Origin of the sequence: Kitasatospora sp. NPDC089913 (genome assembly GCF_044748625.1) — a bacterium.
GTDB lineage: Bacteria > Actinomycetota > Actinomycetes > Streptomycetales > Streptomycetaceae > Kitasatospora.
This window is the reverse complement of the sequence record NZ_JBIVGI010000008.1, coordinates 171,089-224,289: the sequence shown is the minus strand read 5'-3', so window position 1 is coordinate 224,289 and position 53,201 is coordinate 171,089. Positions and strand designations below refer to the sequence as shown.

The 53,201-nt window shown below is 73.7% G+C and carries 46 protein-coding genes, 1 pseudogene and 1 riboswitch; of the genes and pseudogenes, 34 read left to right on the top strand and 13 right to left on the bottom strand.

Annotated features, from left to right (window positions below; translation table 11 throughout):
- The first annotated feature begins 160 nt into the window (after positions 1-160).
- The 9 genes from mltG (ACIPYS_RS15690) to ACIPYS_RS15650 all read left to right on the top strand — a co-directional run bounded on the left by mltG (ACIPYS_RS15690) (position 161) and on the right by ACIPYS_RS15650 (position 10,007).
- Entirely contained in the window at positions 161-1,435 is a 1,275-nt protein-coding gene (gene mltG / locus ACIPYS_RS15690; RefSeq protein WP_231977900.1) for an endolytic transglycosylase MltG, read from the top strand.
- Positions 1,436-1,591: 156 nt separating this feature from the next.
- Positions 1,592-3,625, top strand: coding sequence for an endolytic transglycosylase MltG (mltG, locus tag ACIPYS_RS15685; RefSeq protein ID WP_400746543.1), 2,034 nt, complete (start codon positions 1,592-1,594; stop codon positions 3,623-3,625).
- 34 nt (positions 3,626-3,659) lie between these two features.
- Positions 3,660-4,490 (top strand): shikimate dehydrogenase, encoded by an 831-nt coding sequence (locus tag ACIPYS_RS15680; protein ID WP_093862846.1) that lies wholly within the window; start codon positions 3,660-3,662, stop codon positions 4,488-4,490.
- 281 nt (positions 4,491-4,771) lie between these two features.
- On the top strand, positions 4,772-5,956 hold the full coding sequence (gene aroC, locus ACIPYS_RS15675; RefSeq protein ID WP_079008809.1) for a chorismate synthase: 1,185 nt from the start codon (positions 4,772-4,774) through the stop codon (positions 5,954-5,956).
- Positions 5,953-6,474: a shikimate kinase gene (locus ACIPYS_RS15670; protein ID WP_400746542.1), complete on the top strand. Its 522-nt coding sequence runs from the start codon at positions 5,953-5,955 to the stop codon at positions 6,472-6,474. The genes aroC and ACIPYS_RS15670 overlap by 4 nt, the downstream gene beginning before the upstream one ends.
- Positions 6,467-7,558 carry a 3-dehydroquinate synthase gene (gene aroB / locus ACIPYS_RS15665; protein WP_093862848.1) on the top strand — a complete coding sequence of 364 codons (1,092 nt, stop codon included), beginning with the start codon at positions 6,467-6,469 and terminating at the stop codon, positions 7,556-7,558. Before ACIPYS_RS15670 ends, aroB begins: the two co-directional genes overlap by 8 nt.
- 8 nt (positions 7,559-7,566) lie before the next feature.
- On the top strand, positions 7,567-7,995 hold the full coding sequence (gene aroQ, locus ACIPYS_RS15660; protein WP_030396059.1) for a type II 3-dehydroquinate dehydratase: 429 nt from the start codon (positions 7,567-7,569) through the stop codon (positions 7,993-7,995).
- A gap of 219 nt (positions 7,996-8,214) precedes the next feature.
- Complete coding sequence (locus ACIPYS_RS15655) at positions 8,215-9,090, top strand: AAA family ATPase (protein ID WP_400746540.1); 876 nt, start codon at positions 8,215-8,217, stop codon at positions 9,088-9,090.
- An 83-nt stretch (positions 9,091-9,173) separates the two neighbouring features.
- Positions 9,174-10,007, top strand: coding sequence for an Fpg/Nei family DNA glycosylase (locus ACIPYS_RS15650; RefSeq protein ID WP_400746537.1), 834 nt, complete (start codon positions 9,174-9,176; stop codon positions 10,005-10,007).
- 190 nt (positions 10,008-10,197) lie between these two features.
- Here the strand turns inward: ACIPYS_RS15650 and ACIPYS_RS15645 are convergent.
- Positions 10,198-10,533: pseudogene (locus ACIPYS_RS15645) on the bottom strand (ArsR/SmtB family transcription factor); the annotation flags it as partial.
- 83 nt (positions 10,534-10,616) lie between these two features.
- Positions 10,617-10,810, top strand: a riboswitch (cobalamin riboswitch).
- Positions 10,811-10,841: 31 nt separating this feature from the next.
- Here ACIPYS_RS15645 and ACIPYS_RS15640 point away from each other — a divergent pair.
- The 6 genes from ACIPYS_RS15640 (at position 10,842) to ACIPYS_RS15615 (ending at position 16,510) form a co-directional block, all read left to right on the top strand.
- Complete coding sequence (locus ACIPYS_RS15640) at positions 10,842-12,011, top strand: HoxN/HupN/NixA family nickel/cobalt transporter (protein WP_400746535.1); 1,170 nt, start codon at positions 10,842-10,844, stop codon at positions 12,009-12,011.
- A 66-nt stretch (positions 12,012-12,077) separates the two neighbouring features.
- The gene (locus tag ACIPYS_RS15635; protein ID WP_093862853.1) at positions 12,078-13,184 is read left to right on the top strand and encodes a Xaa-Pro peptidase family protein; all 1,107 of its coding nucleotides are present in this window, start codon (positions 12,078-12,080) and stop codon (positions 13,182-13,184) included.
- 65 nt (positions 13,185-13,249) lie between these two features.
- Complete coding sequence (gene efp / locus ACIPYS_RS15630) at positions 13,250-13,813, top strand: elongation factor P (protein ID WP_093862854.1); 564 nt, start codon at positions 13,250-13,252, stop codon at positions 13,811-13,813.
- 4 nt (positions 13,814-13,817) lie between these two features.
- Positions 13,818-14,255, top strand: coding sequence for a transcription antitermination factor NusB (nusB, locus tag ACIPYS_RS15625; protein WP_093862855.1), 438 nt, complete (start codon positions 13,818-13,820; stop codon positions 14,253-14,255).
- A gap of 159 nt (positions 14,256-14,414) precedes the next feature.
- Entirely contained in the window at positions 14,415-15,254 is an 840-nt protein-coding gene (locus ACIPYS_RS15620; RefSeq protein WP_400746530.1) for a thioesterase family protein, read from the top strand.
- A 335-nt stretch (positions 15,255-15,589) separates the two neighbouring features.
- Complete coding sequence (locus ACIPYS_RS15615; RefSeq protein ID WP_400746527.1) at positions 15,590-16,510, top strand: hypothetical protein; 921 nt, start codon at positions 15,590-15,592, stop codon at positions 16,508-16,510.
- A 202-nt stretch (positions 16,511-16,712) separates the two neighbouring features.
- On the opposite strand, the gene ACIPYS_RS15610 is transcribed toward ACIPYS_RS15615, so the two are convergent.
- The gene (locus ACIPYS_RS15610; RefSeq protein ID WP_030300254.1) at positions 16,713-17,216 is read right to left on the bottom strand and encodes a transcriptional regulator; all 504 of its coding nucleotides are present in this window, start codon (positions 17,214-17,216) and stop codon (positions 16,713-16,715) included.
- A gap of 330 nt (positions 17,217-17,546) precedes the next feature.
- Here ACIPYS_RS15610 and pyrR point away from each other — a divergent pair, with 330 nt between their 5' ends.
- The 14 genes from pyrR to ACIPYS_RS15540 all read left to right on the top strand — a co-directional run bounded on the left by pyrR (position 17,547) and on the right by ACIPYS_RS15540 (position 34,226).
- On the top strand, positions 17,547-18,170 hold the full coding sequence (pyrR, locus tag ACIPYS_RS15605) for a bifunctional pyr operon transcriptional regulator/uracil phosphoribosyltransferase PyrR (RefSeq protein ID WP_093862858.1): 624 nt from the start codon (positions 17,547-17,549) through the stop codon (positions 18,168-18,170).
- Between the two features lie 5 nt (positions 18,171-18,175).
- Positions 18,176-19,153, top strand: coding sequence for an aspartate carbamoyltransferase catalytic subunit (locus ACIPYS_RS15600; protein WP_093862859.1), 978 nt, complete (start codon positions 18,176-18,178; stop codon positions 19,151-19,153).
- A 26-nt stretch (positions 19,154-19,179) separates the two neighbouring features.
- Positions 19,180-20,484, top strand: coding sequence for a dihydroorotase (locus ACIPYS_RS15595; RefSeq protein ID WP_093862860.1), 1,305 nt, complete (start codon positions 19,180-19,182; stop codon positions 20,482-20,484).
- The gene (locus tag ACIPYS_RS15590) at positions 20,481-21,065 is read left to right on the top strand and encodes a hypothetical protein (RefSeq protein WP_231977908.1); all 585 of its coding nucleotides are present in this window, start codon (positions 20,481-20,483) and stop codon (positions 21,063-21,065) included. Before ACIPYS_RS15595 ends, ACIPYS_RS15590 begins: the two co-directional genes overlap by 4 nt.
- Entirely contained in the window at positions 21,062-22,219 is a 1,158-nt protein-coding gene (carA, locus tag ACIPYS_RS15585) for a glutamine-hydrolyzing carbamoyl-phosphate synthase small subunit (protein WP_093862861.1), read from the top strand. The genes ACIPYS_RS15590 and carA overlap by 4 nt, the downstream gene beginning before the upstream one ends.
- A complete protein-coding gene (gene carB, locus ACIPYS_RS15580; protein ID WP_093862862.1) occupies positions 22,212-25,523 on the top strand; it encodes a carbamoyl-phosphate synthase large subunit in 3,312 nt (1,103 codons plus the stop codon). Before carA ends, carB begins: the two co-directional genes overlap by 8 nt.
- Positions 25,524-25,589: 66 nt before the next feature.
- Positions 25,590-26,702, top strand: coding sequence for a quinone-dependent dihydroorotate dehydrogenase (locus tag ACIPYS_RS15575; RefSeq protein ID WP_093862863.1), 1,113 nt, complete (start codon positions 25,590-25,592; stop codon positions 26,700-26,702).
- 46 nt (positions 26,703-26,748) lie between these two features.
- Positions 26,749-27,582, top strand: coding sequence for an orotidine-5'-phosphate decarboxylase (gene pyrF / locus ACIPYS_RS15570; RefSeq protein WP_093862864.1), 834 nt, complete (start codon positions 26,749-26,751; stop codon positions 27,580-27,582).
- Between the two features lie 370 nt (positions 27,583-27,952).
- Entirely contained in the window at positions 27,953-28,279 is a 327-nt protein-coding gene (mihF, locus tag ACIPYS_RS15565) for an integration host factor, actinobacterial type (protein WP_030056187.1), read from the top strand.
- Positions 28,280-28,328: 49 nt separating this feature from the next.
- Positions 28,329-28,886, top strand: a complete 558-nt coding sequence (gmk, locus tag ACIPYS_RS15560) for a guanylate kinase (RefSeq protein WP_043471804.1) — start codon at positions 28,329-28,331, stop codon at positions 28,884-28,886.
- Between the two features lie 39 nt (positions 28,887-28,925).
- The gene (gene rpoZ, locus ACIPYS_RS15555; RefSeq protein ID WP_030240625.1) at positions 28,926-29,192 is read left to right on the top strand and encodes a DNA-directed RNA polymerase subunit omega; all 267 of its coding nucleotides are present in this window, start codon (positions 28,926-28,928) and stop codon (positions 29,190-29,192) included.
- A 164-nt stretch (positions 29,193-29,356) separates the two neighbouring features.
- Complete coding sequence (gene coaBC, locus ACIPYS_RS15550) at positions 29,357-30,592, top strand: bifunctional phosphopantothenoylcysteine decarboxylase/phosphopantothenate--cysteine ligase CoaBC (RefSeq protein WP_400746519.1); 1,236 nt, start codon at positions 29,357-29,359, stop codon at positions 30,590-30,592.
- A 152-nt stretch (positions 30,593-30,744) separates the two neighbouring features.
- Complete coding sequence (gene metK, locus ACIPYS_RS15545; RefSeq protein WP_093862866.1) at positions 30,745-31,953, top strand: methionine adenosyltransferase; 1,209 nt, start codon at positions 30,745-30,747, stop codon at positions 31,951-31,953.
- Between the two features lie 122 nt (positions 31,954-32,075).
- On the top strand, positions 32,076-34,226 hold the full coding sequence (locus ACIPYS_RS15540; protein WP_400746516.1) for a primosomal protein N': 2,151 nt from the start codon (positions 32,076-32,078) through the stop codon (positions 34,224-34,226).
- 146 nt (positions 34,227-34,372) lie between these two features.
- Here the strand turns inward: ACIPYS_RS15540 and ACIPYS_RS15535 are convergent, their stop codons facing one another.
- Positions 34,373-35,134, bottom strand: a complete 762-nt coding sequence (locus ACIPYS_RS15535; protein ID WP_400746513.1) for a hypothetical protein — start codon at positions 35,132-35,134, stop codon at positions 34,373-34,375.
- 240 nt (positions 35,135-35,374) lie between these two features.
- Here ACIPYS_RS15535 and def point away from each other — a divergent pair, with 240 nt between their 5' ends.
- The 3 genes from def (at position 35,375) to ACIPYS_RS15520 (ending at position 38,542) form a co-directional block, all read left to right on the top strand.
- On the top strand, positions 35,375-35,920 hold the full coding sequence (def, locus tag ACIPYS_RS15530; RefSeq protein ID WP_320443365.1) for a peptide deformylase: 546 nt from the start codon (positions 35,375-35,377) through the stop codon (positions 35,918-35,920).
- Positions 35,921-35,972: 52 nt separating this feature from the next.
- A complete protein-coding gene (gene fmt, locus ACIPYS_RS15525; protein ID WP_400746510.1) occupies positions 35,973-37,004 on the top strand; it encodes a methionyl-tRNA formyltransferase in 1,032 nt (343 codons plus the stop codon).
- Positions 37,005-37,075: 71 nt separating this feature from the next.
- Positions 37,076-38,542 carry an RsmB/NOP family class I SAM-dependent RNA methyltransferase gene (locus tag ACIPYS_RS15520; RefSeq protein WP_400746507.1) on the top strand — a complete coding sequence of 489 codons (1,467 nt, stop codon included), beginning with the start codon at positions 37,076-37,078 and terminating at the stop codon, positions 38,540-38,542.
- A gap of 290 nt (positions 38,543-38,832) precedes the next feature.
- On the opposite strand, the gene ACIPYS_RS15515 is transcribed toward ACIPYS_RS15520, so the two are convergent.
- On the bottom strand, positions 38,833-39,813 hold the full coding sequence (locus ACIPYS_RS15515) for a LysR family transcriptional regulator (RefSeq protein WP_093862871.1): 981 nt from the start codon (positions 39,811-39,813) through the stop codon (positions 38,833-38,835).
- A 551-nt stretch (positions 39,814-40,364) separates the two neighbouring features.
- On the opposite strand from ACIPYS_RS15515, the gene ACIPYS_RS15510 reads away from it, so the two are divergent.
- On the top strand, positions 40,365-41,252 hold the full coding sequence (locus tag ACIPYS_RS15510) for a DUF6597 domain-containing transcriptional factor (protein WP_400746503.1): 888 nt from the start codon (positions 40,365-40,367) through the stop codon (positions 41,250-41,252).
- On the opposite strand, the gene ACIPYS_RS15505 is transcribed toward ACIPYS_RS15510, so the two are convergent.
- From ACIPYS_RS15505 to ACIPYS_RS15470, 8 genes are all read right to left on the bottom strand, one after another.
- The gene (locus tag ACIPYS_RS15505; protein WP_400746501.1) at positions 41,228-42,232 is read right to left on the bottom strand and encodes a hypothetical protein; all 1,005 of its coding nucleotides are present in this window, start codon (positions 42,230-42,232) and stop codon (positions 41,228-41,230) included. The two genes, ACIPYS_RS15510 and ACIPYS_RS15505, sit on opposite strands and share 25 nt — an antisense overlap.
- A gap of 113 nt (positions 42,233-42,345) precedes the next feature.
- A complete protein-coding gene (locus tag ACIPYS_RS15500) occupies positions 42,346-42,702 on the bottom strand; it encodes a DUF6204 family protein (protein WP_400746499.1) in 357 nt (118 codons plus the stop codon).
- Positions 42,703-42,859: 157 nt separating this feature from the next.
- Positions 42,860-44,113, bottom strand: a complete 1,254-nt coding sequence (locus ACIPYS_RS15495; RefSeq protein ID WP_400746655.1) for an MFS transporter — start codon at positions 44,111-44,113, stop codon at positions 42,860-42,862.
- A gap of 97 nt (positions 44,114-44,210) precedes the next feature.
- Positions 44,211-44,879 (bottom strand): GNAT family N-acetyltransferase, encoded by a 669-nt coding sequence (locus ACIPYS_RS15490; RefSeq protein WP_400746497.1) that lies wholly within the window; start codon positions 44,877-44,879, stop codon positions 44,211-44,213.
- On the bottom strand, positions 44,879-46,087 hold the full coding sequence (locus ACIPYS_RS15485) for a type III PLP-dependent enzyme (protein WP_400746495.1): 1,209 nt from the start codon (positions 46,085-46,087) through the stop codon (positions 44,879-44,881). The genes ACIPYS_RS15490 and ACIPYS_RS15485 overlap by 1 nt, the downstream gene beginning before the upstream one ends.
- Positions 46,080-47,573: a DUF6271 family protein gene (locus ACIPYS_RS15480; RefSeq protein WP_400746493.1), complete on the bottom strand. Its 1,494-nt coding sequence runs from the start codon at positions 47,571-47,573 to the stop codon at positions 46,080-46,082. The genes ACIPYS_RS15485 and ACIPYS_RS15480 overlap by 8 nt, the downstream gene beginning before the upstream one ends.
- The gene (locus ACIPYS_RS15475) at positions 47,570-48,721 is read right to left on the bottom strand and encodes a phytanoyl-CoA dioxygenase family protein (protein WP_400746491.1); all 1,152 of its coding nucleotides are present in this window, start codon (positions 48,719-48,721) and stop codon (positions 47,570-47,572) included. Before ACIPYS_RS15475 ends, ACIPYS_RS15480 begins: the two co-directional genes overlap by 4 nt.
- Positions 48,722-49,489: 768 nt before the next feature.
- Positions 49,490-50,593 (bottom strand): hypothetical protein, encoded by a 1,104-nt coding sequence (locus ACIPYS_RS15470; RefSeq protein WP_400746488.1) that lies wholly within the window; start codon positions 50,591-50,593, stop codon positions 49,490-49,492.
- Positions 50,594-51,012: 419 nt separating this feature from the next.
- Between ACIPYS_RS15470 and ACIPYS_RS15465 the strand changes: the two genes are divergently transcribed.
- Positions 51,013-52,377 carry an FAD-dependent oxidoreductase gene (locus ACIPYS_RS15465; protein WP_400746485.1) on the top strand — a complete coding sequence of 455 codons (1,365 nt, stop codon included), beginning with the start codon at positions 51,013-51,015 and terminating at the stop codon, positions 52,375-52,377.
- A gap of 236 nt (positions 52,378-52,613) precedes the next feature.
- Here ACIPYS_RS15465 and ACIPYS_RS15460 read toward each other — a convergent pair whose 3' ends face one another.
- Positions 52,614-53,075 carry a hypothetical protein gene (locus tag ACIPYS_RS15460; protein ID WP_093862880.1) on the bottom strand — a complete coding sequence of 154 codons (462 nt, stop codon included), beginning with the start codon at positions 53,073-53,075 and terminating at the stop codon, positions 52,614-52,616.
- Positions 53,076-53,201: the final 126 nt, after the last annotated feature.

The following is a 53,201-nucleotide window of genomic DNA, read 5'->3' as shown; positions in this document are numbered from 1 at the left end:
GGGGGGGGGGGGGCCCGCGGGGGGGTTGGGGGGGGGGGGGGGGGGGCCGGCCCGCCCCCCCCGCGGGGGGGGGGGGGGGGGGGGGGCGCCCCCCCCCCCCCCCACCCCTCTGCCATTGCCGTCGTGCCGCACGCCGTGCGGACCGCCGAGGGGGCGTGCCGTGACCGATCTGGACCTCACACCCGGCCTGAGCCCCGGCCACCTCGGTGCGCCGGTGATCGAACCGGAGGGCCGTCCGCCGGGCCCGCCCGCCCCGCGCCCCGAACCGCCGGACCCGCACCGGCGGCGCAACGGGCTGGCCTGTCTGCTGACCGCGCTGTCGCTGGTGGTCGTGTTCGGCGGGATCGGGCTGGCGGGCTTCAGCTGGATCCAGGGGCAGCGCAAGCCGCCGGCCGCCGCCGACTTCGCGGGCGGCGGCTCCGGATCGGTGCAGGTCTCGGTGCCCGAAGGGGCTGGCCTCAGCCAGATCGCCTCCGCCCTGGTGCGCAACGGCGTGGTGGCCAGCTCGCTGGCCTTCACCCGGGCGGCGAAGGGCAGTGCGGCGGCGGCCGGGCGGATCCAGCCGGGCACGTACACCCTGCGGCAGCGGATGTCGGCGGCCGCGGCGCTCGCCGTCCTGGTCGACCCGGCGAACGCCAACGGTCTGACCATTCCCGAGGGCTGGCGCGGCAGCCAGATCTACGCGGCGATCGACAAGAAGCTGCGGCTGGCCGAGGGCACCACCGAGCAGACCGCCAAGGACCAGGCCGCCGAGCTGGGCCTGCCGGAGACCGCCAACGGCACCCCCGAGGGCTATCTGTTCCCCGCGACCTACAGCGTCACCGAGGACACCACCGCCGCCGAACTGCTGAAGCAGATGGTCGACCGGGCGGGGAAGGAGTTCGCCCGGGACGACGCGGAGGTCGTCGCGACCAATCTCGGGCAGAGCCTGTACGGACTGGTGACCATCGCCAGCATGGTCCAGGGCGAGGCCGACAACTCGGAGGACATGGCCAAGGTCGCGCGGGTGATCTACAACCGGCTGGCCAAGAACATGCCGCTCCAGCTGGACTCCACCATCAACTACGCGCTCGGACGCTCCACGCTGAACACCAGCGTCACGGACACCCGGCTGGACTCGCCCTACAACACCTACAAGCACGCCGGGCTGCCGCCGACCCCGATCTCCAACCCGGGGCGGCAGGCGATCATGGCGGCGGTGGACCCGGCGCCGGGGGACTGGCTCTACTTCGTGACCGTGAAGCCCGGGGACACCCGGTTCACCGACAGTTTCGAGGTGCAGCAGAAGAACGTCGCCGAGTTCAACGCGACCCGGGCCGCGAGCCCGTCCGCCACGGCCTCCGGCTCGGCCCCGGCGTCGGGGACGGGCTCCGGGTCGGCGCCCGCGTCGGCCTCCGCCGGGGCGGGGGCGTCCCCGGGGGCGGGCGGTCACTGAGCGCAGCGGCTGCGGCCCCGGCCGGACGGTCGACTGCGGTACGGTAGCGTCTCCGTCCAGGTGTTGCGCTAGCACGCCGGTTCGACAAGCAGCCGGGACGCCGTCCCGGGCGACCGGGCCGATCCTCCGGTCGTCTCCGTCGGTATAAGGGGATCAATGACCGATCTGGGTCGGGGCTACGGCCCCCAGGGCTCCGAGCCGTGGCAACCGGGAGACCCCGGGTACGGCGGTCAGCAGCCGGTCCCCGGTCAGCAGGACGGGCAGTGGCAGCAGAATCCCCAGCAGCAGCAGCAGTACGGCGACGGCGGCCAGGGCATGGGGCAGCAGGGCTATCCCCAGCAGCAGGGCGTTCAGGGGCAGCAGCAGTACGGCGCCGCTCAGCAGGGCTATCCGCAGCAGCAGGGTATGGGCGGTCAGCAGGGTTACCCCCAGCAGGGCATGGGCCAGCAGGGCTATCCCCAGCAGGGGATGGGCCAGCAGGGCATGGGCGGTCAGCAGGGTTACCCGCAGCAGGGGATGGGTCAGCAGGGCTATCCGCAGCAGCAGGGCGTTCAGGGGCAGCAGCAGCAGTACGGCGGCGGTCAGCAGGGTTACCCCCAGCAGGGGATGGGCCAGCAGGGGATGGGTCAGCAGGGCTATCCGCAGCAGCAGGGCGGCCAGGGGCAGCAGCAGTACGGCGGCGGTCAGCAGGGTTACCCCCAGCAGGGCACGGGCCAGCAGCAGATGCCCCAGCAGGGCGCCCCACAGCCGATGCCGCAGCAGCCCCAGCAGGGCGTGCCTCCGCAGCAGATGCCGCAGCAGGGTGCGCCGGGCGGCCCCGGCCGGGGCGCGCCGGCTGAGCAGAAGCAGCCGGCCGCGGCGCGGCCCGCGGGCCCCGGGCCGGACGGCATCGACTGGGAGGCGGAGGCCGCCGCGCTCGAGGCCGGGGCCGACCCGGTCGGCGCCGGCGAGGAGGCCGGGCACGCCGAGGACGAGTGGGACGGCCAGGAGGGCGAGTACGCCGAGGACGAGTACCGCGGCGACGGCTCCGACGAGGACGGGAGCGGCTTCCTCGGCGAGGAGGACCAGTCCCGCGAGGCCAAGAAGAAGCGCAAGGAGAACGGCAAGAAGTCGGGCCGGCGCAACGGTGGCGCCTGCCTGGTCGTCGCGCTGGTCCTGCTCGGCATCATGGGCGGCGCCGGCTGGTGGGGCTACGGCTTCTACAAGGACCACTTCGGCCCGCCGCCGGACTTCCCGGGCCCGGGCACCGGCTCGGTGAAGGTCGAGATCAAGCAGGGCGCGGCGGGCAGCCAGATGGGCCTGGCGCTGAAGCAGGCCGGTGTGGTCAAGAGCGTCGACGCCTTCAGCAAGGCCTGCGAGAAGAACGTCAAGTGCTCCACCATCCAGCCCGGCACCTACAGCATGCCGACGGAGATGTCCGCCGACGGCGCGGTGCAGTTCCTGGTGGACGCCAACGGCGGTGAGAAGCTGATCGTCCAGGAGGGCCTGACCGCCGCGGCCACCTACGTCAAGATCGACGACAAGCTGAAGCTGGCCAAGGGCACCACCGCGGCCGTCGCCAAGGAGCAGGTGGCCACGCTCGGGCTCCCGCCGTACGCCAACGGCAACATCGAGGGCTTCCTCTGGCCGACCCGCTACTCGATCACCGACGGCATGAAGCCCGAGGAACTGCTCAAGCAGATGGTGAAGAACGCCGTCGACCGCTACGCGAGCCTGGACGCGGAGGCGTCCAAGATCGGGCTGAAGACCGGCTACGAGGTGGTCATCGAGGCCAGCATCCTGCAGGCCGAGGGCAACAACCCCGAGGACTTCGCCAAGATGGCCCGGACCATCCAGAACCGCCTGGCGGACAAGGGCAAGGTCAACGGCAAGCTCGGCATGGACACCACGCTGCAGTACGCGCTGGGCCGCAAGACGCTGGACAAGAAGGACATCAACGACGCGTCCAACAAGTACAACACCTACTACAACGCCGGCCTGCCGCCGACCCCGATCTCCAACCCGGGCGACGCCGCGCTGAAGGCCACGCTGAACCCGGCGGACGGCAAGTGGCTGTACTTCATCGCGATGTCGCCGACCCAGACCCTCTTCGCGGAGACGGACGCGGAGCACGCCAAGAACGTCGAGTCCTACTGCCTGGCGGCGGGGCAGAAGTTCGACGCGGCCTCGGTCCACTGCACCACCAAGTGACGACCGCCGGCAGGCGGCGGAGGAAGTGACCAGCGTGACCAGCAAGCACCGGGCGGCCGTCCTCGGCTCGCCGATCGCCCACTCGCTCTCGCCCGCCCTGCACCGGGCCGCCTTCGCGGCGCTCGGACTGGACGGCTGGCGCTACGACCGGTTCGAGGTCGACGAGGCCGGCCTGCCCGGCTTCGTCGCCGGGCTGGACGAGGCCGAGTGGACCGGCTGCTCGCTGACCATGCCGCTCAAGCGGGCGGTGATCCCGCTGCTCGACGAGGTCAGCGACACCGCCCGGACGGTCGACGCGGTGAACACCCTGGTGTTCACCGCCGACGGCCGGCGCGAGGGCCACAACACGGACGTGCCCGGCCTGGTCAACGCGCTGCGCGAACGCGGCATCACCGAGGTGCCGGCGGCGGCGGTGCTCGGCGCCGGGGCGACCGCCTCCTCGGCGCTGGCCGCGCTGGCCCGGCTCGGCGCCCGCGAGGTGACCGTCTACGTCCGCACCCCCGAGCGGGCCCGGGAGATGGCCGCGCTGGGCGAACGGCTCGGCGTGGCGGTGCGCACCGCCGACTGGGAGCGCGGTGCCGGGGCGCTGGAGCACCCGCTCACGGTGGCCACCACCCCGGCCGGGGCGACCGACGCCTTCGCCGAGGGGCTGACCGCCGGGCCGGGCGCGCTCTTCGACGTGCTGTACCACCCGTGGCCGACCGCGCTGGCGGCCGCCTGCGCGGACCGCGGGGCGACCGTGCTGGGCGGCCTCGACCTGCTGGTGCACCAGGCGGTGCTGCAGAGCGAGCTCTTCACCGGGCGCACTCCCGGTCCGCTGGCGGCGGTCCGCGCGGCCGGCGAGGCGGCGCTCGCGGCGGGCTGACCGCCGCTCGCGCCGTGGGGTGGTGCACGGACGGTGTGCTTCCGCGGTGCGCCCGCCGTGCCCGTACCGTGCGCCCTTCGTGCCCGGGGTGCGGCGGTGTCCCGCCGGCGGGCCGACGGCCCCGCGGTGACCGGCCATTCGCGTCCGCCGGTCGGCCGAATGATGTCCGGTGATCGGACTCCAGGTCCGGTCGGTCGTCCGGCATGAAAGGATTCGGGCAGAGAAGGCACGCCCGGACGGGTGCGGCAGCCCCGCACCGGTCCGCTGATGAAGGAGCTCCGTTGGGTACGTTGCGCTGGCTGACGGCGGGGGAGTCGCACGGCCCCGCACTCGTCGCGACGCTGGAGGGCCTGCCGGCCGGTGTACCGGTCACCACCGCGGTGGTGGCCGACGCCCTGGCGCGCCGCCGGCTCGGTTACGGTCGCGGCGCACGGATGAAGTTCGAGCAGGACGAGGTGACCTTCCTCGGCGGTGTCCGGCACGGGCTCACCATGGGCAGCCCGGTGGCCGTCATGGTCGGCAACACCGAGTGGCCGAAGTGGGAGCAGGTCATGTCGGCCGACCCGGTCGACCCCGAGGTGCTGGCCGGTCTCGGCCGCAACGAGGCGCTGACCCGCCCGCGTCCCGGTCACGCGGACCTGGCCGGTATGCAGAAGTACTCGATCGACGAGGCCCGCCCGATCCTGGAGCGCGCCAGCGCCCGGGAGACCGCCGCCCGGGTCGCGCTCGGCGCCGTCGCCCGCTCCTACCTCAAGGAGACCTGCGGCATCGAGATCGTCAGCCACGTGGTCGAGCTGGCCGCCGCCAAGGCCCCGGCCGGGGTGCTGCCGCTGCCCTCCGACGAGGCGAAGCTGGACGCCGACCCGGTGCGCTGCCTGGACGCCGACGCGTCGAAGGCGATGGTCGCCGAGATCGACCAGGCCCACAAGGACGGCGACACGCTCGGCGGCGTCGTCGAGGTCCTCGCCTACGGCGTGCCGGTCGGCCTCGGCTCGCACGTGCACTGGGACCGCCGCCTGGACGCCCGGCTGGCCGCCGCGCTGATGGGCATCCAGGCGATCAAGGGCGTCGAGGTCGGCGACGGCTTCGACCTCGCCCGCGTCCCCGGCTCGCAGGCGCACGACGAGATCGTGCCGGGCCCCGACGGCGCCAAGCGCGTCTCCGGCCGCTCCGGCGGCACCGAGGGCGGTCTGTCCACCGGCGAGCTGCTGCGGGTCCGCGCCGCGATGAAGCCGATCGCGACCGTCCCGCGCGCGCTGCGCACCGTGGACGTGCGCACCGGCGAGCCCGCCAAGGCGCACCACCAGCGTTCCGACGTCTGCGCGGTGCCGGCGGCCGGCATCGTCGCCGAGGCGATGGTGGCCCTGGTGCTCGCGGACGCGGTGAACGAGAAGTTCGGTGGCGACCACGTGTCGGAGACCCGGCGCAACGTGCGGAGCTACCTCGACAACCTGATCGTCCGATGACCACTCCGGTCCTCGTGCTGGTCGGCCCGCCCGGCAGTGGCAAGTCCACCGTCGGGCGGGTCGTCGCCGAGCGCCTCGGCGTGGGCTTCCGGGACACCGACGCCGATGTCGAGGAGCGGGCCGGCAAGCCGATCCCGGACATCTTCGTGGACGAGGGCGAGCCGCACTTCCGTGAGCTGGAGCAGGCGGCCGTGCGCGCCGCGGTCGGGACCCACGCCGGGGTGCTGGCGCTCGGCGGCGGCGCGGTGATGGCCGGGCCGACCCGTGAGCTGCTGCGCGACCTGCCGGTGGTGTTCCTGGAGGTCCCGCTCGCCGACGCGGTCAAGCGGGTCGGCCTGGACGCCCCGCGCCCGCTGCTGGCCGTCAACCCGCGGGCCCGCTGGCGCGAGCTGATGGAGGCCCGCCGCCCCCTCTACCTGGAGGTGGCCACCGCCGTCGTCGACACCGCCGGCCGCACCCCCGAGCAGGTCGCGGACGCCGTACTGGAAGCACTGGAGCTGAAGACCCCCCATGACTGACACCACCGTCAGGATCCACGTCGGCGGCAGCGCCGGCCACGACCCGTACGACGTGCTGATCGGGCACCAGCTGCTCGGTGAGCTGTCCCCGCTGATCGGCGCCAGGGCCAAGCGGGTCGCGATCATCCACCCGGAGGCGCTGTCCGCCACCGCCGACGCGATCCGCGAGGACCTGGCCGGCGAGGGCTACGACGCGATCGCGCTGCAGGTGCCGAACGCCGAGGAGGCGAAGAGCGCCGAGGTGGCCGCGTACTGCTGGTCGGTGCTCGGCCAGACCGGCTTCACCCGCAGCGACGTCGTCGTCGGTCTCGGCGGCGGTGCCACCACCGACCTGGCGGGCTTCGTCGCCGCCACCTGGCTGCGCGGGGTGCGCTGGATCTCCATGCCCACCACGCTGCTCGGCATGGTCGACGCGGCGGTCGGCGGCAAGACCGGCATCAACATCGCCGAGGGCAAGAACATGGTCGGTGCCTTCCACCCGCCGGTGGGCGTGCTGGCCGACCTCGACACCCTGGAGACCGTGCCCAAGCACGACTACGTCTCCGGGCTCGCCGAGGTCGTCAAGTGCGGCTTCATCGCCGACCCGGTCATCCTCGACCTGATCGAGGCCGATCCCGAGGGAGCCAGGACCCCGGCCGGGCCGCACACCGTCGAGCTGATCCGCCGCGCGATCCAGGTCAAGGCCGACGTGGTCTCCGGGGACCTCAAGGAGTCCGGACAGCGCGAGATCCTCAACTACGGCCACACTCTCGGCCACGCCATCGAGCGCAACGAGCGCTACAAGTGGCGGCACGGCGCGGCGATCTCGATCGGCATGGTGTACGCCGCCGAGCTGGGCCGCCTGGCGGGCCGGCTGGACGACGCCACGGCCGACCGGCACCGCTCGGTGCTGGCCTCGGTCGGTCTGCCGCTGACCTACCGGGCGGACGCCTGGCCGAAGCTGCTGGACGCGATGAAGATCGACAAGAAGTCGCGCGGCGACCTGATCCGCTTCATCGTGCTGGACGGCCTCGGCAAGACCTCCGTGCTGGAGGGCCCCGACCCGTCGCTGCTGGTCGCCGCCTACGCGGAGGTGTCCGGGTGACCAGGGTGATGGTGCTCAACGGTCCCAACCTGGGCCGGCTGGGCAGCCGCGAGCCCGACGTCTACGGTGCCACCTCGTACGCCGGGCTGGTCGAGCGCTGCACCGCGCTCGGCAAGGAGTTCGGCTTCGAGGTCGAGGTGCACGAGACCAACTCCGAGCAGCAGATGGTGGAGTGGCTGCACGAGGCCGCCGACGGCCGGGTGCCGGTGGTGATCAACCCGGGTGCGTTCACCCACTACTCGTACGCGATGCGGGACGCGGCCGCGCAGCGCACCGCGCCGTTGGTCGAGGTGCACATCTCCAACCCGTACGCCCGGGAGACCTTCCGGCACACCTCGGTGATCGCCGCGGTGGCCTCCGGCACGATCGCCGGGTTCGGGATCGGCTCGTACGAGCTGGCCCTGCGGGCGCTGGCCGAGCAGCTCGCCGCGGGCTGACGCCGGGGCGCCCGTCGGGTGACCGGCCCGGTGCGGCGGTGGTGCGGTTGGTGGTGCGGCGGTGGGCTGTGTCCACCGCCGCACCGCCGTGTAGTGTCCCGCTGAAGGAAGTCGGGAGGTGCCGTGACGCAGTACGCCGGGGGTGGATCCGTCCCCCCACGTCCCGTCGCCCCGCCGGTGCCGGGGTATCCGGTGGCGGCCGGGACGGTGCCTGTTCCGATGGTCGTTCCGTTGCCGTTGCCGCTGCCTGTTCCGGCGGCTGTTCCGGCGCCTCTGCCGGTTCCGGTACCGGTGCCTGTTCCGGCGCCCCTGCCGGTGGGCGCCTCGACGGACTCCTCGGGGCCGCCGACCGTTCCGCTGCCGGTGCTGCCGTCGCCTCCGCCCGGACCGGTGCCGGCCCCGGCGCCGGCGCCCGCCCCGGCTCCGGCCTCGCCGCCCGCGCCCGCCCCGGTGCCCGCCGGGTCCACCGGGCACTTCCTGCTGCCCTCCGGCGCGCCCGTCCAGCTGCCCGCCCGGCCACCGCAGCAGCACGCCCCTGCCGGCCCGATCGCGGTGCTGCTGATCGGCCCCGCCGGCGCCGGCAAGACCACCGTCGCCCGGCACTGGGCCGAGCGCCGTCCCAGCCCGACCGCGCACATCAGCCTCGACGACGTCCGGGAGTGGGTGCAGTCCGGCTTCGCCAACCCGCAGTCCGGCTGGAACAACGCCTCCGAGGCGCAGTACCGGCTGGCCCGCCGGACCTGTGGCTTCGCCTGCCGCAACTACCTCGCCAACGGCATCTCCTGCATCATCGACGACGCGGTCTTCCCCGACCGCCCGGCGATCGGCCTCGGCGGCTGGAAGCGGCACATCGGACCCGGCATGATCCCGGTGGTGCTGCTGCCGAGCCTCGACTCGGTGCTCCACCGCAACGCCCGGCGCAGCGGGAACCGACGGCTCGGCGACGAGGAGGTGGCGCGGATCCACGGCCGGATGGCCGGCTGGTACAACTCCGGGCTGCCGATCATCGACAATTCCCACCTCGACGTGGCCGCCACCGCCGCCGAGCTCGACCGGGTGATCCTGGCCCGGCTGATGGGCATCCCGGTCCGCTGAGGGGCCCGTGCACCCGGCGGGTCTGTCGGTGCCGACTGCGATGATGGACGGGTCCTGAACGTTCCACCGGGGGAGCCGCGCCCGTGCCGGAAGGCCACATCATCCACCGCCTCGCCGCCGAGAACCACCGTGCCTTCGGTGGCCGGGCGGTCCGTGCCAGCAGCCCCCAGGGGCGGTTCGCGGACGCCGCCGAGCTGATCGACGGGCGGGAGCTGGAGGCCGCCGAGGCGGTCGGCAAGCACCTGTTCCTCGGCTTCGGCGAGGACGCCTGGGTGCACATCCACCTGGGCCTGTACGGCGGCTTCACCTTCGCCGCGATCGGCGACGGACCGGTGCCGCCCCCCGTCGGCCTGGTCCGGTTGCGGCTGGAGAACGACGAGCACGTCGCCGATCTGCGCGGCCCCAACACCTGCGAGCTGATCACCGGCGCCGAGAAGGCCGCGGTGGCGGCCCGGCTCGGCCCCGACCCGCTGCGCGCCGACGCCGACCCGGACGCCGCCTGGCGGCGGATGACGAGCAGCAGGACGACGGTCGCGGCCCTGCTGATGGACCAGAAGGTGCTGGCCGGGGTGGGGAACGTCTACCGCGCCGAGGTGCTGTTCCGGCACGGCATCGATCCGCACCGGACGGGGCGGGAGCTGCTCCGGGCCGAGTGGGACGCGATCTGGGCCGACCTGGTCGCGCTGATGCGCGAGGGCGTCGGCGCCGGCCGCATCGACACCGTGCGCCCCGAGCACACTCCCGAGGCGATGGGCCGCCCGCCGCGGGTCGACGACCACGGCGGCGAGGTGTACGTCTACCGGCGGGCCGGGATGCCGTGCCTGGTCTGCGCCACCGAGGTCCGGGCGGAGGAGCACGCCTCCCGCAATCTCTTCTGGTGCCCCTCCTGTCAGCCGGCGGGCGTCCCGGCCCGCTGACCGGGCCGTCGACCGGTCCGTAGACCGGGCCGCCGGTCGGCCGGGGTCAGCCGGTGGCCGCGTCGTGCTCGTCGTGCTCGTGCCGGCCGTGGTGCCCGGAACGCTCGTGCTGCTCGTGCTGCTCGTGCTGCTCGTGGGGCTCATGGGGCTCGTGGTGCGTGTGCCGCTCGGGAGTGTCGACGGCGCACGCGTCCAGCAGGGGGCGCAGGTCCGCGTCCACGAGCCGGTAGCGCACGACGCGTCCCTCCTTCTCGCCGATCACCGCCCCCGCCGTCCGCAGCAGCCGCAGGGCCTGGGACACGGCGGGGTCGCGCATGCCGGTGGCGACCGCCAGGTCGCTGACGGCGAGCGGCCCGGTGCGGTGCAGCGCCAGCAGCAGGGCGAGGCGGCCCGGGTCGGCGAGCAGCGAGAACCGCTCGGCCCAGGAGCGGACGTGGGCGGTGTCGCCGATCGCCGCGATGGCCTCGCAGACCCGGTGCCCGTCGATGGTGCGGTGGCCCGCGCGGTCGGCCGGAACGAGATGCATACGGGCCATTCTCGCAGGCCGGACGCTGTGATCCTGGACACCTGCGCAGGTGCGCAGCCTTGCAAGGGTCGTCGCCCGCCCCCTACGGTGTTGCCCGCCGTGGTGCTCGGGAAGACCGGTGACGGACCCTCAGGGGTTCCAGTCCGGAGCGGCCCTCGCCACTGTGATCGGGGGGAAGTGTCCGTACCCACGTCGCCACTGGGCGCCTCGCGCGTCCGGGAAGGCGGGTACGGGAGCCCCGTCAGCCAGGAGACCGGCCGCGGCATCTCACGAAGTGTTTCCACGAGGTGCTGGAGCGTGATCCCAGGATGACCCTGCCCGAAACCGTCGCCGCCCCGGCGGCGCCCACCGCCCTGCCCACCTTCCGATGGCGGCGGGAGGACACCGTGCGGACCGCCGGCCTGATGGGCGTGATCCTGGCCATGCACGTGGTGGCCTTCGGAACGCTGATCTTCCTGGTCGCGCCGGAGAAGTACGAGGTGGGCACGCAGGTCTTCGGGGTGGGCCTGGGGATCACCGCGTACACCCTCGGCATGCGGCACGCCTTCGACGCCGACCACATCGCGGTGATCGACAACACCACCCGGAAGCTGATGGCGGACGGCAAGCGGCCGGTCTCGGTCGGCTTCTGGTTCGCGCTCGGGCACTCCTCGATGGTGGTGCTGATGGCCGCCCTGGTGGCGGGCGGCGCGCAGCTGGCCAGCACTCTGATGGACGACGAGTCCAGCACCCACCAGTGGCTGGGCGTGGTCGGCACCTCGGCCTCCGGTGCCTTCCTCTACCTGATCGGCGCGCTCAACCTGGCCGCGCTGTTCGGCATCCTCAAGGTCTTCCGCTCGATGCGGGAGGGCCGGTTCGACGAGGCGGAGCTGGAGGACCACCTCAACTCGCGCGGCCTGCTGGCCCGGGTGCTGAACCGGGCGACCCGCTCGATCACCCGCCCCGGCCAGATGTTCCCGGTCGGCATGGTGCTCGGCCTGGGCTTCGACACCGCGACCGAGGTCACCCTGATGGTGATGGCGGGCTCCGGCGCGGCGTCCGGCCTGCCCTGGTACGCGATCGTCTGCCTGCCGCTGCTGTTCGCGGCCGGGATGAGCCTGTTCGACACCCTGGACGGCACCTTCATGAACTTCGCCTACCAGTGGGCGTTCTCCAACCCGGTGCGCAAGGTGTACTACAACCTGACCATCACCGGGCTGTCCATCGCGGTGGCGTTCATCATCGGGACCATCGAACTCGTCGGCGTCCTGCACGAGAAGTTCGACCTCACCGACCCGGTGACCGGCTGGATCGCGGACATCACCCTGGACAACGTCGGCTACGCCATCGTCGGCCTGTTCGTCGCCGTCTGGGCCGCCGCCATCGCCTACTGGCGCCTAGCCGGCGTCGAGCGGAAGTGGGCCACCCCCGCCACCCCCGCTCCCACCACTGCCGACCCGGCCCCCGCCACCCCCGCCCCCACCGGCGGCGCCGAGTAGTCCGGCCCGGGCCCGGGTGGGGGCGTTCGGCGGGCGGATCGGGGGCGGGGTTCGTAGGCTCGACCCATGGCTGATGCGTACGCGGGCCGGCGGGAGCGGTTGCGGGAGCACTGCAGTGCGTCCGGGACCGACGCGGCGCTGATCACCCGGGCGGCGAACGTGCGGTACCTCACCGGGTGTCCGCCGTGCGGGGCGACCCTGTTGCTGACCCGGGACCGGGCGCTGCTGGCGCTGCCCGACGACCTGCCGCCGGACGACACCGGGGAGCACCTGATCTCGCCCGAGGTGACCAGGCTGGAGGTGGCGGCCGGGGCGGACACCGCGCTGGCCGCGGCGGGCGCCGCGGCGGGGCTGCGGCTGGCCGGGCTGGCGGTCGAGGAGCACGATCTGACGGTCACCCGGCACCGGGCCGTGGCCGGGCTGGTCGAGGGCACCCGGCTGGCGGACGTCGGACAGGCGGTCGAGCGGCTGCGGGTGGTCAAGGACGAGTACGAGATCGCCGATCTGCGGATCGCGGCGGAGATCGCCGACCAGGCGCTCGGCGAGCTGCTGGAGTCGATCCTGGTCGGCCGGACCGAGCGGCACCTGGCGATGGAGCTGGAGCGCCGGATGATCGACCACGGCGCGGACCGCGCGGCGTTCCCGGTCTCGGTGGGCACCGGCAGCCACTCAGGGCAGCAGGCGCACCAGCCCACCGACCGCCGGGTCGAGGAGGGCGATTTCCTGACCGTGGTGCTCGGCGCCCGGTACCGGGGCTACGGGGTGTCGACCGCCCGGACCTTCGTGATCGGCGCGGCCCCGGCCCCCTGGCAGGTGGAGCTGCACCGGCTGGTGTTCCGGGCCCAGCGGGCCGGCCGGGAGGCGCTCGGCCCTGGGGTCGAGCAGCACGTGCCGGACCAGGCGGCGCGGGAGATCCTGCAGTCCGCCGGGCACACGGAGACCTCTCCGCACCCGGTCGGCCACGGTATCGGGCTGGAGATCCGGGAGGCACCGCGTCTCGGTCCCGCGGACATGGGTAAACTGGACAGCCGCGTGCCGGTCACCGTCGGCCCGGGGGTCCACCTCCCGGGACGCGGCGGGGTCCGGATCGAGGACACGCTCGTCGTCCGCCCCCTTGAGGAGGGCGGTCCCGAGCTGCTCACCATCACCACCAAGGAGCTCCTCGCGCTGTGACGCTCCCGCGGCACAGGACGCGTTCCTTGGTTCCTTGACAGCTATATCCAGGAGTAAGTGCGCCCGTGGCTTCCACGAACGATCTCAAGAACGGCATGGTCCTCAAGCTGGAGGGCGGCAAGCTCTGGTCCGTCGTCGAGTTCCAGCACGTCAAGCCCGGCAAGGGTCCGGCCTTCGTGCGCACCAAGCTCAAGGAGGTCCTGACGGGCAAGGTCGTCGACAAGACCTTCAACGCGGGCACCAAGGTCGAGACCGCCAACGTCGACAAGCGCGGCATGCAGTTCTCGTACAAGGACGGCGAGAACTTCGTGTTCATGGACATGGACACCTACGACCAGCTGACCATCGAGCCGGTCGTCGTCGGCGACGCCGCCAAGTACCTGCTGGAGGGCTTCGAGGCCCTGGTCGCGACCAACGAGGGCGCGGTCCTCTACATCGAGCTCCCGGCCGCGGTCGAGCTCGTCATCGCCGAGACCGAGCCGGGTGTCCAGGGCGACCGCTCCACCGGTGGCACCAAGCCGGCCACCCTGGAGACCGGCGCCGAGATCCAGGTGCCGCTCTTCATCACCACCGGCGAGAAGGTCAAGGTCGACACCCGCGACGGCAGCTACCTCGGCCGGGTGAAGTAAGTCCGTGTCGTCCGCACGCACCAAGGCCCGCACGCGAGCCTTCCAGATCCTGTTCGAGGCCGACCACCGCGGGGTCGACCCGCTGACGGTCCTCGCCGACTGGGTGGCCCGGGCCCGGGAGCCCAAGCCGGACGAGGGCACCCCGCAGGTCGCCGAGTACACCATGGAACTGGTGGAGGGGTACGTCCAGTACGCCCGCCGGATCGATGAGCTGATCTCGCAGTACGCCGTCGGCTGGACGCTCGACCGGATGCCGATCGCGGACCGCAACGTCCTGCGGCTCGGCGCCTACGAGCTCATCTGGGAGGACGGCGTCCCGGACGCGGTCGTCGTCGACGAGGCGGTGGAGATCGCCAAGGAGTACTCCACCGACGACTCCCCGGCGTTCGTCAACGGTCTGCTGGCCCGCTTCATGGAGCTCAAGCCGAGCATCCGCCGCTGAGGCGCGCACCCGCACCGACGGCCGTCGGACCGGAAACGGTCCGGCGGCCGTTCGGCGTGTTCACCCGTTCGGCGTATGGTGGCCCTACTCGCCAGTAACCTGGTGCTCCGGCGGCCCACGCCCGCCGGCGACCCCGCAGTGAAGGGCAGGCCACCCCCCATGACCACGGCGATCCGCAGCGAGTTCGATCAGGGCATCGCCCTCACCCCGCACCCGGACGAGCCCGGCCGCTACGACGGCGACCTCGGCGCCGGCTGGCAGATCGGCGGCGGCGTCAACGGCGGACTGCTGCTGGCCGTCGCCGGCCACGCGCTCTCGCTCGCGCACTCGGCCCGCCAGGAGAGCGCCGGCCACACCGACCCGGTGTCGATCAGCGGCTACTACCTCTCCGCCGCCACCCCCGGACCGGCCACCGTGCGCACCGACGTCGTCCGCACCGGTCGCACGCTGTCCACCGGCACCGCCGCACTCAGCCAGGACGGCGTGGAACGGCTGCGGGTGCTCGCCACCCACGGCGACCTCGCCACCCACGACGGCGAGGTGCGGACCAGTGCCACCCCGCCGCAGCTGCCGCCGCCGGACCAGTGCATCGGCGTCGAGCACGCGCCCAAGGAGCTGATCGCGCAGGCCGCGCTGCTGGAGCGGTTCGACATGCGGCTCGACCCGGCGACCATCGGCTGGGCGCTCGGGCAGCCGTCCGGCACCGGCCGGATCCAGGGCTGGTTCCGGCTCGCCGACGGCCGCGAGCCCGACCCGCTGCTGCTCCTGCTGGTCGCCGACGCGCTGCCGCCGGTCACCTTCGACCTCGGGATGCCGGGCTGGGCGCCGACCGTGGAGCTGACGGTGCATCTGCGGGCCAGGCCCGCGCCGGGCTGGCTGCGGGTCGTGCACGCGACCCGCAACCTCGCGGGCGGCTACTTCGAGGAGGACGCCGAGGTCTGGGACGAGACCGGCCGACTGGTCGCGCAGTCCCGGCAGTTGGCGCGCGTGCCCAGATAGTCGCCGCTTGCGGCGCGGGGTTTCCGGGAGAGGGCGCCCGCTTGCGGAGGGGGCGCCCTCTTACCGGTGGGGGCGCTCGTTCACTGGCGTGCGCGGGCGGGAATGGCCGAAACGGTGTGAGCGGGTGGGCACGGGGTGTGACGACGGCGCCTCGCGCGGGGCGGACGCGCGGGGCGCGACCGCTCGGGCGCACAACCGTGCGTGACTCCAAACATCCGATTCACCCTCGGTTACAGTCCTGTGACACGTCGTACGTGTGCGCCACGCGGGGCGGGGGAGGACAAGGTCGGCGGTCCACCCGCCGCCGCCCCGCCCGCCCCGCCCGAGGAGCCCCGATGAGCCGCAACGGCCGCGCCCGCCGCACCCCCGACTGCACCGCCGCCGGCCACCGTCCCCGGGTCCGTCCGCGCGTCGCCGCCGACCGGGCCGAGGGGTGCGAGCGGCAGCGGTCCGAGGGCGCCGGTCAGGCCTTCGTGATCGGGGTGCTCACCAGCGCGGCGGACTTCGAGGAGGCCCGCGCCTGGGGGCTGTCGGACGCCCCGGACCACGAGCGGTACCTGGCCGACACCGCCGAGCTGCTCGCCGACGCCCGGCGGCGGTTCGACACCGTCCGGGCGCGGATGTTCCACCCGCAGGACTTCGCCGAGTTCTGTCTGCTGCACGGCCTCGACCCGGCCGAGCCGGTCGCCCGCGAGCGCTACCTGGTCAACCCGCCGCTGCGCACCCAGCTGTTGACCTATCAGGGCGAGGAGCTGGTCGGCGACTTCCTGCCCCGGCTGGTGCGCGCCCGGGAGAACGGGCTGACCCTGCGGCACGCCGATCTGCTGCTCGACGGCCGCCTCCACGGCGAGCGCGACGACGCCGTGCGCGGCGCCTACGAGCAGGGCGCCGAGGTGTTCCGCCGGATGCTGCTGGGGGCCGGCAGCGGTGTCTACGAGCTGCGGCTGTCGGTGGACGCGTCCGGCGGGCGGCTGACCGCGGCGGCCCGGGTGCTCCAGTGGGAGGACGGCGTGGTCCGGATCAACGACGAGGACCTCGAGCTGCTCTGCGCGGTGCTCTGCGCCGGGCTGGCCCGGGGGCTGCCCGGCCTCGCGGTGCTGCACGGCGCGCAGGGCTCGGCGGCGGCCTGCGGGGAGTACCGGCCGACCGCCTGGGCCTGGGCCAGCGAGGGGCGGGTGTGGACGCCCGCGTCCGGTCCGGTGCGGCTGGACGGCGTGGCGGCCGAGCCGGGCTACCGGCTGGAGACGGTCTGCTGAACGCGGGGACGGCCCGCTGAACGCGGGACGGGCGCCCCGGCGGCCGCTCGCGGGCGTCGGCGCCCGCCCGGGAACGCCGCGGCGCGGCACCCTGTGCGGGGTGCCGCGCCGTGACGTTTCTGCTGGTGCGGTCCGCTCCCGGTGCGTGGGCCGCCGGCCGAGGAGCCGCGGACCGGGGAGCCGGGGACCGAGGGGCCGGGACTCAGCCCGTCTCCTCCTCGCGCACCGCACGGCGCGCGTCGGGGTTGAGCACGCCCCAGGAGATGAGCTGCTCGGTGAGGATCGACGGCGACTGGTCGTAGATCACGGCCAGGGTGCGCAGGTCGTCCTGGCGGATCGACAGCACCTTGCCGTTGTAGTCGCCGCGCTGGCTCTGGATGGTCGCCGCGTAGCGCTGCAGCGGGCCGGCCTTCTCGGACGGGACCTGGGTCAGTCTCTCCAGGTCGAGGACCAGGCGCGGCGGCGGCTCGGCCGCGCCGCCGGGCGTGCCGCCGGGCAGCAGCTCCTGCACCGGGACCCCGTAGAACTCCGCCAGTTCGGCCAGCCGCTGCACGGTGACCGCACGGTCGCCACGCTCGTACGAGCCGACGACGACTGCCTTCCAGCGCCCCTGGGACTTCTCCTCGACACCGTGCAGGGAGAGCCCCTGCTGGGTGCGGATGGCTCGGAGCTTGCCTCCGAGCTGCTTCGCGTAGTCGCTGGACATTGATCTCCCCGGACGAGATTGCTTCGCGTTCAGTGGTGGGTCACGGGCGATTGCCGACGCCGTTACCGGTGGGTTCGACGTCCGTCTCGTAACTCACTGTGAGGTTACGTAGAGTGAGGTAGTTGCGTCAAGCCGAATGGGGCAGTCGTGCGAATGGGCCGCATCAGGGGTGCGTCCGGCACGTGAACCAGGGGAAGCGGAACGATGGCCGTCGGTTGGCCGCAGAATCACGCTGGTAGGATGACCGGAGCCCGCGCCGCAGGTCGGCGGGGGTCTCCCGACATCCTTTAAGACCCGTCCCGTGAGGCGGGGAAGGAGGTCCGCTTCGGCATGACCGCACACCAGGAATCCGCACCGAGGCCGCCGCACCAAGTGCTGGACGGCACGGACATCGCCCGGGTCATCACCCGGATAGCGCACGAGATCGTCGAGCGCGCCAAGGGCGCCGAGGACGTCGTGCTGCTGGGCATCCACACCAGGGGTGTCCACCTCGCCCGGCGGCTGCACGCCAGGCTCGCCCAGATCACCGGCCAGGACATCCCGCTCGGCACCCTGGACATCACGATGTACCGGGACGATCTGCGGCTGAAGCCCGCCCGCGCCCTGGAGCACACCGAGATCCCGCCCGGCGGCATCGACGGCCGGCTGGTCGTCCTCGTCGACGACGTGCTCTTCTCCGGCCGCACCATCCGCGCCGCGCTCGACGCCCTGAACGACATCGGCCGCCCGCGCGCGGTCCAGCTCGCCGTGCTCGTCGACCGCGGCCACCGCGAGCTGCCGATCCGCGCCGACTACGTGGGCAAGAACCTCCCCACGTCGCTGCGCGAGGCCGTCCAGGTGCGCCTGTCCGACCGCGACGGCGTGGACGCCGTGCTCGTCGGCGACCGCGACTTCGCCGCGCGCTCCTCCCAGGCCCTGGCCGCTCAGGCCACCGAACCGCACCTCCCGGAGTAACCCGCGTGAAGCGCCACCTCGTGTCCGCCGCCGATCTCAGCCGCGACGACGCGCTGCTCGTCCTGGACACCGCCGAGGAACTCGCCCAGCTGTCCGGCCGGGCGGTCAAGAAGCTCCCCACCCTCCGCGGCCGCACCGTCGTCAACCTCTTCTTCGAGGACTCGACCCGCACCAAGACCTCCTTCGAGGTCGCCGAGAAGCGGCTCTCCGCGGACGTCATCAACTTCTCCGCCAAGGGCTCCTCGGTCTCCAAGGGCGAGAGCCTCAAGGACACCGCCCTGACCCTCCAGGCGATGGGCGCCGACGCGGTCGTCGTCCGGCACCACGCCTCCGGCGCGCCGGCCCGGCTGGCCCAGTCCGACTGGCTGCACGGCAGTGTCATCAACGCCGGTGACGGCACCCACGAGCACCCCACCCAGGCCCTGCTCGACGCCTTCACCATGCGCCGCCACCTCAACCCGGGGTCGGGCAACGACCTCGCCGGGCGGCGGGTGACCATCGTCGGCGACATCCTGCACAGCCGGGTGGCCCGCTCGAACGTCCACCTGCTCACCACGCTCGGCGCCCAGGTGACCTTCGTCGCCCCGCCGACCCTGCTGCCGATCGGGATCGAGAACTGGCCCTGCGAGGTCAGCTACGACCTGGAGAGCGTGCTCCCGAAGACCGACGCGCTGATGATGCTCCGGGTCCAGCGCGAGCGGATGAACGCCGCGTTCTTCCCCACCGAGCGCGAGTACACCCGCCGCTACGGCGTGGACGGCCCGCGGATGGCCCGGCTGCCCGAGCACGCCATCGTCATGCACCCCGGCCCGATGGTCCGCGGCATGGAGATCACCGCCGAGGTCGCCGACTCGCCGCGCTGCACCGTGGTCGAGCAGGTCGCCAACGGCGTCTCCGTCCGGATGGCCGTGCTCTACCTGCTGCTCGGCGGAGCCACCCTCGCCGACGCCCCCCGTACCGAATCCGGCGAGACCGCCCAGTGAACGAGCGAAGCGAGCGAACCAACACCATGGTCACCTACCTGATCCGCAACGCCCAGATCCTCGGCGGCGCTCCGCAGGACCTCCACCTCGTCGACGGCGCGATCGCGGCGATCGGCACCGCCCTGGACGCCACGGCGGACATCGAGATCGACGCCACCGGGCTGATCGTCCTGCCCGGCCTGGTCGACCTGCACACCCACCTGCGCGAGCCCGGCCGGGAGGACGCCGAGACCGTCCTCACCGGCACCCGCGCCGCCGCCAAGGGCGGCTTCACCGCCGTCCACGCGATGGCCAACACCTTCCCGGTGGCCGACACCGCCGGTGTGGTCGAGCAGGTCTGGCGGCTGGGCCAGGAGTCCGGCTACTGCGACGTGCAGCCGGTCGGCGCCGTCACCGTCGGCCTGGAGGGCAAGAAGCTCGCCGAGCTGGGCGCCATGCACGAGTCCGCCGCCGGCGTCCGGGTCTTCTCCGACGACGGCAAGTGCGTCGACGACGCGGTGATGATGCGCCGCGCGCTGGAGTACGTGAAGGCCTTCGACGGGGTCGTCGCCCAGCACGCGCAGGAGCCGCGGCTGACCGAGGGCGCCCAGATGAACGAGGGCCAGGTCTCCGGCGAGCTCGGCCTCGGCGGCTGGCCGGCCGTCGCGGAGGAGGCGATCATCGCCCGCGACGTGCTGCTCGCCGCGCACGTCGGCTCCCGGCTGCACATCTGCCACGTCTCCACCGCCGGCTCGGTCGAGATCGTCCGCTGGGCCAAGGCCAAGGGCTGGGACGTCACCGCCGAGGTCACCCCGCACCACCTGCTGCTGACCGACGAGCTGGTCCGCTCCTACGACCCGGTCTACAAGGTCAACCCGCCGCTGCGCACCGCCGAGGACGTCCAGGCGCTGCGCAAGGCGCTGGCGGACGGCACCATCGACGCCGTCGCCACCGACCACGCGCCGCACCCGGCCGAGGACAAGGACTGCGAGTGGGCCGTGGCCGCGATGGGCATGGTCGGCCTGGAGACCGCGCTGTCCGTGGTGCAGCAGACCATGGTCGACACCGGTCTGCTGAACTGGGAGGGCGTCGCCGACCGGATGTCGCACCGCCCGGCCCGGATCGGCCGCCTCGCGGGGCAGGGCCGGCCGGTCTCGGTGGGTGAGCCCGCCAACCTGGTGCTGTTCGATCCCGCGTACCGTGGTGCCGTGAACCCCGACAGCTTCGCCACGCGCTCCCGCAACACCCCTTACAAGGGCCTCGACCTGCCCGGTCGGGTGCACGCCACCTTCCTGCGCGGCACCGCCACGGTGCTGGCCGGCGAGCTGGTCGAGCAGGGGGACCTCGCGTGAGCTCCACGACCGGGGGCGCCGCGGCGCTGCTGGCCCAGGAGCAGGCCAGGGTCGCCAACTGGCCCGGGTACATCGGCTGGACGGTCGGCCTGCTGCTGGTCATCGGCCTCGTGTACTGGCTGATGCGCCAGGGCTGGAACTGGCGCCGCACCCTGCAGTCCGGGATCCCGCCGCTCCCCGCCGTGCCGGAGCGCGCCGGCCGGACCATCCTGGAGAGCAGCGGCCGGTACCACGGCACCACCACCGCCGGGAACTGGCTCGACCGGGTCGTCGCGCACGGCCTGGGCACCCGCAGCCGCGCCGATCTGACCCTCGGCGAGAACGGCCTGCTGGTGCAGCGCCCCGGTGACGTCGACTTCTGGATCCCCGCCGAGCACCTGACCGGTGCCCGGACGGACTCCGGGATCGCCGGCAAGGTCGTCCCCTCCGGGCTCCTCGTGGTCACCTGGGCGGTCGAGGGCACGGAGCTGGACTCCGGGTTCCGGTTCGACCACCCGGACGAGCACGCCGCCTGGGTCGAGGCGGTCGCCCACATCGCAACACGTACGACGACGAAGAAGACGGAAGAGGCCGCGTCATGACCGCACCTGTCCCCACCACGCAGCGCCAACGGCGGGAGCGTGTGCCCGCTGTGCTCGTCCTGGAGGACGGCCGGACCTTCCGGGGCCAGGCCTACGGCGCGACCGGCGAGACCTACGGCGAGGCCGTCTTCAACACCGGCATGTCCGGCTACCAGGAGACCCTCACCGACCCCTCGTACCACCGCCAGGTGGTCGTGATGACCGCCCCCCAGATCGGCAACACCGGCTGGAACGACGAGGACGACGAGTCCAAGCAGATCTGGGTCGCCGGGTACGTCGTCCGCGACCCCGCCCGGGTCGCCTCCAACTGGCGCTCCCGCCGCTCGCTGGACGAGGAGCTGGTGAACCAGGGCGTCGTCGGCATCAGCGGCATCGACACCCGGGCCCTCACCCGCCACCTGCGCGAGCGCGGCGCCATGCGCTGCGGCATCTTCTCCGGCGAGGCGCTGGCCGACCCGGCGGCGCTGCTCGCCAAGGTGCAGTCCTCGCCCGAGATGAAGGGCGCCGACCTCTGCGCCGAGGTCGCCACCACCGAGCCGTACGTGGTGCCCGCGATCGGTGCGAAGCGCTTCACCGTCGCCGCCCTCGACCTCGGCATCAAGGCGATGACCCCGCAGCGGATGGCCGAGCGCGGCATCGAGGTGCACGTGCTGCCCGCGAACGCGACGATCGAGGACGTCTACGCCGTCAACCCCGACGGCGTGTTCTTCTCCAACGGCCCGGGCGACCCGGCGACCGCCGACCACCAGGTCGCCGTGGCGCAGGGCGTGCTGGAGCGGAAGACCCCGTTCTTCGGGATCTGCTTCGGCAACCAGATCCTCGGCCGCGCGCTGGGCTTCGGCACCTACAAGCTCAAGTACGGCCACCGCGGCATCAACCAGCCGGTGCAGGACCGCACCACCGGCAAGGTCGAGGTGACCGCCCACAACCACGGCTTCGCCGTGAACGCCCCGCTCGACAAGGTCAGCGACACGCCCTACGGCCGGGTCGAGGTCTCCCACGTCTGCCTCAACGACGATGTGGTCGAGGGCCTCCAGGCGCTGGACGTGCCCGCCTTCTCGGTGCAGTACCACCCGGAGGCCGCCGCAGGCCCGCACGACGCGGCGTACCTCTTCGATCGTTTCGTGAAGCTCATGGAGGGCCCGCGTGCCTAAGCGCACTGACATCAAGTCCGTCCTGGTCATCGGGTCCGGCCCGATCGTGATCGGCCAGGCCGCCGAGTTCGACTACTCGGGCACGCAGGCGTGTCGCGTCCTCAAGGCCGAGGGCCTGCGGGTCGTCCTGGTGAACTCCAACCCGGCGACGATCATGACCGACCCGGAGATCGCCGATGCCACCTACGTCGAGCCGATCACCCCGGAGTTCGTCGAGAAGATCATCGCCAAGGAGCGCCCCGACGCCCTGCTGCCCACCCTGGGCGGCCAGACCGCGCTCAACACCGCGATCTCCCTGCACAGCGCCGGCACGCTGGAGAAGTACGGCGTCGAGCTGATCGGCGCCGACGTCGAGGCGATCAACAAGGGCGAGGACCGCGAGCTGTTCAAGGGCGTGGTCGAGGCCGTCAACGCCAAGATCGGCCACGGCGAGTCCGCCCGCTCGGTCATCTGCCACACCATGGACGAGGTGCTCGCCGGGGTCGACACCCTGGGCGGCTACCCGGTCGTCGTCCGCCCCTCCTTCACCATGGGCGGCGCCGGCTCCGGCTTCGCCCACGACGAGGACGAGCTGCGCCGCATCGCCGGCCAGGGCCTGACGCTCTCCCCGACCACCGAGGTGCTCCTCGAGGAGTCCATCCTCGGCTGGAAGGAGTACGAGCTCGAGCTGATGCGCGACAAGAGCGACAACGTCGTGGTCGTCTGCTCGATCGAGAACTTCGACCCGATGGGCGTGCACACCGGTGACTCGATCACCGTCGCCCCGGCGATGACGCTCACCGACCGCGAGTACCAGATCCTGCGCGACATCGGCATCGCCGTGATCCGCGAGGTCGGCGTCGACACCGGCGGCTGCAACATCCAGTTCGCCGTCAACCCCGACGACGGCCGGGTCATCGTCATCGAGATGAACCCGCGGGTGTCCCGCTCCTCGGCGCTGGCCTCCAAGGCGACCGGCTTCCCGATCGCCAAGATCGCCGCCAAGCTCGCCGTCGGCTACACCCTCGACGAGATCCCCAACGACATCACCGAGCAGACCCCGGCCTCCTTCGAGCCGGCCCTCGACTACGTCGTGGTCAAGGTGCCCCGGTTCGCGTTCGAGAAGTTCCCGAGCGCCGACGCCACCCTCACCACCACCATGAAGTCGGTGGGCGAGGCGATGGCCATGGGCCGCAACTTCCCCGAGGCGCTGCAGAAGGCGCTGCGCTCGCTGGAGAAGAAGGGCTCCCAGTTCACCTGGATCGGCCCGGTGGGCGACAAGGCCGAGCTGCTGGCCAAGGCGGTCGTGCCGACCGACGGCCGGATCAACACCGTGATGCAGGCCATCCGGGCCGGGGCCACCCCGGACGAGGTGTTCGAGTTCACCAAGATCGACCCGTGGTTCGTCGACCAGCTCTTCCTGCTCGACGAGATCGCCACCGAGCTGGCCGAGGCCGCCGAGCTCACCCCCGAGCTGCTGCGCCACGCCAAGCGGCACGGCTTCTCCGACCACCAGGTCGGCGAGATCCGCGGCCTGCGCCCGGACGTGGTCCGCGAGGTCCGGCACGCGCTGGGCATCCGCCCGGTGTTCAAGACCGTCGACACCTGCGCGGCCGAGTTCGCGGCCAAGACCCCGTACTTCTACTCGTCCTACGACGAGGAGAACGAGGTCGCCCCGCGCACCAAGCCCGCGGTGATCATCCTCGGCTCCGGCCCGAACCGCATCGGCCAGGGCATCGAGTTCGACTACTCCTGCGTGCACGCCTCCTTCGCGCTCGCCGAGGCCGGCTACGAGACCGTCATGGTCAACTGCAACCCGGAGACCGTCTCCACCGACTACGACACCTCCGACCGGCTCTACTTCGAGCCGCTCACCCTGGAGGACGTGCTCGAGATCGTCCACGCCGAGAAGCAGGCCGGACCGCTCGCCGGTGTGATCGTCCAGCTCGGCGGCCAGACCCCGCTCGGCCTGGCCCAGGCGCTCAAGGACAACGGCGTGCCGATCGTCGGCACCCAGCCCGAGGCCATCGACCTGGCCGAGGAGCGCGGCGCCTTCGGCCGGGTGCTGCGCGACGCGGGCCTGCCCGCGCCCAAGCACGGCACCGCCTTCTCCTTCGAGGAGGCCAAGGCCATCGCCGACGAGATCGGCTACCCGGTGCTCGCCCGCCCGTCCTACGTGCTGGGCGGCCGCGGCATGGAGATCGTCTACGACGAGGAGTCGCTCGCCTCCTACCTGGAGCGGCACGCCGGTCTGATCTCCGAGCACCCGGTGCTGATCGACCGCTTCCTCGACGACGCGGTGGAGATCGACGTCGACGCCCTCTACGACGGCACCGAGCTGTACCTCGGCGGCGTCATGGAGCACATCGAGGAGGCCGGCATCCACTCCGGCGACTCCGCCTGCGCCCTGCCGCCGATCACCCTCGGCGGGTACGACATCAAGCGGCTGCGCGCCTCCACCGAGGCCATCGCCCGCGGCGTCGGGGTGCGCGGTCTGATCAACATCCAGTTCGCGCTCTCCGGCGACATCCTGTACGTCCTGGAGGCCAACCCGCGCGCCTCGCGCACCGTGCCGTTCACCTCCAAGGCGACCGCGGTGCCGCTGGCCAAGGCCGCCGCCCGGGTCTCGCTCGGCGCCACCATCGCCGAGCTGCGCGCCGAGGGCATGCTCCCGGCCGAGGGCGACGGCGGCACCCTGCCCGCCGACGCCCCGATCGCGGTCAAGGAGGCCGTGATGCCGTGGAGCCGCTTCCGCGACGTCCACGGCCGCGGCGTGGACACCGTGCTCGGCCCGGAGATGCGCTCCACCGGCGAGGTCATGGGCCTGGACCGGGTCTTCGGCACCGCCTACGCCAAGGCCCAGGCCGGCGCCTACGGCGCGCTGCCGACCAAGGGCAAGGTCTTCGTCTCGGTCGCCAACCGCGACAAGCGCAACCTGGTCTTCCCGGCCCGCGCGCTGGTCAGCCTCGGCTTCGAGGTGCTCGCCACCGCCGGCACCGCCGAGGTCCTCCAGCGCGGCGGCATCCCGTCCACGCTGGTGCGCAAGCACAGCGAGGGCGAGGGCCCGAACGGCGAGCGGACCATCGTCCAGCTGATCCACGACGGCGAGGTCGACCTCATCATCAACACGCCGTACGGCACCGGCGGCCGCCTCGACGGCTACGAGATCCGCACCGCCGCCGTCGCCCGCGCGGTGCCCTGCCTGACCACCGTGCAGGCCATGGGCGCCGCCGTCCAGGGCATCGACCGGCTACTGCGCGACGAGGTCGGCGTCATGTCGCTCCAGGAGCACGCCGAGCTGATCAACGCCGGCCGCGCCAACTAGCACCACCGTTGTGGGGGGCACCAGTACCGCCGGGTGCCCCCCACTTCCATGCCCTGGGAGGATCTTGTGTACAAGCTGCTGTTCGACCTCGTGTTCAAGAAGATGGACCCGGAGAAGGCCCACCACCTGGCCTTCTTCTGGATCCGGCTGGCTTCCTCGGTGCCCGGCCTGCGCGGCCTCGTCCGGCTGGTGCTCGCCCCGCGCGACCGGGCGCTGCGCACCGACGCCCTCGGCCTCGCCCTGCCCGGCCCGTTCGGCCTCGCGGCCGGCTTCGACAAGAACGGCGTCGGCATCGACGGTCTGTCGATGCTCGGCTTCGACTACGTCGAGATCGGCACCGTCACCGGCGAGGCGCAGCCCGGCAACCCGCAGCCGCGGCTGTTCCGGCTGGTCGAGGACCGCGCGCTGATCAACCGGATGGGCTTCAACAACCAGGGCTCGGCCCGGGTCGCCGCCCGGCTCGCCGCGCGCCCGCACACCAGCTCCACCCCGGTGGTCGGTGTCAACATCGGCAAGACCAAGCTGGTCGAGGAGGCCGACGCGGTCGCCGACTACGTGAAGTCCACCGAGCGGCTGGCCCGCTTCGCCGACTACCTGGTGGTCAACGTCAGCTCGCCGAACACCCCCGGGCTGCGCAACCTCCAGGCCGTCGAGCACCTGCGCCCGCTGCTGAGCGCCGTGCGCGAGGCCGCCGACCGGACCACCCCGCACCATGTGCCGCTGCTGGTCAAGATCGCCCCCGACCTGGCGGACGAGGACATCGACGAGGTCGCCGACCTGGCCCTGGAACTGGGCCTGGACGGCATCATCGCGACCAACACCACGATCGGCCGCGAGGGCCTGCGCAGCGACGCCGCCCGGGTCGCGGAGATCGGCATGGGCGGCCTGTCCGGCGCCCCGCTCAAGGAGCGCGCGCTGGTGGTCCTCCAGCGGCTGCGCGCCCGTACCGGCGGCCGGCTGACGCTGGTGTCGGTCGGCGGCATCGAGACCGCCGAGGACGCCTGGCAGCGGATCGTGCACGGCGCCGACCTGGTGCAGGGCTACAGCGCCTTCGTCTACGAGGGCCCGTTCTGGTGCCGGCGCGTCCACAAGGGCCTGTCGGCGCGCCTGCGGGCCGGCGGCTTCCGCAGCCTGGCCGCGGCGGTCGGCAGCGCGGTCGACGACCGCACGGCCGCCTGAGCCCTCCCCCCACGCCTCTTCTCCCACGCCCCTCCGGAAGGACGTCATGACCCTCGCCCCCTTCGGCGCCCGGCTGCGCCACGCCCTCGACACCCGCGGCCAGCTCTGCGTGGGCATCGACCCGCACGCCTCCCTGCTCGCCGCCTGGGGTCTGGAGGACACCGTCGCGGGCCTGGAGACCTTCAGCCGCACCGTGGTCGAGGCGCTGGCCGACCGGGTGGCCGTGCTCAAGCCGCAGGCCGCGTTCTACGAGCGCTTCGGCTCCCGGGGCGTCGCCGTCCTGGAGCGCTCGGTCGAGGAGGCCAGGGCGGCCGGCGCGCTCGTCCTGATGGACGCCAAGCGCGGCGACATCGGCTCCACCATGGCCGCCTACGCGGAGGCCTTCCTGGCGCCCGGCAGCCCGCTGTTCTCGGACGCCGTCACGGTCAGCCCCTACCTGGGCTTCGGCTCGCTGCGCCCGGCGCTGGACCTGGCGAAGGCGAGCGGCGCGGGCGTGTTCGCGCTGGCGCTCACCTCCAACCCGGAGGGCGCGGAGGTGCAGCGCGCGGTCGGCGCCGGCGGGGAGCCGGTCGCCGCCTCGGTGCTGCGGCAGCTGGCCGAGGAGAACGCCGGGGCCGAGCCGCTGGGCTCCTTCGGCGCGGTGGTCGGCGCGACCCTGGCCGACGCCGGGGTGGACCTGGCGATCAACGGTCCGCTGCTGGCCCCCGGCATCGGGGCGCAGGGCGCGACGATGGCCGATCTGCCGCGGGTGTTCGGCGGCTCGGTGCGCAATGTCGTCCCGAGCGTCAGCCGGGACGTGCTGAAGCACGGTCCCTCGGTGGAGGCGCTGCGTTCGGCTGCCGACCGTTTTGTCCAGGAGTACGCCGAAGCGGTCAAGTAGCGGTCAAGTAGCGGGCGGCGTCGCGGGGTTCGTCCCGGCGGACGCTCCGCAGCACCCCCGTGACGGGTTGCGACGGGGAGGACGGGGCGGCGGCCCGACGTGAGCGCCGTCACATCGGTGCCGCCAAAGCTTCGCAATCACGGTCATTTTGCCCCGGAAAGTCCTGGTCGGCCTTGGCTGACCAGGACTTTTCGTGTTCTTTTCCTGACGCGGCGCCGCAATCCGGGTAGTGTCCGGCGATAGGTCATCGAAGAGCCGCGAATACTGCTGCTCTCGCAGGTCAGGGGCGGCGCGTCGCTCTCTGGCCGATGCCCTGGGAACCACAACAGTCCTAGTTCAATCCCTTCCATCCACACCTGAGGTGAACGGCGTGGCTCTTCCGCCCCTTACCCCTGAACAGCGCACCGCCGCGCTCGCGAAGGCCGCCGAGGCTCGCCGGGAGCGCGCCGAGGTCAAGAACCGGCTCAAGCACTCCGGCGCCTCCCTGCACGAGGTGATCAAGGCCGGCAAGGCCGACAACGACGTGATCGGCAAGATGAAGGTCTCCGCCCTGCTGGAGTCCCTGCCGGGCGTGGGCAAGGTTCGTGCCAAGCAGATCATGGAGCGGCTCGGCATCTCCGAGAGCCGCCGTGTCCGTGGTCTCGGAACGAACCAGATCGCCTCCCTGGAGCGGGAGTTCGGCGGCGGTGCCGCCTGACCGTGCCCCCGTGGTCCCAGGATCGCCCGCGATCCGGGATAATCGGTGCATGAGTGAGCGTCCGCGGCTGACCGTGCTCTCCGGCCCCTCGGGGGTCGGCAAGAGCACGGTCGTCGCTCATATGAGGAAGCAGCACCCCGAAGTCTGGCTCTCGGTGTCGGCGACGACCCGCCACCCGAGGCCGGGCGAGCAGCACGGGGTCCAGTACCACTTCGTCGACAACGACGAGTTCGACAAGCTGATCGCCAACGGTGAGCTGCTGGAGTGGGCCGTGTTCGCGGGCAACCGCTACGGCACCCCCCGGGCGGCGGTCCAGGAGAAGCTGGAGCGCGGCGAGCCCGTGCTGCTGGAGATCGATCTGCAGGGCGCCCGCCAGGTGCGCGAGTCCATGCCCGAGGCGCAGCTGGTCTTCCTGGCTCCGCCGAGCTGGGACGAGCTGGTCCGCCGGCTCACCGGCCGGGGCACCGAGCCGCAGGACGTGATCGAGAAGCGGCTGGAGGCCGCCAAGATCGAACTGGCGGCCGAGCCGGAGTTCGACACCACCCTGGTCAACACCTCCGTCGAGCAGGTGGCCACCGAACTGCTAGCCTTGCTCGGTGTAGGCTGACCTGTTGTCTTTTTTTCCACCCTTTCGGAAGGTTTTCGCGTGTCCTCTTCCATGACCGCGCCCGAGGGCATCATCAACCCGCCGATCGACGAGCTGCTTGAGGCCACCGACTCCAAGTACAGCCTGGTCATCTACGCGGCCAAGCGTGCGCGTCAGATCAACGCGTACTACTCCCAGCTCGGCGAGGGCCTGCTGGAGTACGTCGGCCCGCTGGTCGACACCCACGTGCACGAGAAGCCGCTGTCGATCGCGCTGCGCGAGATCAACGCCGGCATGCTGACGGCCGAGGCGATCGAGGCCGCCTGAGGCGTCCCCGCCCGTGCGGAAGGGCCCGTCGGAGTTCGCTCCGACGGGCCCTCCGTCATGTCCGGACGCTCACGGCGCTCCGACGGGGTGCCGCTGCGCGGGTGATCGTCGGCGGGTCGTAGGGTTGGCGGGCATCTGGGACCGCCACGAGGAGAGCAGGCGACATGAGCGGCAGCACGGAGCGGACGGGCGCACCGCGCGTCGTCCTCGGCGTCAGCGGCGGCATCGCCGCGTACAAGGCGTGCGAGCTGCTGCGGAGGTTCACCGAGTCCGGCCACCAGGTCACCGTGGTGCCCACCGCGGCGGCGCTGCACTTCGTCGGCGAGGCGACCTGGGCGGCGCTCTCCGGCCGCCCCGCGGCCACCGAGACCTGGGAGAACGTGCACGAGGTCCCGCACGTGCGGATCGGGCAGAACGCCGACCTGGTGGTGGTCGCCCCGGCCACCGCCGACCTGATGGCCAAGGCCGCCCACGGCCTCGCCGACGACCTGCTCACCAACACCCTGCTCACCGCACGCTGCCCGGTGGTGCTGGCGCCCGCGATGCACACCGAGATGTGGGAGCACCCCGCCACCCGGGAGAACGTCGCCACGCTGCGCCGCCGGGGCGTGATCGTGCTGGAGCCGGCCAGTGGCCGGCTGACCGGCAAGGACACCGGCAAGGGGCGGCTGCCCGAGCCGGCCGCGATCTTCGACGCCTGCCGGGCCGTGCTCCGGTACGGCGGCGAGCGGGCCGACCTGGCCGGTCGGCACGTGGTGGTCTCGGCCGGCGGCACCCGTGAGCCGCTCGACCCGGTGCGCTTCCTCGGCAACCGCTCCTCCGGCAAGCAGGGCTACGCGCTCGCCGCGACGGCCGCGGCCCGCGGTGCCCGTGTGACGTTGATCTCGGCCAACGCGGGACTGCCCGACCCGGCCGGGGTGGACGTGGTCCGGGTGGTCACCGCGCTGGAACTGCGGGAGGCGGCGCTGAAGGCCGCCGAGGACGCGGACGCCGTGGTCATGGCCGCTGCGGTGGCCGACTTCCGGCCCGCGGCCTATGTCACCGGCAAGATCAAGAAGGTCGACGGCGTCGAACCGGAGCCGGTCGCGCTCGTCCGCAACCCCGATGTGCTCGCCGAGCTCTCCGCCCGCCGCACCCGTTCGGGCCAACTGGTGGTGGGATTCGCGGCGGAGACCGACAACGTCCTCGCCAACGGCCGGGCCAAGCTCGCGCGCAAGGGCTGCGACCTGTTGGTGGTCAACGAGGTGGGGGACGGAAAGGCCTTCGGGCAGGACGTCAACGAGGCCGTGGTACTGGGCGCGGACGGCAGTGAGACCGCCGTTCCGGTGGGCCCGAAGGAGGCCCTCGCGGACGTCGTCTGGGACCTGGTCGCGGAACGGCTGGATCTGCGCGCCCATTGATCTCGAGGGGTGGGCATTCGGTCTTCGATTCCGGAATCACGTGACGTTTCTCGGAAGCCGACCGTTACACTCCAGGAATCAAGTCTTTCCGGAAGTCCCCGGTTCCGACCGGGGCCTTTCAGTCAGCAGCCGCTGCAACCCCAGGGAGCGCTGTGTCTCGCCGCCTGTTCACCTCGGAGTCCGTGACCGAGGGACACCCCGACAAGATCGCTGACCAGATCAGCGACACCATTCTCGACGCTCTCCTCCGTGAGGACCCGACCTCCCGGGTCGCGGTGGAGACGCTGATCACCACCGGCCAGGTGCACGTGGCCGGCGAGGTGACCACGAAGGCCTACGCGCCGATCGCGCAGCTCGTCCGGGACAAGATCCTGGAGATCGGCTACGACAGCTCCAAGAAGGGCTTCGACGGCGCCTCCTGCGGCGTTTCCGTCTCGATCGGCGCGCAGTCGCCGGACATCGCCCAGGGCGTCGACACCGCGTACGAGGCCCGGGTCGAGGGCGACGAGGACGATCTGGACCGGCAGGGCGCCGGCGACCAGGGCCTGATGTTCGGCTACGCGTCCGACGAGACGCCCGAGCTCATGCCGCTGCCGATCACGCTGGCCCACCGCCTCTCGCGCCGCCTCACCGAGGTGCGCAAGAACGGGACCATCCCGTACCTGCGCCCCGACGGCAAGACCCAGGTCACCATCGAGTACGACGGCGACAAGGCCGTCCGCCTCGACACCGTGGTGGTCTCCACCCAGCACGCGAGCGACATCGACCTGGAGTCGCTGCTCACCCCGGACATCCGCGAGTTCGTCGTGGAGCCGGAGCTGAAGGCGCTCGCCGAGCAGGGCATCAAGCTGGTCACCGAGGGCTACCGCCTGCTGGTCAACCCGACCGGCCGGTTCGAGATCGGCGGCCCGATGGGCGACGCCGGCCTCACCGGTCGCAAGATCATCATCGACACCTACGGCGGCATGGCCCGTCACGGCGGCGGCGCCTTCTCGGGCAAGGACCCGTCCAAGGTGGACCGCTCGGCCGCGTACGCGATGCGCTGGGTGGCGAAGAACATCGTCGCCGCCGGCCTCGCCCGCCGCGCCGAGGTGCAGGTCGCGTACGCGATCGGCAAGGCCGAGCCGGTCGGCCTGTTCGTGGAGACCTTCGGCACCGAGACCGTTCCGGTCCTCGCGATCCAGAAGGCCGTCACCGACGTGTTCGACCTGCGTCCGGCCGCGATCATCCGCGACCTGGACCTGCTGCGCCCGATCTACTCGCAGACCGCCGCGTACGGCCACTTCGGCCGTGAGCTGCCGGACTTCACCTGGGAGCGGACCGACCGGGTGGAGCAGCTGAAGAAGGCCGTCGAGGCCTGATCGGCTCATAGGATCGTTTGACGGCAGGTGGTGGCCGCCCGGACTCCGGGCGGCCACCACCTGCCGTTTTGTCGGTGGACCCGCCGCCGTTCTGTCGGTGGGACCTGGTAGGACTGGGTGCGATGAGCAGCAGGCAGGGGAGTGGCGGGGACGGCGGGGTGGCGGGCGAGGAGAGCGGGGAGGTCGAGGGCGCGGAGGCGACCGGCGGGGAGGCCGGGGCGCCGGAGCAGCTGGCGTTCATCCGGGAGACGGTCCGGCGGGCCAAGCCGCGCAGCTGGCGCGGAGCCAAGCGGGCCGAGCACCTGCCGGTGGCCCGGGTGGTCGTCGACAAGGGCGTGCTCACCATCGACAAGTTCTTCGACTACGAAGTGCCGGCCGCGATGGCGGAGGAGGCCCAGCCCGGTGTCCGGGTCAGGGTCCGCTTCGGCGCGCGGGTGGTCAAGGGTCAGCGCGAGGGCGGGGAGCTGCACGACGGCTTCGTCGTCGCCCGGCTGGAGAAGAGCGACTTCTCCGGGCCGCTGGCCCCGCTCGCGCAGGTCCTCTCGCCCGAACCGGTGCTCACCCCGCAGCTGCTCCGGCTCTGCCGCACCGTCGCCGACCGGTACGCCGGCACCCTCGCCGACGTCCTGCAGCTCGCCGTGCCGCCCCGGCACGCCAAGGCGGAGGCCGAGCCGTCGCCGCCGTCGCCGCCCCGCCCGGACGCGCCCGCGCCCGGCGGCTGGTCCCGCTACCCGGCCGGACCGGACTTCCTGGCCTCGCTGGCCGGCGGCGGGGCGCCGCGCGCGGTCTGGACGGCCCTGCCCGGCCCCGGCTGGCCGTACGAGATCGCCCGGGCCGTCGCGGCCACCCTGGCGAGCGGGCGCGGCGCACTGGTCGTCGTGCCCGACGGCCGGTCGGTGGCCAGGGTCGACCGGGCGCTGACCGAACTGCTGGGCGAGGGCCGGCACGCCGTGCTGGCCGCCGACCTCGGCCCGCGCGAGCGCTACCGGCGCTGGCTCACGGTCAGCCGGGGCTCGGTGCGCGCCGCCGTCGGCACCCGGGCGGCGATGTTCGCGCCCGTGCACGACCTCGGGCTGGTGGTGGTCTGGTCCGACGGCGACTCCAGTCACTGCGACCCGCGCGCCCCGCACCCGCACGTGCGCGAGGTCGCCCTGCTGCGCGCGGCGGACGAGGGCGCGGCGGTCCTGCTCGGCGGGCACGTGGTCACCGTCGAGGGCGCCCAGCTGGTGCGGACCGGCTGGGCCAGGGCGCTGACCGCCGAGCGGGAGACGGTCCGCCGGACCGCGCCCCGGGTCCGCACCGTCACCGACCTCGACCAGCACCGGGACGCCGCCGCGCAGGCCGCCCGGCTGCCCTCGATCGCCTGGGAGGCCGCCCGCGAGGGCCTGGCCGCCGGTGGTCCGGTGCTCATCCAGGTGCCCCGGCGCGGCTACGTGCCCCGGCTGGCCTGCGGGCGCTGCCGCACGCCCGCCCGCTGCCGGCGCTGCGAGGGCCCGCTGGAGGCGGCCGGGGCCGACGCACCCCTGCACTGCGGATGGTGCGGCGAGGAGGAGCGGGAGTGGCACTGTCCGGAGTGCGGGTCGTTCCGGCTGCGGGCGCAGGTGGTCGGCGCCCGGCGGACGGCCGAGGAGCTGGGCAAGGCGTTCCCCCGGGTCCCGGTGCGGACCTCCGGGCGGGACGCGGTGCTGACGACCGTGCCGGACGAACCGGCGCTGGTGATCTCCACGCCCGGGGCCGAGCCGGTGGTCGAGGGGAGCGGCGGGTACGCGGCGGCGCTGCTGCTGGACGGCTGGGCGCTGCTCGGCCGCCCCGACCTGCGGGCCGGGGAGGAGGCGCTGCGGCTCTGGCTGGCCGCCGCCGCGCTGGTCCGGCCGGCCGGGGAGGGCGGAACGGTGGTGGTGGTCGCCGAGCCGACCGCACGGGCGGTGCAGGCGCTGGTGCGCTGGGACCCGCTCGGGCACGCCGGGTTCGAGCTGGACGAGCGGGCCCAGCTGCACTTCCCGCCGGTGGCGCGGATGGCTTCGGTGACCGGCAGTCCGGCGGCGGTGGCGGACCTCCTGAACCTGGTCCGGCTGCCGCAGGACGCGGACGTGCTCGGACCGGTGCCGGTGGCGGCGCTGCGGGGCGAGGAGCAGGAGCGGGCGCTGCTGCGGGTGCCGCCCGGGCAGGGGGCCGCGCTGGCGGCGGCGTTGAAGGCGGCCCAGATCGCGCGGATCGCGCTGCGGACGCCGGAGGTGGTGAAGGTGCGGATCGATCCGACGGACATCGGCTGAGGGGCGGGGTCCGGCGGGGGTGTGTCCGGTGGCGCGGCCGGTGGTGCGGTGGTGGGCGGTGCGGTGGTGGTCGGTGTCGCCGGACGGCGGGTGAGGGGCGCGGCGTCGGCGCGTCCGCGGCCCTCACCCGCCGTCCGGGTGGTGCGTCAGCCGCGCAGGGGCACGCCGGAGCGGTCCAGTGCGCCGCGGTCGACGGGGGTGCGGTCGACGGGCGCGCGGTCGGCGGCGGTGCGGTCGGCGGTGCCCCGGTCGAGCGCGCTGCGCTCCAGGGCGGTGCGGTCGAGACCGCCCTGGCGGGCGGCCGGGACGGTCGCGGCCAGCCCGGTCGGGGCGGGGGAGCGGTCGCGCTCCACCGCCGGGTGGGCCGGGGCGGCGTGGCCCGGCGTGCTGTGACCCGGAGCGCTGTGGCCCGGAGCGCCGTGGGCCGGCGGGAGGCCGGCCGCGGCGTGCTGCGGGGTGTGGGTCGCGGGGTGCGGCGCGGAGTGGCCGGAGAGCTCCTCGGAACGGTCCGGGCGGCTCGGGTTGGGCACCGTCCCGCCCGCCGCCAGCAGTTCGCCGGTCGGCCGGCGCATGCCGTAGCGGCGGTGCACCGCCTGCTTGGTCACCCCGAGGGCCGAGCCCACCGAGTCCCAGGAGAACCCCAGCGCGCGGTCGAACTCGACCGCCGCCGCCACCAGCGTCTCCACGCTCTCCCGCAGCTCCTGCGCCAGCCGCACCGTCGGCGCGGGGGCTCGTCCGTACACCACGAAGCCCGCGGAGGTGCTGGGGCGACGGGGCCGGTAGACGTTGCCCAACTGGGCGGTGAGCGTCCGCAGCGCGTCGACCTGCCGCCTCACCCGCTCGATGTCCCGCACCAGCAGGTGCAGGCTCGCCCGCGCCCGGGCGTCGTGGTTGATCTGCTCGGCCATGGCCTACGTGCCGCCTTCCGTACGGTTCACTCGACCGGAGCGCCCTTCCCGCGCGCTCCGGCCACGGTCAATCCCCCTTGACCAACGCCGGACCGGCCACCGGGGTCACGCAGCCGGGGTGAGCGGGATATGCCAGAACCTCGTGCGGGGGGATTGCATAGACTTGCCGACGGCCGCGCGCACCGCCCGGCCCGCCCGTTCCCAGCAGCCGGCACCCCGACGGACAAGGAGCCCGTGCCCGTGGCGATCCAGCCGATCCGAATCTTCGGAGACCCTGTCCTGCGCGCCACCGCCCAGCCCGTCACCACCTTCGACAAGGAACTCCGCACCCTGGTCGGGGACCTCACCGAGACCATGCTCGACGCCCCCGGCGCCGGTCTGGCCGCGCCTCAACTCGGCATCTCGCTGCGGGTGTTCACCTACCACGTGGACGGCGTCACCGGGCACCTGATCAATCCCGACCTGTCGCTCAGCGAGGAGGAGCAGGAGGGCCCCGAGGGCTGCCTGTCGCTCCCCGGTCTGCGCTACGACACCCGGCGCGCGTACGGGGTGGTCGCGCGCGGCTTCAACATGTACGGCGACCCGGTCACCGTCGAGGGCACCCAGCTGCTGGCCCGCTGCATCCAGCACGAGACCGACCACCTGGACGGCATCGTCTTCATCGACCGCCTCGACCCGGAGCAGCGCAAGGCCGCGCTCAGGGCGATCCGGGAGACGGACTGGGGTTCCGGCCCGGTGCCGGTGGTCAAGGTCTCCCCGCACAGCACCTTCGGCGCGGCGCGCTGAGCGTCGGACCGATCACGAACTACGTCAACTCCGTACTGCAGAAAGGCACTTGATGCGCCTCGTGTTCGCCGGCACCCCCGAGGTCGCCGTTCCCGCCCTGGACGCCCTGCTCGCCTCCGACCGGCACGAGGTCGTCGCGGTGGTCACCCGCCCCGACGCCCCCTCCGGCCGGGGCCGCAAGCTCGTCGCCAGCCCCGTCGCCCAGCGCGCCGAGGAGGCCGGGATCGAGGTCCTCAAGCCGGCGAGGCCGAGCGACCCCGACTTCGTCGCCCGGCTCACCGAGCTCGCGCCCGACTGCTGCCCGGTCGTCGCCTACGGCGCCCTGCTGCGCCCCGGCACCCTGGAGATCCCGAAGCACGGCTGGGTCAACCTGCACTTCTCGCTGCTCCCCGCCTGGCGCGGCGCCGCACCCGTCCAGCACGCGGTGATGGCCGGCGACGAGGTCACCGGCGCGTCGACCTTCCTGATCGAGCAGGGACTGGACTCCGGCCCGGTCTACGGCGTGATCACCGAGGAGGTCCGCGCCGCCGACACCAGCGGCGACCTCCTCGGCCGGCTCGCGCACTCCGGTGCCCGGCTGCTCGCCGCCACCATGGACGGCATCGCCGACGGCAGCCTGCACGCCGTACCGCAGCCCGCCGAGGGCATCACCCTCGCCCCGAAGATCACCGTCGAGGACGCCCGGATCGACTGGACCGCGCCCGCCCTGCGGGTCGACCGGGTGGTGCGCGGCTGCGCCCCCGCGCCCGGTGCGTGGACCGAGTTCCGCGGCGAGCGGCTCAAGGTCACCGGCCCGGTCACCCTGGTGCCGGCCTCCGCCGAGCTCGCCCCGGGCGAGCTGGCCGTCGGCAAGAACAGCGTCCGGGTCGGCACCGGCAGCCACGAGGTCGAGCTGGGCGAGGTGCGGCCGCAGGGCAAGAAGGCCATGCGGGCGGCGGACTGGGCGCGCGGCGCGCGGATCGAGTCCGGCGAGCGCCTGGGCGAGCGCCCCGCCGTCGGCGGCTCCGGCGCGAGCACCGACGCCGGGACGAGCACCGACGGCGGGACGAGCACCGACGGCGGCGCCGGCGCGAGCACGAGCTGAGCCCGCGCGCATTTCGCGTTACTGTTCGAGAGATCAAGACATAACCTCCGTAGCACCTTGAGGCACATCCCATGAGCACGTCCAGCAGCAATTCCGGCACCACCTCCGGCGCGTCCGGCGGAAAGCGCGCCCCGCGCCCGCACCGGCGCCCGAAGAAGGACCCCGCGCGGATCGTCGCCTTCCGCGCCCTGCGGGCCGTCGACGAGCGCGACGCCTACGCCAACCTGATCCTGCCCTCGCTGCTCCGCGAGGCCGAGCAGAAGGGCATGGACCGGCGCGACGCGGCACTCGCCACCGAGCTGGTCTACGGCACCCTCCGGCTCCAGGGCACCTACGACGCGGTCATCGCCGCCTGCATCGACCGCCCGCTCAGCAAGGTCGACCCGCCGGTCCTCGACGTCCTCTCGCTCGGCGCCCACCAGCTGCTGACCACCCGCATCCCCAGCCACGCCGCCGTCTCGGCCACCGTCGAACTCGCCCGGGCGGTGCTCGGCGACGGCAAGGCCAAGTTCGTCAACGCCGTGCTGCGCCGGATCAGCGCCCACGACCTGGACACCTGGCTGGAGCAGGTCGCCCCGCCGTTCGACAAGGACGCCGAGGACCACCTCGCCGTCGTGCACTCCCACCCGCGCTGGGTGGTCGCCGCCCTCTGGGACTCGCTCGGCCGCTGGCAGCCCGGCGCCGCCGGGCGCGAGGCGATGGAGGAACTGCTCCGCGCCGACAACGAGCGCCCCGAGGTCACCCTGGTGGCCCGGCCCGGGCGGATCGCCGTCGGGGAGCTGGCCGAGACCCTGCCCGAGGCCGAGCCGGGCCGCTGGTCCCCGTTCGCGCTGCGGCTCGCCGAAGGCGGCGACCCGGGCTCGCTCGCGGCCGTGCAGGACAACCGGGCCGGCGTCCAGGACGAAGGCAGCCAGCTGGTCGCCCTCGCCCTCGCCACCGCGCCGCTGGACGGCCCGGACCGACTGTGGCTCGACGGCTGCGCCGGTCCCGGCGGCAAGGCCGCCCTGCTCGCCGCGCTCGCCGCGGAACGCGGGGCCGCGCTGGTCGCCAGCGAGAAGCAGCCGCACCGCGCCCGCCTGGTCGCCCGCGCCCTGGCCGGCAACCCCGGCCCGTACACCGTGATCGCCGCCGACGGCACCCGTCCGGCCTGGAAGTCCGGCGGCTTCGACCGGGTGCTCGTCGACGTGCCGTGCTCCGGCCTCGGCGCCCTGCGCCGCCGCCCGGAGGCCCGCTGGCGCCGCCGGCCGGCGGACGTCGCCGCCTTCGGACCGCTCCAGCGCGACCTGCTGCGCTCGGCCGTCGAGGCCACCCGGATCGGCGGCGTGGTCGGCTACGCCACCTGCTCGCCGCACCTCGCGGAGACCAGGGCGGTCGTCGACGACGTGCTGCGGGAGGAGGGCGGCCGGGTCGAGTGGATCGACGCCCGCCCGCTGCTGCCCGGTGTGCCGGCGCTCGGCGACGGCCCCGACGTCCAGCTCTGGCCGCACCTGCACGGGACGGACGCGATGTACCTGGCTCTGCTGCGCCGCACGGCGTAGCGGCGCTCGCGGGGCGCTCGCCGACCCGCCGCACGGTGTGGGGGGGTCGCGGCGGCATGTGCTCGGCGACCCACCGCACGGCTCCTCGGCCGGAGCCGTGCGGCACACCGCGACGGGCGATCACCGCCCGCGACCGCTCCACGTCGTCGGTGCGGTGCAACTCGGTGCGGAGCGCCCGGCGCAGCCGGTCCCGCGGAACCGCTGCTGCGGCCCCGGCCGGGCCGCTCGCCCCGGCCGGGCCGCTCGCCCCGGCCGGGCCGCTCGCCCCGGGCCGGACCCGGCCCGGGTGTTCAACGGGCACTCAGGACCGGGCGGTTGGCACCGAGGAACGCGTCGGCCGGGGGCAGGCCGATGGTGCGGCGGGGGGCACCGGCCCGGGCGGTGACGACGCCGCGGACCAGCTCGCGCAGCCAGCGGTGGCCGGCGTCCTGGTCGTTGCGCGGGTGCCAGGCCATGGTCAGCGTCACCTCGGGCATGGGCACCGGGAGCGGGAAGGTGCTCAGGCCGAGGGCCTCGGCCGCCCGGGTGCCCAGCCGCGCCGGGGCGAGGCCGACCAGGTCGCTGTCGCGGAGCAGGAAGAGCGCGGCCGGATAGCTCGGCACGCTGGCGACGACCCGCCGGGAGAGGCCGACCTCGGCCAGCCGCTGGTCGATCGGCCCCTGACCGCGGCCGTTGCGGGAGACCGCGAGATGGTCGGCGGTGGCGAACTCCTCGGCGGTGGGCGGTGCGCCGACGGTCAGCGGGTGTCCGGCGCGGGCGATGCCCACCAGACCGGAGGTGGCGAGCGGTTCGGTGCGGGTCTCCGGGTCGAGGTGGTCCGTCACGCCGACCTCCAGGTCGATCACGCCGTCCCGCATCGCGCTGGCGCCCTCCGGGTGGTCGCTCAGGAAGCGCAGGGTGACGGCCGGGGCCTGGGCGCGGACCGTCTCCACCAGGGTCGCGCCGATGGTGGTGAGGAGGACGTCCCCGGTCTGGAGGGTGAAGCGGCGGTTCAGGTCGGCCGGTTCGGCAGCGGCGCGCGGGACCAGCAGCGACTGGCCCCGGCTGACCAGCGCCCTGACCTCCGCCCGTAGTTCCACCGCGCGCGGCGTCGGCACCAGCCCCCGTCCGGCCCGGACCAGGAGCGGATCGCCGAGCACCCGGCGCAGTCGCCCTAGCGTGCGACTCATGGCCGGGGCCGAGGTGTGCAGCCGCTCTGCGGCGCCTGTCACGCTGCCCTCCTCCAGCAGGGCGTCCAGGGCGACGAGCAGGTTGAGATCGAGGTCCGGCATGGAGTTCTCCGCTGGTGGTCGGTCGGCTGGGTGGGGGTGGTGGGGGCGGGGATGACCAGAAGTGGAAGCAGTGCTGACCAAGGGTTCCGTGGGGAGGCATGACGACTCGTCATCTACCGTCGATCGTGACAACTCCCCTTTGGAGTGAAGGATCTGACGTGATGATTGACAATGACATGTTGGTGATGGCCTGCCAAGGAGGCCGTGTGCCGACCTTTCGTCCGGCCGACGGCGCACGCCGGCCGCACCGGCCCGGTGAGCTGCTCGGGCGCCCGGCGTCCCGGCCGGGGTGACGCCCCCCCGCGTGACCGGCCGGCCCGGCGGCGGGGGCGCGGAAGTGGTGACGGTCGGTCCGGATCATCGGACGGTGGTACATACCAATGGACCTGCGCCGGAGCGCGCCCCGGGTGAACGGGCGGGCGCGGCGGGCGGTGGCGGTGGCGGTGGTGATGTGGCGGTGGTGGTCGCGGTCGCGGTCGGTGCGGTCGTGGTCGGTGCGGGTGCCGCCTTGGCGGTGGCGTCCGGGCCGGTGTCCGGGTGAGAGTGGGAGGGTGGGTTCCTCCTTGTACGCGGAACGGCCGCCCGCCGCCGCTCCTGGGCGGCAGGTGGCCTGTGTCTGGGTCCGGCGGAACACCGCGGGGCCGGAGTACGGGCAGCTCGTCGTGCCGGACGGCTGTGTGGACCTGGTGTGGTCGGCGGCGGGGCTGGAGGTGGTCGGTCCGGACCTCGCGCCGCGGACCGTGCCGGTGCCGGGCGGGGCCGAGCTGGCCGGGGTGCGCTTCCGGCCCGGCGCGGCCGGGCTGCTGCTGGGGGCGATGCCGGTGCGGGAGCTCTGCGACCTCCAGGTGCCGCTGGCCGAGGTGGTCGGTGGGGGGGCGGAGCGGCTCGCGGAACGGCTCGAAGGTCGGCTCGCGGGGCGGACTCCGGAGCGGTGCGCGGAGGGGCGGGCGGAGCGGTGCGGGGAGTGGGGTGGGGAGTGGGGCGATGAGTGGCGCGCCGGGGTGCGCGGGCCGGCGGATGCCGCGGCCGTGCTGGACGCCTTCGTGGCCGCGCGGGTGCCCGGGTGGTCGCCGGACCGGCTGGTCGAGCGGGCGGTGACCGTGCTGGGGCGCCCGGAGCGGGTGCGGCTGCCGGAACTGGCGGCGGAACTCGGGCTGTCGGAGCGGCAGTTGCGGCGTCGGACGACGGACGCGGTCGGTTACGGGCCGAAGACCCTGCACGCGGTGCTGCGGTTCCGGCGGGCGGTGGCCTGGGCGCGTTCGGGCGGTTCTGCCGGTGCCGGTGCTGTGCCGGAGCTGGCGGCGGTGGCGGCTCGGGCCGGGTACGCCGATCAGGCGCACCTCACGAGGGAGGTGCGCCGCTGGTCGGGGTTGTCGCCGACGGTTCTGCTGGGCCGGGCCGCCGCGCGGCCCGGTCAGGCGCCCCCGGGAGCGTCGTAGGCGCGCAGGGTCAGCAGCGCCTGGAGCGTGACACCCGGGCGGGCCTCGGACTCGGTGCTCGCCGACCAGCGTGCCCAGTGGATCGGCCAGCCGCCGTCCGACTGCTGTTCGGCGGCGAGGTGGTCGAGCCCGCGGGCGAGTTCGGCGGTGCTGAACCACCGGCGGGCCAGGCTGTCCGGCCGGCGGGCGTAGTCGTGCGGGAGGTGGTGCTCGTCCGGTGCGTAGCCGGGGGAGATCCGGGAGTCCTCGGGCCGGGCCGGGTCGAGCAGGACGATCCGCTGCTCGCGGACCAGCGCGCCCAGCCGGGCGGCCTCCCGCCCGGCCCAGACGGTGTCCGGCGCGGCGTCGAGGAAGCGGATCGCGGCGCCCGCCTCGTACGGGTGGGTCTCGCGGAGGTTCTCGACGGCGGCGCGGCAGAAGGCGGTCGCGGCGGTGAGCCACGGGTGGACGATGCCCCGGCGGAGCAGCGGGGCGACGATCTGGCCGGTGGACAGCAGCGCGCCGACCGGCGGCCGGCCCTCCTCGGGCACCGGCACGAACGGCGGGTGCGGGTAGCGGCGCAGGCTCGGCAGGACGACGGGCACGCCGCCGTCGGGGGCGGCGACGCCCGCCAGCCAGTCGCAGACCGCCCGGGCGCGGGCCTGGTCCAGCGCCCCGGCCTCCTCCAGGACGAGCAGTGCGCCCGGGACGGCGATGGGCTGGGCGGCGGGCCCGCGCACGTCCGGTTCGAGGCCGTAGGCGTAGCCGCCGTCGGCGGTGCGGTGGGCCTCGAGGGCGGCGAGGACGCCGCCGGGGTCCCCCGCGGAACTTCCGACGGGGTTGCCGGCGGGACTTCCGACGGGGTCACCGGCGGAGTCGCTCTCGCCGCCGAACAGGTGGGCGAAGCGCCGCTGTTCGAGGACGCGGCCGGAGGTCCAGAGGAACGCGGCGGCGGCGTCGAGACGGTCCCCGGTGAGGCGTGCGGTGCGGGTGCGGGTCATGACTCGACCGTAGGCGGGCCGGGGGCGGCCGTCTTGAACGATTCGGACGCGGGCGCGGGGGTGTCGCGTGCGGGAGTGCCGCGCGGGGATGCCGGGCGCGGGCGTGGGGGGCGTCAGAGGTCCTTGGCGGCCGCCCGGCGCTGTCGCTTTCCGAGCGGGGCCTGGGAGAGGTCCTCGGCCTGGGAACGGAGGTTCTTGTGGCCGTACCCGCGTTCGTCGAGCCAGGCGCGCGCTGACCGCTCCGCGCGCTCGGTGGCCTCGAGGATGTCCTCCTCGGCCTCGCCGGTGTCCTGGTAGCGGAACGTGAAGACGGCGCGGGCGGTCAGGTCGTAGCTGAGGTGGCCCTCGGGGGTGAAGGCGGCGTACAGGATGTCGTGCTCGGCGGCCCTGGACTGCAGCTCGGCGTGCTGTTCGGGGGTGAGGCCGTCGAAGACGCCGCGGACGGTGATGCGGAAGGTGCGGGTGGTCATCCCGCGAGCGTAGTTCGCGGGGCGGCGGGTGGGCGAAGGGTTTTGCGGCGGTCCGCATGCCGGGCCGCACACCGGGCCGCACACCGGGCCGTACTCCGGGCCGCACTCCGGGCCGGGCCCGGCCCCGGGTGTCGGTGGCCGGGGCCGGGGTGGTCGCTCAGGCTTCGCGGAGGACCGGGTCGGAGGTGCCGGGGGCCTGGGCCGCGTCGAGGGTGGGCCAGGCGATCCGGGTGGAGCAGAGCGCGACGACCAGCGCCGAGGCCGCGACCACACCCATGCCCCAGGCCAGGCCGGTGGCATTGGCGACGAAGCCGATCACGGCCGGGCCGGCGAGCAGCCCGGTGGTGCCGGTGGCGGCGACCAGGGCCAGGGCGTCGGACCCCTGCCGGGCGGCGGCGACGTAGACGCAGGGCGTGACGGCGGCGATGCCCAGACCGACGCAGGCGAAGCCGATCAGGGCCGGCACGACACCGCCGACCAGCAGGGCGAGCGCCAGGCCGAGCCCGGCCACGGTGCTGCCGACCCGGACGATCGGGCCGTCCCCGAAGCGGGTGCGCCAGCCGTCGGCGAACAGCCGGGCGACGACCATCATCACCGAGATGACGGCGATGCCCAGGGGGGCCAGCTGCGGCGAGGCGTGCACGACGTTCTTCAGGTAGAGGGCGGACCAGTCGTTCATGGCGCCCTCGGTGATGGTGCCGAAGACCATCGCGACGCCCATCCAGATGGTGATCCGGGAGGGGAGCGGGATTCCGCGGCGCTTCGGCGGCGTCGCCTCGGCGGCTCCGGAGGCCGCTTCCGCGCTCTCCCGGTCGGCCGTCCGGTCGGCCTCGGCCGACTGCGGCTCGTCCGCCAGCATGCCGGTCCCCGCCAGCAGGAGCAGCAGGGCGAGCACGGCGACCGCGATCGCGAAGTGCGCCGACAGCGTGGTGGTGACGATGTTCACGCCGGAGGCGAGCAGGGCGGCCAGGCCCAGGCCGGCACTGAAGGTGGCGTGCAGCCTGGACATCGCGGTGCGCCCGAAGCGGACCTCCAGCGCGGCGCCCTGGGCGTTCATCGCGACGTTCAGGAAGCCGACCGCGACGCCGTCCAGGGCCGCCACCAGCAGCAGGACGGCGAAGTTCGGGGCGAGCGCGAAGCCGCCCAGGACCAGGCCGAGGACGATCGCGGAGACCGTGGCGAGGGTGCGGGAGCCGTACCGCTTCATCATCGTGGCCACGAGCGGGAAGGAGGCGGCCGCGCCGATCCCGGAGGCCATCAGCAGCAGGCCGATCTGCCCGTCGCTGAGCTCGAAGTCGGCCTTCAGGGCGGGCAGCCGGGACACCCAGGTCGCGTACTGGAAGCCGAGGAAACAGAACAGCGCTGCGATGGCCAGGTGCGCCCGCAGGAAGTCGTCGCGCACGCGGAGCATGTGCATCAGTCCGATTCTTGGGTGGGGGAGTTCGTCACTCGGGGAGTTCGTCACTGGGGGGAGGGCGGGGGAACGGTGCCGGGGTGGAGGGGAACGGCTAGGGGTGGAGGGGCATCGCCATGTAGACGGCCCGGTCGCCGTAGCTCGCGGGGAGCCGCACCTCGGGGCGGGGGAGGTAGCCGAGGGGGGCCCAGAGCACCTCACTGCCGCGGACGGCGACCAGCGAGATGGTGGTGTGGCCGCGCTCCCGGGCCGTGTCGGCGAGGAAGGTGAGCAGGCGCGGGGCCAGTCCTCGCCCGCGCAGCCGCTCGGTCACGACCAGGTCGTGGGCGTGCAGGTTGGTGGAGTCGGCGGGAGCCGGGGACTCCGCGCGGCTGAGGTCGGGGCAGTGGCCGAGCGGGTAGGGCAGGGCGAGCAGGTAGCCGCCGAACTCGCCCTCGTGCTCGATCGCGAAGCAGTAGTCGGGGGCGGCCCGGTGGCGCGAGCGCAGGGCCTCCCCGCCCTCGGAGAGCCCGCTCTCGCCGTAGGCGCGGGCCTCCAGCGGCACCACCTCGGCCCAGTCGTGCTCGGCGAGCGGGCGGACCAGGAGTTCGTCGTCGAGGCCCACACTGCCGCCCGGGAGCCGGGCGGCGGTGCCGCTGTCGCTCGCGGGCCGGTCGGTGGCGGGCCGGTCGCTGGCGGGCCGGTCGGTAAGGAGGCGGTCGGCGGCGGGCCGGTCGGTGAGGAGGCGGCCGGTGCCGGGTCGGGCGGCCGGGTGCGCGGACATTACTGCGGTACTCCCTCGGGGCGGGGCGCGCCGTCCGGGCGGTCCGCCCGGACGCAGCTGTAGGGCAGCGGGGGGAAGCCGTTGAAGCCCCGCGTGGTGTAGGCGGTGGCGTAGGCGCCGCAGGAGAGGATCCACACCGGGTCGCCCGAGGCGGCGTCCCGGGGGACGGGCACACCGGCCCCTTCGTCGGCGTAGGCGTCGTCGCTGTCGCAGGTGGGACCGGCGATCACGGCGGGTACGGTCACGGCGTCCGGGTGGGTGGGGAACTCCAGCCGGTAGCGCAACTCGTCCATCTCGTACAGCCCGTTGAACTTTCCGCAGCTCAGGTAGAGCCAGTACGCCCGTTCACCGTCCAGCTGCTGACGATCCGTCAGGCGCGTGATGCGGGCCCGGATCGCGCCGTGGTCGGCGACCAGGTGCCGGCCCGGCTCCAGCAGGAAGCCGAGCGGCGCCGCGGAGACCTCGCGCAGCCGCTGCATGCCCTCCCGGATCACCGCGAACATCTTGTCGACCGGCGGGTCGAGCGGCTCCCCGCGCCGGTCGAGTACGCCGAGGGCGGGCAGGCCGCCGCCGAGGTTGACGTGGTCCAGCAGGATGCCGCGCCGGTTGGCCTCCTCGACCACCGAGGCGATCGTCTCCAGGGCCTGCTGCCAGGCCTCGGAGGTGAGCTGCTGGGAGCCGACGTGCACCGAGAGCCCGGCCGGGACCAGTCCGGCGTCCCGGGCCGCGTCCAGGACCCGCAGGGCGTCCGCCGGCGAGCAGCCGAACTTCCGGCTCAGGCCCCAGAGCGCCCCCGCGCCGGTGGTGGCGAGACGGCAGAAGACCCGTGCCCCCGGCGCGTGTTCGGCGATCGCGAGGACGTCGGCCAGGCTGTCGGTGGCGAAGTCGCGCACACCGAGCCGGTACGCCTCGGCGATCTGCTCGTCGGACTTGACGGTGTTGCCGTAGTGGATCCGCTCCACCGGCACGCCGGTGCGCAGCGCCTGGACGATCTCCTGCGGTCCGGCCGCGTCGAATCCGGAACCCCGGGCGGCCAGGCAGTCGAGCACCTCGTCCACCGGGCAGGCCTTCATGGCGAACCGGACGTCGACGCCGGGCAGTTCGCGCAGCAGGGCGTCGTACTGGGACTCGATGCCGTCGAGGTCGTAGATGATCCGGTCGTCCTCGGCGGCGGCCAGGGCGGTGCGCAGGCGTCCGTGGTCAGGCATGGGCGGTGCTCCGGCCGGTGGTGGGTCGCTCGGGTCTTCCGGGGGTGTTCGTGGGCGCGGGCGCGCTCGAGGGCGTGGATGCCGCTGCCGGTGCCGGTGCCGGTGCCGCCGCCGGTGCGGGCGCGAGGAGGTCGGCGCCCGACGGCGTCGGCGGGACGGTGCGGGCGGCGGCCACCAGCGGGCCCCACGCGTCGACGAGCAGGGCGAACGCCTCGATGTCGGCCTGCGCCTCGTCCAGCAGGCGTTCCCGCCGCGGCAGCAGACGGTCGGCGAAGTCGGCGTAGCGCCCGCCCAGCCCGCGGTAGGCGCGGTCGAGCACGGCCAGCCGCCGGTGGTTCTCCGCCCGGTCCTCGGCCGCGGCGCGGCGGGCGAACCCTGCCACCGCCCCGGGCCGCACGTGGTGGTGCTCGTCGAGCAGCGCCCCGCCGGCCGCCTCCAGCGCGTCGTACACCGGGTGGAGGTACAGCATCGACAGCAGGAACTTGGTGAACCGCAGCTGGTAGGCGAGGAACCCGGCGTCGGTGCGGCGCTCCGAGGTGTAGTGGTTGACGATGTTGCGGTTGTGGGTGACGCCGGGCAGCCCCGCGTCGAGCACCAGGTGGTGCAGGAAGTAGTCGCTGCCGATGGTGTCGGTCGCCGGCGGCAGCGGCACCCGCTCGTACAACTCGCGGTCCAGCGCGATGTTGCACATGTCGATCCGCCAGATGTCGGGCAGGTCGAGCACGGCACGGTCGTGGGTGAACGGGTCGGTGCCGTTGCCGACGAACGAGTCCGCGACCAGCTCGCGCCGCTGCTCGACGGTGGAGCCGGTGGCCGCCCACAGGCCCACGACCTCCTCGTAGACCGCCGGGTCGAGGGAGCGGATCTCCCCGAGGTCGACCGAGAGTTCGCCGATGAAGGAGCTGCCGACCAGGGCGACCGGCTTCTCCGCGTGCACCGGGTCGAGGGTGTGGTGGGTGACGCCGGGCGCGGCGTCGGCGGCACGCCGGCCGATCGAGCGCAGCTCGTGGTGGATCGGGAACACCGGTTCGCCGTCCAGCTCCTGGTAGGTGCTGTCGGAGTCGCGGCGGTGCAGCGAGGAGCAGCCCAGCGCGGCGGCGAACAGGAAAGCCCGGTTGGTGCAGGCGCCGTAGGAGACGGTGTCCGGCAGCATCAGCTCGAGCAGCCGGTCGGCACCGGCCGCCGCGGCCAGGGCCGGTGTCGCGGCGAGGGCCCGGTCGATCGCGGACCGCAGGAAGGCCCGCTGCTGCTCCTCGTCGAGGTGGTGGACCAGGACCCCCTGGACGGCGGGGAGGTCGGCGACGGCCTTCTCGTGCTCGGCGCGGGTCGCGGCGTCCGCCGAGTCGAGGATCAGCAGATGCACCCGGACGCCGAACTCACGGGCGGCCCAGGCGGCTTCGGCGCCGACGTCGGCGATGGCGGCGGCGCAGGCCCGGTTGGTGGGCAGGGCGAGGCAGATGCCGGGTGCGGCGAGGTCCACGGTCATGCCTCGCCCTTCCTGGGCGCGGGGATGCCCTCGGGGCCGGGGGTGTCGCCGGCCACCGGTGCCTGCGCGCCGGTGCCGGGGGTGCCTTCGGCGTCGGGGTTGCCGTCGGTACCGGGGGCGGCTTCGGCGTCGGCCGGGTGCCACGGCTCCAGGCCGAGCAGCCTGGCCCCGAGGCCGGTGAGTTCGGCCGCGCCGTAGCGCAGCGATTCGTGCTCGCGGTGGTCGCCGACCAGGGTGCGGTTCCAGGTGGGGGTGGAGCGGTCGCGCCAGGAGCCGATACGCGAGTCGCGGAGCTCGGTGTGCTCCTCCAGTGCGGGCATCATCGACAGGTACTGCACGGAGCGCACGCCGTCCGCCGAGGTGTTGGCGGCCACGCCGTGCGCCAGCATGCCGTTCCAGATCAGCAGGTCACCGGCCTTCAACTCGGGCCGGACGACCGGGAAGTCGGCACGGTCGACGGCCGGACGGATCGGGTCGCGGTCGGCGGGCTGGGTGGCCTGCCAGGTGTTGAACCGGCGGAACAGCTCGGGATTGCACTGGAAACCGCCGAGGTCCGGTGCGGTGTCGTTGAGGGCGATGATGCCCTGCACGCGCTGGGGGAGCATCCCGGCGGTGGAGTCGACGTCCCAGTGCAGCTCGATGTCGAAGCCCTCGTCGGTGGGCTCGATCAGCGCGCGGTCGCGGTTCCTGACGTTCGGCGGGTTGAGGTTGAGCCGGTCGAGGGTGACCCAGAGCTCCTCGCAGTCCCAGACGTCGACGAAGGCGTCGTAGACCCGGCGGGCCTGCCGGCTGTCCCACATGAGCTGGTGCTGGTAGGCCTCGACGAAGCCGTAGATGTGCAGGTGCTGGTCCAGTTCGTCCCGGAAGTCCCGTTCCTCGTACCAGGTTTCGGGCCGCTCGGGGTCGAGGCCCTGGAACGACCAGGCGAAGTCGAGCAGCCTGCGCGCGGCCTCGGGGGCGATCGCCTCCGGCACGATCACGTAGCCGTACGTCTGCCAGAAGGCGAACTGCTCCTCCGACAGTACGCGCAACGGGCGCTGCTTCTGGATGTCCCTCAGCGCGGTGGCAGCGAGGTAGGCCTCGCCGTCGTTGCTGAAGTACGGGCGCTCCGAAGCGGCTCGATACAGGTACCCGTCGGGCTTCGGCATCACGGCACTCCAAGGTCGGGTCGGGGCGTGGGATCGGTGGTGGTCGTGTGTGCCGAGAGCGTCGTGTGCCCGGGGTGACGGGAGAGCGGTCGCGGGGGAGCGGGCGGCAGGGGGCGGCGGCAGCGGGGCGGGCATCGGGAACGGCTGATGGGCACGGCCGGGTGAGCGGTGGGGAGAACGGTGAAGGTGGTTCCGGAGGCGGTGGTGGCGGGAAGGGGCGCGGGGCAGGGCCGGGCGGCGGCGGAGGGCGGCCGCGGCCCTGACGGGGCGTGGGATGAGGGTGGATTGCTCGTCCGACAAGGAGTGCCGACGGCTGTTCCGGCCTCGTCAAACGCGTGTTCCCCTACGGTGGACTAGACCAACTTCCGGTGTCAACCCTCGTCCCGGCAGCCCCGATCGGCACTCCGGCGGTCGGTGGACGACCGGGCCTGACCTGCGCGGGAACCGGCGCCCGGTCGGGTCACGGGCGGTCGGTCGGGCGCGTCGGCGGGACGGGTCCCCGGTGCCTCTTCGGGTGGCTGCCGCTGCTCGATCGGGCAAGTGGCGTCCGGCATTGACCGGTTGACGCGACCTCGGCCGGAGGGGGTGACGACGCCCTTCCGTGGGTGCTGTGGAGGTTCGGTGAGAGGTGCGAGGTGAGAGGTGACGGGTGGGGTGCGCCCCCCCCTCCGGCCGGGTTCGGGCCGGAGGGGGCGGCATCGGTGCGGGGAGCGCCGGGGGAGGTGCGGGTGCGGGGAGGTGCCGGGGGAGGTGCCGGTGCGGGGAGGGTCAGAGTGCGACGGTCCGCAGGTAGGAGCCCTGGCCGCGGGTCCCGGCCACGAGGAGCGTGTGCGCGCCGGGGACGACCGCCGCGGCCGAGACGCCGTCCAGGCCGAAGCCGGTGAGCGTCTCGCCCGGCACGGCGGTGTCGGTCGCGGTGCTGTAGGCGAGCACCGAGGCCTGCGGCGTCCAGCTGTCCTTGAGGAGGTAGAGCCGCCCGCCGTCCGGGCTCACCGCCACGTAGTGGAGGTCGGCCGGAGCGGTGGCGAAGGTGAAGACCGGCCGGGCGGTGTTGGTCGCGGTGCTGATGGCGTAGCCCGTCCCGGCGGAGGCCTGGATGCCCAGCGCGTACACCCGCAGGCCGTCGGGCGAGGCGGCCAGCTCCCCGGTGGCGCCGAGCCGCTCGACGGGGGCCAGCGGGGTCGGCACCGCCGTGGTGGTGTCGAGGTGCTCGACGCCGAGGTCGGTGGCGACGTACCCGGTGGCGCCGCCCGCCTGGAGCGCGAACCCGCCCACGCCGTACCCGCGCAGCGGCAGGGACCCGGTGAAGGCGCCCGGGCCGGTGCCGAACACCAGCACCCGGCCGGGGCGGACGCCCTGGCCGTCGCCGGCCGGGCCGTTCTGTCCGGCGTAGACCCTGGACCCGTCCGGACTCACGGCGAGGCCGGTCAGCGCGCCGGGCGTCCAGCCGGCCGGGCGCTCCTGCTCGGGGGCGGGGGTGCGGGAGAGTACGGTGCCCGCCACCGTGTCCACGGTCACCAGCCGGTCCGCGACCACCAGGTAGAGCCGTCGGCCGTCCTGGCTCACCACGGGCTTTCCGGCGTCGCCGTCCTCGGCCAGCGGCAGCTCGGCGACGACCGCCCCGCTGCGGAGGTCGACCGTCCGCAGGACGACCGGGGTCCGGCTGCCGGACCGGTCCGCCGCCACGACGTACGCCCTGGCCCCCTCGGGGCTGACGGCGAGCCCGAGTGCCCGCCAGCCGACCGCGGTGCCGTTCGCCGGGCCCGGAGCGGGCTCGGCGGCGGCCGCCCCGATGCCGGTCCCGGTCAGCAGCAGTGCCGCGGCCACGGCCAGAGCGCCGGTCCACCGGGCTTTCCCCACAAGCGAATTCATGATTCCCCACTCCGTGGTCTAGACCTTATGGGTGGTGCGGGAAAAGGCTAGGGCACGGCGGCGGGGTCGGGGCGTCGGTTTTTGGACCTTGTCCGTACCGCGCGGATCCCCGGGGCGGTCGGGTCCGGGTGCGGGCGGGGCCTCGTCCTTGTTCCCGGATCGGCCATAGGTTCGCTCTATGGGCCCATAGATCCACACCGCCTACAGTGGCAAGGTCCGGCGGGGTTGGGTGGACGTGGGGAACTCTCGTCCGTCCGCCCCACCGGGCACCGTGCTGCTCGACCGGGCACGGTCCTGCTCCGTGCTGTTCCGTTCGGTGCTGTGCCGTTCCGTGCCTTGCCGTTCCGCCGCTGTGCCGTTCCGCCCGCTGTGCCGCCCCATCCAGTCCTGTCCGTCCCCGTCCGGAGGATCGCCCCGAGATGACCCGCCCGATCCGCGTCGCGATCGTCGGCGCCGGCCCCGCCGGCATATACGCCGCCGATGCCCTGCTGAAGTCCGACGCCGCCCAGCAGCCCGGGGTCTCCATCGACCTCTTCGAGCGGATGCCCGCGCCGTTCGGTCTGATCCGGTACGGCGTGGCGCCCGACCACCCGCGGATCAAGGGCATCGTCACCGCCCTCCACAAGGTGCTCGACAAGCCGGAGGTCCGGCTGTTCGGCAACGTCGACTACCCCGGTGACCTCGCCCTGGACGACCTGCACCGGTTCTACGACGCCGTGGTCTTCTCCACCGGCGCGATGGCCGACCGCGCGCTCGACATCCCCGGTGTCGGTCTCGACGGCTCCTACGGTGCCGCCGACTTCGTCTCCTGGTACGACGGCCACCCCGACGTGCCGCGCACCTGGCCGCTGGAGGCCGAGAAGGTCGCCGTGCTCGGCGCCGGCAACGTCGCCCTGGACGTGGCCCGCATCCTCGCCAAGACCGCCGACGAGCTGCTGCCCACCGAGATCCCGCCGAACGTGTACGACGGCCTCAAGCGCAACCGGGCCCAGGAGGTGCACGTCTTCGCCCGCCGCGGCCCCGCCCAGGCGAAGTTCAGCCCGATGGAGCTGCGCGAGCTCGACCACTCGCCCAACATCGAGGTCATCGTCGCCCCCGAGGACATCGACTACGACGAGGGCTCGATCGCCGAGCGGCGCGCCGCCAAGCACGTCGACATGGTCGCCTCGACCATCGAGAACTGGGCGATCCGGGACGTCGGCGACCGCCCGCACCGCCTCTACCTGCACTTCTTCGAGTCTCCGGTCGAGGTGCTCGGCGAGGACGGCAAGGTCGCCGGGCTGCGCACCGAGCGCACCGAGCTCGACGGCACCGGCAACGTCCGCGGCACCGGCGAGTTCACCGACTGGGACGTCCGCTCGATCTACCGGGCGATCGGCTACTACTCCGACGAGCTGCCCAAGCTGCCGTTCGACCCGGTCTCCGGCACGGTGCCGAACGCGGCCGGCCGGGTGCTCGCCGCCGACGGCTCGCACCAGGACGCGGTGTACGTGACCGGCTGGATCAAGCGCGGGCCGGTCGGTCTGATCGGTCACACCAAGGGTGACGCCAACGAGACCGTGGCCTGCCTGCTCGCCGACCAGGCCGAGGGCAGGCTGCCGGGTGCCGTCGAGCCCGACCCGGAGGCGGTCCCGGCGTACCTGCGGGAGCGCGGGGTGCGGTTCACCACCTGGCAGGGCTGGTACGAACTCGACGCCCACGAGCGTGCGTTGGGCGAGGCCGAGGGGCGGGAGCGGGTCAAGGTGGTGGAGCGGGAGGACATGCTCCGGCACAGCGGGGCGTAGGCCGGACCGGTTCTGGCCGGGTCGGTCCTGGCTGAGATCGAACGCGAGCCCGGCCCCGGCCCGTCGACGGTGGACGTCCGTCCCGTCGACGGGCCGGGGCGGCATCGGCCCACTCGGGCATCTCGTTCCGGAGCCGGTCGGCGGCCCTGCCGGTGAGCTGGACCCGGATCCGGCCGGCCGTACGGCCGACCGGCGGCCGCTTCCTTCTCCCGATCTCGGGCCCCGGGCTGCCGGGCTCAGTCCTCGGCGGGCGGGGGCGGGGCGAGGACGACCGGCCAGGCGTCCTCGCCGGCGATCACCTGCTCGAGGGCGATCCCGGGGTGGGCGTTGAACACGGCCGTGGCGGTGCCGGCCCGGGCGTACAGTGCCGGGTCGACCTCCGCTTCCGCGTGCAGGACCAGGGCCGCGTCGGGGGCGGCGGGCGAGCGCTCCGGGAACGCCGCCGGGTCCGCGCCGATCTGCTCCAGCGTGAACGGGTACGCGGCCACCGCGACGGTCAGGCGGTCCCCGTCCAGGGCGTGCTCCGCCCAGCCGTCGGTGGGGAGGAGGAAGAAGGCGCCGTCCCCCTCGTGTCCGTACCAGCTCAGCTTGGCGACGGCGCGCTCGCCGGGCGGGCCGTCCGGATCGACGAGCAGCGCCACCACGGGCGCCTCCGGGTCGTCGGGGTTGATGCCGTTGCGGACGTAGAGCCGGGCCACGGGCGACCTCCGGTCGGGGTGGGCGGGGTGTGCGCGTCTGGGGCGTGCGCGTCTGTCGGGGTGTGCGCGTCTGTGCTCTGCGGGGCGAATGCTAGCGGGGCTTCCTCGGGAGCGGTCGCCCCGGGG

Excerpts from the sequence above, each read along its gene's own strand:
- mltG (WP_400746543.1), top strand. The coding sequence starts at position 1,592 with ATGACCGATCTGGGTCGGGGCTACGGCCCCCAGGGCTCCGAGCCGTGG.
- ACIPYS_RS15670 (WP_400746542.1), top strand. The coding sequence starts at position 5,953 with ATGACCACTCCGGTCCTCGTGCTGGTCGGCCCGCCCGGCAGTGGCAAG.
- aroB (WP_093862848.1), top strand. The coding sequence starts at position 6,467 with ATGACTGACACCACCGTCAGGATCCACGTCGGCGGCAGCGCCGGCCAC.
- aroQ (WP_030396059.1), top strand. The coding sequence starts at position 7,567 with ATGGTGCTCAACGGTCCCAACCTGGGCCGGCTGGGCAGCCGCGAGCCC.
- ACIPYS_RS15655 (WP_400746540.1), top strand. The coding sequence starts at position 8,215 with ATGGTCGTTCCGTTGCCGTTGCCGCTGCCTGTTCCGGCGGCTGTTCCG.
- ACIPYS_RS15640 (WP_400746535.1), top strand. The coding sequence starts at position 10,842 with ATGACCCTGCCCGAAACCGTCGCCGCCCCGGCGGCGCCCACCGCCCTG.
- ACIPYS_RS15635 (WP_093862853.1), top strand. The coding sequence starts at position 12,078 with ATGGCTGATGCGTACGCGGGCCGGCGGGAGCGGTTGCGGGAGCACTGC.
- ACIPYS_RS15620 (WP_400746530.1), top strand. The coding sequence starts at position 14,415 with ATGACCACGGCGATCCGCAGCGAGTTCGATCAGGGCATCGCCCTCACC.
- ACIPYS_RS15615 (WP_400746527.1), top strand. The coding sequence starts at position 15,590 with ATGAGCCGCAACGGCCGCGCCCGCCGCACCCCCGACTGCACCGCCGCC.
- ACIPYS_RS15610 (WP_030300254.1), bottom strand. The coding sequence starts at position 17,216 with ATGTCCAGCGACTACGCGAAGCAGCTCGGAGGCAAGCTCCGAGCCATC.
- pyrR (WP_093862858.1), top strand. The coding sequence starts at position 17,547 with ATGACCGCACACCAGGAATCCGCACCGAGGCCGCCGCACCAAGTGCTG.
- ACIPYS_RS15595 (WP_093862860.1), top strand. The coding sequence starts at position 19,180 with ATGGTCACCTACCTGATCCGCAACGCCCAGATCCTCGGCGGCGCTCCG.
- carA (WP_093862861.1), top strand. The coding sequence starts at position 21,062 with ATGACCGCACCTGTCCCCACCACGCAGCGCCAACGGCGGGAGCGTGTG.
- pyrF (WP_093862864.1), top strand. The coding sequence starts at position 26,749 with ATGACCCTCGCCCCCTTCGGCGCCCGGCTGCGCCACGCCCTCGACACC.
- gmk (WP_043471804.1), top strand. The coding sequence starts at position 28,329 with ATGAGTGAGCGTCCGCGGCTGACCGTGCTCTCCGGCCCCTCGGGGGTC.
- coaBC (WP_400746519.1), top strand. The coding sequence starts at position 29,357 with ATGAGCGGCAGCACGGAGCGGACGGGCGCACCGCGCGTCGTCCTCGGC.
- ACIPYS_RS15540 (WP_400746516.1), top strand. The coding sequence starts at position 32,076 with ATGAGCAGCAGGCAGGGGAGTGGCGGGGACGGCGGGGTGGCGGGCGAG.
- ACIPYS_RS15535 (WP_400746513.1), bottom strand. The coding sequence starts at position 35,134 with ATGGCCGAGCAGATCAACCACGACGCCCGGGCGCGGGCGAGCCTGCAC.
- fmt (WP_400746510.1), top strand. The coding sequence starts at position 35,973 with ATGCGCCTCGTGTTCGCCGGCACCCCCGAGGTCGCCGTTCCCGCCCTG.
- ACIPYS_RS15520 (WP_400746507.1), top strand. The coding sequence starts at position 37,076 with ATGAGCACGTCCAGCAGCAATTCCGGCACCACCTCCGGCGCGTCCGGC.
- ACIPYS_RS15515 (WP_093862871.1), bottom strand. The coding sequence starts at position 39,813 with ATGCCGGACCTCGATCTCAACCTGCTCGTCGCCCTGGACGCCCTGCTG.
- ACIPYS_RS15505 (WP_400746501.1), bottom strand. The coding sequence starts at position 42,232 with ATGACCCGCACCCGCACCGCACGCCTCACCGGGGACCGTCTCGACGCC.
- ACIPYS_RS15500 (WP_400746499.1), bottom strand. The coding sequence starts at position 42,702 with ATGACCACCCGCACCTTCCGCATCACCGTCCGCGGCGTCTTCGACGGC.
- ACIPYS_RS15495 (WP_400746655.1), bottom strand. The coding sequence starts at position 44,113 with ATGCTCCGCGTGCGCGACGACTTCCTGCGGGCGCACCTGGCCATCGCA.
- ACIPYS_RS15490 (WP_400746497.1), bottom strand. The coding sequence starts at position 44,879 with ATGTCCGCGCACCCGGCCGCCCGACCCGGCACCGGCCGCCTCCTCACC.
- ACIPYS_RS15485 (WP_400746495.1), bottom strand. The coding sequence starts at position 46,087 with ATGCCTGACCACGGACGCCTGCGCACCGCCCTGGCCGCCGCCGAGGAC.
- ACIPYS_RS15480 (WP_400746493.1), bottom strand. The coding sequence starts at position 47,573 with ATGACCGTGGACCTCGCCGCACCCGGCATCTGCCTCGCCCTGCCCACC.
- ACIPYS_RS15475 (WP_400746491.1), bottom strand. The coding sequence starts at position 48,721 with ATGCCGAAGCCCGACGGGTACCTGTATCGAGCCGCTTCGGAGCGCCCG.
- ACIPYS_RS15470 (WP_400746488.1), bottom strand. The coding sequence starts at position 50,593 with ATGAATTCGCTTGTGGGGAAAGCCCGGTGGACCGGCGCTCTGGCCGTG.
- ACIPYS_RS15465 (WP_400746485.1), top strand. The coding sequence starts at position 51,013 with ATGACCCGCCCGATCCGCGTCGCGATCGTCGGCGCCGGCCCCGCCGGC.